The sequence below is a fragment of the Streptococcus oralis genome (assembly GCF_004127215.1).
In the GTDB taxonomy this organism is placed as follows: domain Bacteria; phylum Bacillota; class Bacilli; order Lactobacillales; family Streptococcaceae; genus Streptococcus; species Streptococcus oralis_BD.
Window position 1 is genome coordinate 1 of sequence record NZ_QEWJ01000012.1, and the last position, 56,703, is coordinate 56,703.

General features: G+C 41.2%; 60 protein-coding genes and 1 pseudogene (1 of these 61 only partly in view). 54 read left to right on the top strand and 7 right to left on the bottom strand.

Annotation, left to right across the window (positions count from 1 at the left end; translation table 11 throughout):
* Window positions 1–137: 137 nt before the first annotated feature.
* Window positions 138–401: a hypothetical protein gene (locus tag DF216_RS08670; RefSeq protein WP_125828386.1), complete on the bottom strand. Its 264-nt coding sequence runs from the start codon at window positions 399–401 to the stop codon at window positions 138–140.
* A 31-nt stretch (window positions 402–432) separates the two neighbouring features.
* Entirely contained in the window at window positions 433–606 is a 174-nt protein-coding gene (locus DF216_RS08675; protein WP_061454638.1) for a class IIb bacteriocin, lactobin A/cerein 7B family, read from the bottom strand.
* Between the two features lie 603 nt (window positions 607–1,209).
* Between DF216_RS08675 and DF216_RS08680 the strand changes: the two genes are divergently transcribed.
* The 12 genes from DF216_RS08680 (at window position 1,210) to DF216_RS08735 (ending at window position 8,872) form a co-directional block, all read left to right on the top strand.
* The gene (locus DF216_RS08680; protein WP_000364980.1) at window positions 1,210–1,455 is read left to right on the top strand and encodes a YneF family protein; all 246 of its coding nucleotides are present in this window, start codon (window positions 1,210–1,212) and stop codon (window positions 1,453–1,455) included.
* A gap of 207 nt (window positions 1,456–1,662) precedes the next feature.
* On the top strand, window positions 1,663–2,457 hold the full coding sequence (gene racE / locus DF216_RS08685) for a glutamate racemase (RefSeq protein WP_000370364.1): 795 nt from the start codon (window positions 1,663–1,665) through the stop codon (window positions 2,455–2,457).
* Window positions 2,454–3,425, top strand: coding sequence for a nucleoside-triphosphate diphosphatase (locus DF216_RS08690; protein ID WP_129326589.1), 972 nt, complete (start codon window positions 2,454–2,456; stop codon window positions 3,423–3,425). Before racE ends, DF216_RS08690 begins: the two co-directional genes overlap by 4 nt.
* Window positions 3,401–3,922, top strand: a complete 522-nt coding sequence (locus DF216_RS08695) for a metallophosphoesterase (RefSeq protein ID WP_001118939.1) — start codon at window positions 3,401–3,403, stop codon at window positions 3,920–3,922. Before DF216_RS08690 ends, DF216_RS08695 begins: the two co-directional genes overlap by 25 nt.
* On the top strand, window positions 3,919–4,380 hold the full coding sequence (gene cbpB / locus DF216_RS08700) for a cyclic-di-AMP-binding protein CbpB (protein WP_129326590.1): 462 nt from the start codon (window positions 3,919–3,921) through the stop codon (window positions 4,378–4,380). Before DF216_RS08695 ends, cbpB begins: the two co-directional genes overlap by 4 nt.
* Window positions 4,377–5,111 carry a site-specific tyrosine recombinase XerD gene (gene xerD, locus DF216_RS08705; RefSeq protein ID WP_346427537.1) on the top strand — a complete coding sequence of 245 codons (735 nt, stop codon included), beginning with the start codon at window positions 4,377–4,379 and terminating at the stop codon, window positions 5,109–5,111. Before cbpB ends, xerD begins: the two co-directional genes overlap by 4 nt.
* Window positions 5,111–5,839, top strand: a complete 729-nt coding sequence (locus DF216_RS08710) for a segregation/condensation protein A (RefSeq protein WP_000351895.1) — start codon at window positions 5,111–5,113, stop codon at window positions 5,837–5,839. The genes xerD and DF216_RS08710 overlap by 1 nt, the downstream gene beginning before the upstream one ends.
* 18 nt (window positions 5,840–5,857) lie before the next feature.
* Complete coding sequence (gene scpB / locus DF216_RS08715) at window positions 5,858–6,427, top strand: SMC-Scp complex subunit ScpB (RefSeq protein ID WP_129326592.1); 570 nt, start codon at window positions 5,858–5,860, stop codon at window positions 6,425–6,427.
* The gene (locus DF216_RS08720; RefSeq protein ID WP_061454565.1) at window positions 6,414–7,136 is read left to right on the top strand and encodes a pseudouridine synthase; all 723 of its coding nucleotides are present in this window, start codon (window positions 6,414–6,416) and stop codon (window positions 7,134–7,136) included. Before scpB ends, DF216_RS08720 begins: the two co-directional genes overlap by 14 nt.
* Window positions 7,136–7,387 (top strand): membrane protein insertion efficiency factor YidD, encoded by a 252-nt coding sequence (yidD, locus tag DF216_RS08725; RefSeq protein WP_129326593.1) that lies wholly within the window; start codon window positions 7,136–7,138, stop codon window positions 7,385–7,387. The genes DF216_RS08720 and yidD overlap by 1 nt, the downstream gene beginning before the upstream one ends.
* Window positions 7,388–7,489: 102 nt before the next feature.
* Window positions 7,490–8,554 (top strand): glutamyl aminopeptidase, encoded by a 1,065-nt coding sequence (gene pepA, locus DF216_RS08730; RefSeq protein WP_061454563.1) that lies wholly within the window; start codon window positions 7,490–7,492, stop codon window positions 8,552–8,554.
* Window positions 8,555–8,575: 21 nt separating this feature from the next.
* On the top strand, window positions 8,576–8,872 hold the full coding sequence (locus DF216_RS08735) for an enterocin immunity protein (RefSeq protein WP_061454562.1): 297 nt from the start codon (window positions 8,576–8,578) through the stop codon (window positions 8,870–8,872).
* Window positions 8,873–8,967: 95 nt separating this feature from the next.
* Here the strand turns inward: DF216_RS08735 and DF216_RS08740 are convergent, their stop codons facing one another.
* Window positions 8,968–10,599 (bottom strand): Na/Pi cotransporter family protein, encoded by a 1,632-nt coding sequence (locus tag DF216_RS08740; RefSeq protein ID WP_129326594.1) that lies wholly within the window; start codon window positions 10,597–10,599, stop codon window positions 8,968–8,970.
* A gap of 341 nt (window positions 10,600–10,940) precedes the next feature.
* Between DF216_RS08740 and DF216_RS08745 the strand changes: the two genes are divergently transcribed.
* From DF216_RS08745 to dnaJ, 13 genes are all read left to right on the top strand, one after another.
* Window positions 10,941–15,455: an endo-beta-N-acetylglucosaminidase gene (locus DF216_RS08745; protein ID WP_129326595.1), complete on the top strand. Its 4,515-nt coding sequence runs from the start codon at window positions 10,941–10,943 to the stop codon at window positions 15,453–15,455.
* Between the two features lie 248 nt (window positions 15,456–15,703).
* A complete protein-coding gene (locus DF216_RS08755; RefSeq protein WP_129326596.1) occupies window positions 15,704–16,903 on the top strand; it encodes a phosphoglycerate kinase in 1,200 nt (399 codons plus the stop codon).
* 137 nt (window positions 16,904–17,040) lie between these two features.
* On the top strand, window positions 17,041–17,568 hold the full coding sequence (locus tag DF216_RS08760) for an FUSC family protein (protein WP_061454557.1): 528 nt from the start codon (window positions 17,041–17,043) through the stop codon (window positions 17,566–17,568).
* Between the two features lie 76 nt (window positions 17,569–17,644).
* Complete coding sequence (gene glnR / locus DF216_RS08765) at window positions 17,645–18,001, top strand: transcriptional repressor GlnR (protein WP_084970915.1); 357 nt, start codon at window positions 17,645–17,647, stop codon at window positions 17,999–18,001.
* 36 nt (window positions 18,002–18,037) lie between these two features.
* Window positions 18,038–19,384: a type I glutamate--ammonia ligase gene (glnA, locus tag DF216_RS08770; RefSeq protein WP_001122884.1), complete on the top strand. Its 1,347-nt coding sequence runs from the start codon at window positions 18,038–18,040 to the stop codon at window positions 19,382–19,384.
* A gap of 114 nt (window positions 19,385–19,498) precedes the next feature.
* A complete protein-coding gene (locus DF216_RS08775) occupies window positions 19,499–19,819 on the top strand; it encodes a PadR family transcriptional regulator (RefSeq protein ID WP_129326597.1) in 321 nt (106 codons plus the stop codon).
* Window positions 19,819–20,394, top strand: a complete 576-nt coding sequence (locus DF216_RS08780; protein ID WP_129326636.1) for a DUF2812 domain-containing protein — start codon at window positions 19,819–19,821, stop codon at window positions 20,392–20,394. The genes DF216_RS08775 and DF216_RS08780 overlap by 1 nt, the downstream gene beginning before the upstream one ends.
* Window positions 20,395–20,428: 34 nt before the next feature.
* On the top strand, window positions 20,429–20,941 hold the full coding sequence (locus DF216_RS08785) for a DUF2812 domain-containing protein (RefSeq protein WP_129326598.1): 513 nt from the start codon (window positions 20,429–20,431) through the stop codon (window positions 20,939–20,941).
* A gap of 160 nt (window positions 20,942–21,101) precedes the next feature.
* A complete protein-coding gene (gene hrcA / locus DF216_RS08790; protein WP_129326637.1) occupies window positions 21,102–22,136 on the top strand; it encodes a heat-inducible transcriptional repressor HrcA in 1,035 nt (344 codons plus the stop codon).
* A 38-nt stretch (window positions 22,137–22,174) separates the two neighbouring features.
* Complete coding sequence (gene grpE, locus DF216_RS08795; RefSeq protein WP_129326599.1) at window positions 22,175–22,690, top strand: nucleotide exchange factor GrpE; 516 nt, start codon at window positions 22,175–22,177, stop codon at window positions 22,688–22,690.
* A 380-nt stretch (window positions 22,691–23,070) separates the two neighbouring features.
* Window positions 23,071–24,900 (top strand): molecular chaperone DnaK, encoded by a 1,830-nt coding sequence (dnaK, locus tag DF216_RS08800; protein WP_129326600.1) that lies wholly within the window; start codon window positions 23,071–23,073, stop codon window positions 24,898–24,900.
* 212 nt (window positions 24,901–25,112) lie between these two features.
* A complete protein-coding gene (locus tag DF216_RS08805; RefSeq protein ID WP_129326601.1) occupies window positions 25,113–25,745 on the top strand; it encodes a DJ-1/PfpI family protein in 633 nt (210 codons plus the stop codon).
* A 265-nt stretch (window positions 25,746–26,010) separates the two neighbouring features.
* Window positions 26,011–27,147: a molecular chaperone DnaJ gene (gene dnaJ / locus DF216_RS08810; RefSeq protein WP_129326602.1), complete on the top strand. Its 1,137-nt coding sequence runs from the start codon at window positions 26,011–26,013 to the stop codon at window positions 27,145–27,147.
* Window positions 27,148–27,225: 78 nt separating this feature from the next.
* Here dnaJ and DF216_RS08815 read toward each other — a convergent pair whose 3' ends face one another.
* The 3 genes from DF216_RS08815 to DF216_RS08825 form a co-directional block, all read right to left on the bottom strand.
* Entirely contained in the window at window positions 27,226–27,879 is a 654-nt protein-coding gene (locus DF216_RS08815) for a hypothetical protein (RefSeq protein WP_129326603.1), read from the bottom strand.
* A gap of 69 nt (window positions 27,880–27,948) precedes the next feature.
* Window positions 27,949–28,227: a hypothetical protein gene (locus DF216_RS08820; protein WP_129326604.1), complete on the bottom strand. Its 279-nt coding sequence runs from the start codon at window positions 28,225–28,227 to the stop codon at window positions 27,949–27,951.
* 9 nt (window positions 28,228–28,236) lie between these two features.
* Window positions 28,237–28,647 (bottom strand): HIT family protein, encoded by a 411-nt coding sequence (locus DF216_RS08825; RefSeq protein ID WP_129326605.1) that lies wholly within the window; start codon window positions 28,645–28,647, stop codon window positions 28,237–28,239.
* Between the two features lie 67 nt (window positions 28,648–28,714).
* Here DF216_RS08825 and DF216_RS08830 point away from each other — a divergent pair, with 67 nt between their 5' ends.
* Complete coding sequence (locus tag DF216_RS08830) at window positions 28,715–29,446, top strand: ABC transporter ATP-binding protein (RefSeq protein WP_129326606.1); 732 nt, start codon at window positions 28,715–28,717, stop codon at window positions 29,444–29,446.
* Window positions 29,443–30,492, top strand: a complete 1,050-nt coding sequence (locus tag DF216_RS08835; RefSeq protein WP_129326607.1) for an ABC transporter permease — start codon at window positions 29,443–29,445, stop codon at window positions 30,490–30,492. The genes DF216_RS08830 and DF216_RS08835 overlap by 4 nt, the downstream gene beginning before the upstream one ends.
* Window positions 30,493–30,547: 55 nt before the next feature.
* Here DF216_RS08835 and DF216_RS08840 read toward each other — a convergent pair whose 3' ends face one another.
* On the bottom strand, window positions 30,548–30,877 hold the full coding sequence (locus DF216_RS08840) for a helicase BlpT (protein WP_129326608.1): 330 nt from the start codon (window positions 30,875–30,877) through the stop codon (window positions 30,548–30,550).
* Between the two features lie 278 nt (window positions 30,878–31,155).
* On the opposite strand from DF216_RS08840, the gene DF216_RS08845 reads away from it, so the two are divergent.
* The 27 genes and pseudogenes from DF216_RS08845 to DF216_RS08985 all read left to right on the top strand — a co-directional run.
* Window positions 31,156–31,494 (top strand): LytTR family DNA-binding domain-containing protein, encoded by a 339-nt coding sequence (locus DF216_RS08845; protein WP_129326609.1) that lies wholly within the window; start codon window positions 31,156–31,158, stop codon window positions 31,492–31,494.
* Between the two features lie 4 nt (window positions 31,495–31,498).
* Window positions 31,499–32,236 (top strand): response regulator transcription factor, encoded by a 738-nt coding sequence (locus DF216_RS08850; protein ID WP_129326610.1) that lies wholly within the window; start codon window positions 31,499–31,501, stop codon window positions 32,234–32,236.
* A gap of 13 nt (window positions 32,237–32,249) precedes the next feature.
* Window positions 32,250–33,598 (top strand): annotated as a pseudogene (locus DF216_RS08855) (sensor histidine kinase).
* A 68-nt stretch (window positions 33,599–33,666) separates the two neighbouring features.
* Window positions 33,667–34,023 (top strand): hypothetical protein, encoded by a 357-nt coding sequence (locus DF216_RS08860; RefSeq protein ID WP_129326611.1) that lies wholly within the window; start codon window positions 33,667–33,669, stop codon window positions 34,021–34,023.
* Between the two features lie 375 nt (window positions 34,024–34,398).
* The gene (locus DF216_RS08870; RefSeq protein WP_129326613.1) at window positions 34,399–34,803 is read left to right on the top strand and encodes an immunity protein; all 405 of its coding nucleotides are present in this window, start codon (window positions 34,399–34,401) and stop codon (window positions 34,801–34,803) included.
* Window positions 34,804–34,885: 82 nt separating this feature from the next.
* Window positions 34,886–35,269: an immunity protein gene (locus DF216_RS08875; protein WP_162284879.1), complete on the top strand. Its 384-nt coding sequence runs from the start codon at window positions 34,886–34,888 to the stop codon at window positions 35,267–35,269.
* Between the two features lie 74 nt (window positions 35,270–35,343).
* Window positions 35,344–36,033: a CPBP family intramembrane glutamic endopeptidase gene (locus tag DF216_RS08880; protein WP_129326614.1), complete on the top strand. Its 690-nt coding sequence runs from the start codon at window positions 35,344–35,346 to the stop codon at window positions 36,031–36,033.
* Between the two features lie 41 nt (window positions 36,034–36,074).
* Entirely contained in the window at window positions 36,075–36,323 is a 249-nt protein-coding gene (gene blpZ, locus DF216_RS08885) for an immunity protein BlpZ (protein ID WP_129326615.1), read from the top strand.
* 33 nt (window positions 36,324–36,356) lie between these two features.
* Complete coding sequence (locus DF216_RS08890; RefSeq protein ID WP_129326616.1) at window positions 36,357–36,968, top strand: CPBP family intramembrane glutamic endopeptidase; 612 nt, start codon at window positions 36,357–36,359, stop codon at window positions 36,966–36,968.
* Between the two features lie 162 nt (window positions 36,969–37,130).
* Entirely contained in the window at window positions 37,131–37,925 is a 795-nt protein-coding gene (gene ccrZ / locus DF216_RS08900) for a cell cycle regulator CcrZ (protein WP_129326618.1), read from the top strand.
* Complete coding sequence (trmB, locus tag DF216_RS08905) at window positions 37,922–38,557, top strand: tRNA (guanosine(46)-N7)-methyltransferase TrmB (RefSeq protein ID WP_001266088.1); 636 nt, start codon at window positions 37,922–37,924, stop codon at window positions 38,555–38,557. Before ccrZ ends, trmB begins: the two co-directional genes overlap by 4 nt.
* Before the next feature lie 126 nt (window positions 38,558–38,683).
* Window positions 38,684–39,163 (top strand): ribosome maturation factor RimP, encoded by a 480-nt coding sequence (gene rimP, locus DF216_RS08910; protein ID WP_000338691.1) that lies wholly within the window; start codon window positions 38,684–38,686, stop codon window positions 39,161–39,163.
* Window positions 39,164–39,205: 42 nt separating this feature from the next.
* Window positions 39,206–40,342 carry a transcription termination factor NusA gene (nusA, locus tag DF216_RS08915; RefSeq protein ID WP_000032278.1) on the top strand — a complete coding sequence of 379 codons (1,137 nt, stop codon included), beginning with the start codon at window positions 39,206–39,208 and terminating at the stop codon, window positions 40,340–40,342.
* Between the two features lie 21 nt (window positions 40,343–40,363).
* Window positions 40,364–40,657: an RNase P modulator RnpM gene (gene rnpM, locus DF216_RS08920; RefSeq protein ID WP_000857560.1), complete on the top strand. Its 294-nt coding sequence runs from the start codon at window positions 40,364–40,366 to the stop codon at window positions 40,655–40,657.
* A complete protein-coding gene (locus DF216_RS08925; RefSeq protein WP_129326619.1) occupies window positions 40,650–40,949 on the top strand; it encodes a YlxQ-related RNA-binding protein in 300 nt (99 codons plus the stop codon). Before rnpM ends, DF216_RS08925 begins: the two co-directional genes overlap by 8 nt.
* A 16-nt stretch (window positions 40,950–40,965) precedes the next feature.
* Window positions 40,966–43,749 carry a translation initiation factor IF-2 gene (infB, locus tag DF216_RS08930; RefSeq protein WP_129326620.1) on the top strand — a complete coding sequence of 928 codons (2,784 nt, stop codon included), beginning with the start codon at window positions 40,966–40,968 and terminating at the stop codon, window positions 43,747–43,749.
* Between the two features lie 166 nt (window positions 43,750–43,915).
* Window positions 43,916–44,266 carry a 30S ribosome-binding factor RbfA gene (gene rbfA / locus DF216_RS08935; RefSeq protein ID WP_001273601.1) on the top strand — a complete coding sequence of 117 codons (351 nt, stop codon included), beginning with the start codon at window positions 43,916–43,918 and terminating at the stop codon, window positions 44,264–44,266.
* Window positions 44,267–44,363: 97 nt separating this feature from the next.
* Window positions 44,364–44,597, top strand: coding sequence for a DUF1858 domain-containing protein (locus DF216_RS08940; RefSeq protein ID WP_000368739.1), 234 nt, complete (start codon window positions 44,364–44,366; stop codon window positions 44,595–44,597).
* Entirely contained in the window at window positions 44,597–45,931 is a 1,335-nt protein-coding gene (locus DF216_RS08945) for a DUF438 domain-containing protein (protein WP_129326621.1), read from the top strand. Before DF216_RS08940 ends, DF216_RS08945 begins: the two co-directional genes overlap by 1 nt.
* Window positions 45,932–45,940: 9 nt before the next feature.
* Window positions 45,941–46,195, top strand: a complete 255-nt coding sequence (locus DF216_RS08950) for a DUF1912 family protein (protein WP_000119718.1) — start codon at window positions 45,941–45,943, stop codon at window positions 46,193–46,195.
* 97 nt (window positions 46,196–46,292) lie between these two features.
* Window positions 46,293–46,688, top strand: coding sequence for a helix-hairpin-helix domain-containing protein (locus tag DF216_RS08955; protein WP_129326622.1), 396 nt, complete (start codon window positions 46,293–46,295; stop codon window positions 46,686–46,688).
* Between the two features lie 281 nt (window positions 46,689–46,969).
* Window positions 46,970–47,530, top strand: a complete 561-nt coding sequence (locus DF216_RS08960) for a GNAT family N-acetyltransferase (RefSeq protein ID WP_129326623.1) — start codon at window positions 46,970–46,972, stop codon at window positions 47,528–47,530.
* Between the two features lie 47 nt (window positions 47,531–47,577).
* Window positions 47,578–50,583 (top strand): DEAD/DEAH box helicase, encoded by a 3,006-nt coding sequence (locus tag DF216_RS08965; protein ID WP_129326624.1) that lies wholly within the window; start codon window positions 47,578–47,580, stop codon window positions 50,581–50,583.
* A 25-nt stretch (window positions 50,584–50,608) separates the two neighbouring features.
* Entirely contained in the window at window positions 50,609–53,260 is a 2,652-nt protein-coding gene (locus DF216_RS08970; RefSeq protein WP_129326625.1) for a valine--tRNA ligase, read from the top strand.
* Window positions 53,261–53,326: 66 nt separating this feature from the next.
* Window positions 53,327–55,015 (top strand): DNA cytosine methyltransferase, encoded by a 1,689-nt coding sequence (locus DF216_RS08975; RefSeq protein ID WP_129326626.1) that lies wholly within the window; start codon window positions 53,327–53,329, stop codon window positions 55,013–55,015.
* Between the two features lie 17 nt (window positions 55,016–55,032).
* Window positions 55,033–56,295 carry a ParB/RepB/Spo0J family partition protein gene (locus tag DF216_RS08980; RefSeq protein ID WP_164979030.1) on the top strand — a complete coding sequence of 421 codons (1,263 nt, stop codon included), beginning with the start codon at window positions 55,033–55,035 and terminating at the stop codon, window positions 56,293–56,295.
* A gap of 14 nt (window positions 56,296–56,309) precedes the next feature.
* A protein-coding gene (locus DF216_RS08985) for an SNF2-related protein (protein WP_129326628.1) crosses the window boundary here: on the top strand, window positions 56,310–56,703 show its start. 2,276 nt of this gene lie beyond the right edge of the window; 394 of the gene's 2,670 nt are visible here — the first part of the coding sequence; the start codon lies at window positions 56,310–56,312; the stop codon falls past the right edge of the window.

The following is a 56,703-nucleotide window of genomic DNA, read 5'->3' on the forward strand; positions in this document are numbered from 1 at the left end:
TAATGTGGCTTATTTTTCCAATGGTATCAATCGTTTTAAAGATATTGATCCGAGATAGGCTTGGGCTCGCTTTCACATGAAAAAGCCTCTTGTCCCAATCAAGACGAACAAGAGGCTCTCTGTCGAAAGACAAACTATTAGTTAAAAACGTCTGGGCTTGCAGCGCCACCGTTGTTAGCGCCGCCACCATTGCTAGAACCACCAGATCTTGAACCAATTCTACCTCTGATGCGACCATATGCACGGATAGCAACGCCACGAATAGCGCGACCTACTTCACGACCGATATCAAATACGGCACGAACAAGGTCACCACCGACCCAACCACCTTCTACTTCAACCAATTCAGCTTCAGTAAGAGGCATAAATTTTTGATCCAATGATTTAAAATCTTTGTTCATGAAATTCACCTTTTCTATTTAAGATACTAAATTAGCTAAAAAGTCCTACAAAGAAACCTGAAAGTAGTGATCCACCCAAGATAGCCAAAGAAACTGTGAATACATCAACAGGGACACCGTAGAATGACCATCCACCGTCGATCATCATCATTTCTTCATCAGTCAAGGCAACAAATTGGTTGTCCATCATAGCAAAGTTTTCCATAAAAGTTCTCCTTTTATTAATATATTGTTCTTAGTTGGAGGAAAGCCCTCTCAACTCGACACTTACATTATACAATAGGAAGGGCTTTCTGTCAACTGAAATAAGAAGATAAGAGCTAAAAAATTGAGCCTAGTTCTTAGGTGAAAGCTGGGTGAGGGGGGATATTTCCTTCAGAGGTTGGAAAGGTTTTTTTCTATCATTTGTCTAGTCAGCTACAGCCCCTCAAAAGTTAGATTTTCCTGTTTAATTTTTTGGGGGCGGTAGGATAAATCGCTCATGCAATGTACTTCACGAAGTGATTTCGATGAGCGGGGGTTAAGTCTATTTATAGATTAAGCTTTCTGAGATACTCCCACAACTACAGAGAGTCATCATTTCCAGCTGGGATTTATAGGCAAGAGGTGTAGCTACATCCATCGTTATGATTGCTGAAGGCCTATTGTCTAAGAATATTAGCGGGTAATATTGCTAGTAGATTGATAAGTGACCAATTGAATTCCTTCTTGCTACCTTTCCCCTTCCCTGAAAGCGTAAAACAAACTAGTCAGAAAAGCCACTTTGTGGTATAATATAGAAGACTCAAAAAGAAACAGGAGAAAAAGAATGGATTTACTTTTAGCAATTATCTTGATTGTGCTAGCTTTTCTAGGAGGAGCTCTTGGAGGTATGTATTTGGTTCGTAAGCAAATCGAAAAAGAATTTGCAGACAATCCACGTTTGAACGCTGAGGCAGTTCGTGCTCTCTTGAGCGCAAATGGTCAAAAACCAAGCGAAGCCAAGGTTCAACAAGTTTACCACCAAATCATCCGTCAACAAAAAGCAGCCCTTGCTAACAATAAAAAGAAATAAATAGGAAAAGTCTGGGATGAAAGTTCCAGACTTCTCACTATGTTCAATAGTTCTCAAGGATAAGACTTTTTCCTTGCATTCTATTGATATTTGATTATGATTAAGAGAGAGGCAGTTGACATTCTATCAAGCTGTCGGTCAGTTCGTTTAGGACAAGGAATCATGATGAACTATCAATCAGAAAAAGAAGACTAGAAAGAAGACTGTATGGATAATCGACCAATTGGTTTTTTGGATTCGGGTGTCGGGGGCTTGACTGTTGTTCGTGAGCTCATGCGCCAGCTTCCCCATGAAGAAATCGTCTATATTGGAGATTCGGCGCGGGCGCCCTATGGTCCCCGTCCTGCTGAGCAAATTCGTGAATATACTTGGCAGTTGGTCAACTTTCTTTTGACCAAGGATGTCAAAATGATTGTCATTGCTTGTAATACTGCGACTGCGGTCGTCTGGGAAGAAATCAAGGCGAAACTAGATATTCCTGTCCTAGGTGTGATTTTGCCAGGAGCTTCGGCAGCTATTAAGTCCAGTCAAGGCGGGAAAATCGGAGTGATTGGAACCCCCATGACGGTACAATCAGACATCTACCGTCAGAAAATCCATGATTTGGATCCAGACTTACAGGTGGAAAGTTTGGCCTGTCCCAAGTTTGCCCCCTTGGTCGAGTCTGGTGCCCTGTCAACCAGTGTAACCAAGAAAGTCGTCTATGAAACCCTACGTCCCTTGGTTGGCAAGGTGGATAGCCTGATTTTGGGTTGTACTCATTATCCGCTCCTTCGCCCTATCATCCAGAATGTCATGGGACCAAAGGTTCAGCTCATCGATAGTGGGGCAGAGTGTGTACGGGATATCTCAGTTTTACTCAATTATTTTGAAATCAATCGTAGCCGGGACGCAGCCCCGCTTCAGCACCGATTTTACACTACAGCCAGCAGCCAAAGTTTTGCCCAAATAGGAGCAGAATGGCTGGAAAAAGAGATTCATGTGGAGCATGTAACATTATGACAAATAAAATTTATGAATACAAGGACGACCAGGACTGGTATGTCGGTGTCTGGGATGTCTATGGAGGCATCTACAGCCTCATCAAAGATCCGCTTGAGCTTGATTTTATGGATTTGGCGCGGATTTTTCGTGATGAGGAAAATGGCTTTCCGATTACGATAACAGTGATGCGCTGGTCTTCTAACTTCCGTCTGCTCTCTTTTATCGTTGAGATTTTAAATACCGAAGCAGGACGCAACTTGGAAGTTATCCAACGTCAGGGAGCCCTGCTCTTGGTTGAAAACGGGCAACTCCTGCATGTAGAATTGCCTAAAGAAGGGGTCAATGTTCAAGCCTTCTTTGAAACTAGTAAGGTTAGAGAAACCTTGTTGATTGCGACTCGTAACGAAGGAAAGACCAAGGAATTCCGAGCTATCTTTGACAAGTTAGGCTACGATGTGGAAAATCTCAATGACTATCCAGATTTGCCTGAAGTAGCTGAAACAGGTATGACCTTTGAAGAAAATGCCCGCCTCAAGGCAGAAACCATTTCCCAATTAACAGGCAAGATGGTGCTAGCAGATGACTCAGGTCTCAAAGTCGATGTCCTCGGCGGTTTGCCAGGAGTCTGGTCAGCCCGTTTTGCAGGTGTGGGAGCAACTGACCGTGAAAACAATGCCAAACTCTTGCACGAATTGGCCATGGTCTTTGAACTCAAGGACCGTTCGGCTCAATTCCACACAACCCTAGTCGTAGCTAGTCCAAACAAGGAAAGCTTGGTGGTTGAAGCTGACTGGCCAGGTTATATCAACTTTGAACCCAAGGGTGAAAATGGCTTTGGTTATGATCCGCTCTTCCTTGTGGGAGAGACAGGTAAGTCAGCAGCTGAATTAACCCTTGAAGAAAAAAATAGCCAATCCCACCGTGCCTTAGCCGTTAAGAAACTTTTGGAGGTATTTCCATCATGGCAAAGCAAACCATCATTGTAATGAGTGATTCCCATGGCGATAGCTTGATTGTGGAAGAAATTCGTGATCGTTATCTGGGGAAAGTTGATGCCATTTTTCACGATGGTGACTCAGAACTCCGTCCAGACTCTCCGCTCTGGGAAGGCATTCATGTCGTCAAAGGAAATATGGACTTTTATGCTGGCTACCCAGAACGGTTGGTGACTCAACTTGGTCCCACTAAGATCATCCAGACGCATGGACACTTGTTTGACATCAATTTCAACTTTCAAAAGTTGGACTACTGGGCTCAGGAAGAAGATGCCGATATCTGTCTCTATGGTCACTTGCATGTGCCAAATGCTTGGATGGAAGGCAAAACACTCTTTTTAAATCCAGGCTCCATCAGCCAACCACGAGGAACCATCAGAGAATGTCTCTATGCTCGAGTGGAGATTGATGACAGCTATTTTAAAGTAGACTTTTTGACACGTGACCATGAGGTTTATCCAGGTCTGTCCAAGGAGTTTGCTCGATGATTGCCAAGGAATTTGAAGCATTTTTATTGGAGCAGGAAGAGACTTTTCTTACCCCTGCTGAGAATCTAGCAGCCTTGATTGATACCCATAACGCTGACCATGCAATTTTGGTGCTGAGCCAAATCACCTATACCCGTATCCCAGTTGTGACCTTTGACAAACGCTTTGTTGGAACCATTGGTCTGAGAGACATTTTGGCTTATCAAATGGAGCAAGGTTTGACGGATGAGCAGATGGCAACGACAGACATCGTCAATATGACCAAGATGGATGTGGCAGTTGTCGCTCCAGACTATAACATCACAGAGGTCCTCCATAAACTGGTGGATGAACCCTTCTTGCCAGTGGTAGATGATGAAGGGATTTTTCAAGGAATCATCACGCGCAAGTCCATCCTCAAGGCTGTCAATGCCCTTTTGCATGACTTTAGTAAGGAATATGAGATTCGATGCAAATGAGAGATAGGATTTCAGCCTTTTTAGAGGGAAAGCAGGGTTTGTCTGCCAATTCCAAGCAGTCTTATAAGTATGATCTGGAGCAATTTTTAGACATTGTGGGTGAGCGGATCTCTGAGACCAGTCTTAAGATTTACCAAGCCCAGCTAGCCAATCTAAAAATCAGCGCCCAGAAACGGAAACTTTCATCCTGTAACCAATTTCTCTACTTTCTCTATCGAAACGGAGAAGTGGACAGCTTTTATCGTTTGGAATTAGCCAAACAAGCTGAAAAGAAGACTGAAAAACCAGAGATTCTAGACTTAGACTCTTTTTGGCAGGAAAGTAATTATCCAGAAGGACGCTTGTTGGCGCTTCTTATCTTGGAAATAGGGCTCTTGCCAAGTGAGATTTTAGCCCTTAAGGTTGCAGATATCAATCTGGATTTTCAGGTGTTGCGAATTAACAAGGTTTCCCAACAGAGGATTGTCACCATACCCACGACCTTGATTCCAGAGCTAGAACCCTTGATAGGGCAGATCTATCTCTTTGAAAGGGGAGGGAAAGCCTATTCTCGTCAGTGGGCCTTTCGTCAGCTGGAGTCCTTTGTCAAGGAGAAAGGTTTTCCAGCCTTATCCGCTCAAGCCTTGCGGGAACAGTTCATTCTAAGACAGATAGAAAACAAGGTCGATTTGTACGAAATTGCAAAAAAATTAGGATTAAAAACAGTCCTGACCTTAGAAAAATATAGATAATGGATATTAAATTAAAAGATTTTGAAGGACCCCTTGACCTGCTCTTGCACTTGGTTTCTAAGTACCAGATGGATATCTACGATGTGCCCATTACAGAAGTCATCGAACAGTATCTAGCCTATGTCTCAACTCTGCAGGCCATGCGTCTGGAAGTAACGGGCGAGTATATGGTTATGGCTAGTCAGCTGATGCTGATCAAGAGCCGCAAGCTCTTGCCAAAGGTAGCAGAAGTGACAGACTTAGAGGATGACCTGGAGCAGGACCTTCTCTCCCAAATCGAAGAATACCGCAAGTTCAAACTCTTGGGTGAGCACTTGGAGGCTAAGCACCAAGATCGGGCCCAGTACTATTCCAAAGCGCCGACAGAGTTGATTTACGAGGATGCGGAGCTTGTCCATGACAGGACGACCATTGACCTCTTTTTGGCTTTTTCAAATATCCTAGCCAAGAAAAAAGAGGAGTTCGCACAGAACCACACGACCATCCTGCGCGATGAGTATAAGATTGAGGACATGATGGTCATTGTAAAAGAGTCCTTGACTGGACGAGACCAGTTGCGTTTGCAGGATTTGTTCAAGGAAGCCCAGAATGTTCAAGAGGTTATTACCCTCTTTTTGGCAACCCTAGAGTTAATCAAAACCCAAGAACTGATCCTTGTTCAAGAGGAGAGTTTCGGAGATATCTATCTCATGGAAAAGAAGGAAGAAAGTCAAGAGGCACAAAGTTAGACTTGATAGAGAGGAAAGATGAGTACTTTAGCAGAAATAGAAGCGCTCTTGTTTGTAGCAGGTGAAGATGGGATTCGGGTACGTCAGTTGGCTGAACTCCTATTGCTTCCCCCGACAGGCATCCAGCAGAGTTTAGAAAAATTAGCCCAAAAGTATGAAAAAGACCAAGAGTCGAGCTTGTCCCTGATTGAGACAGGGGGAGCTTACAGATTGGTGACCAAGCCCCAATTTGCAGCGATTTTGAAGGAATACTCCAAGGCCCCTATCAACCAGAGTCTGTCTCGGGCAGCCCTTGAGACCTTGTCCATCATTGCCTACAAGCAACCGATCACGCGGATAGAAATTGATGCCATCCGTGGAGTCAACTCGAGTGGGGCTTTAGCAAAGTTGCAGGCCTTTGACTTGATACGAGAAGACGGAAAAAAAGAAGTGTTGGGTCGCCCCAACCTCTATGTGACTACGGATTATTTCCTAGATTACATGGGAATTAACCATTTGGAAGAATTACCAGTGATTGATGAGCTTGAGATTCAAGCCCAAGAAAGCCAATTATTTGGTGAAAGGATAGAAGAAGATGAGAATCAATAAATATATTGCCCACGCAGGTGTGGCCAGTAGGAGAAAAGCAGAAGAACTGATCAAGCAAGGCTTGGTGACGGTCAACGGCCAAGTGGTGCGTGAACTAGCAACGACCATCAAGGCTGGCGACAAAGTTGAAGTTGAAGGACAACCTATCTACAACGAAGAAAAGGTCTACTATCTTCTCAATAAACCCCGCGGAGTGATTTCTAGTGTGACAGATGACAAGGGCCGCAAGACTGTTGTGGACCTCTTGCCACAGGTCAAAGAGCGCATCTACCCTGTGGGACGTTTGGACTGGGATACATCTGGTGTCTTGATTTTGACCAATGATGGGGATTTTACGGATGAAATGATTCACCCGCGTAATGAGATTGACAAGGTCTATGTCGCGCGTGTTAAAGGTGTGGCCAACAAAGAAAATCTCCGTCCCTTGACCCGTGGCCTTGAGATTGATGGTAAGAAAACCAAGCCTGCTGTCTATGAGATTCTCAAAGTGGATCCAGTCAAAAATCGCTCAGTAGTGCAGTTGACCATCCATGAAGGGCGTAACCATCAGGTTAAAAAAATGTTTGAAGCCGTCGGTCTCCAAGTGGACAAGTTGTCTCGGACTCGTTTTGGACACTTAGATTTGACAGGCCTTCGTCCGGGAGAATCCCGTCGCCTTAACAAAAAAGAAATCAGCCAACTGCATACTATGGCTGTAACCAAGAAATAATGAAACGAATCTTAATAGCGCCAGTTCGCTTTTACCAACGCTTTATCTCACCAGCCTTTCCACCCTCTTGTCGCTTTGAGCCCACTTGTTCAAACTACATGATTGAAGCTATTGAAAAACATGGCTTCAAGGGTGTTTTGATGGGCTTGGCTCGGATTTTGCGTTGCCACCCTTGGTCGAAAATAGGCATGGATCCTGTGCCAGACCACTTTTCACTCAAACGGAATCATAAACAAAAAGAATCAACCTGATTCTTTTTTGTATACTTTAGAAAGGAAGTTGGCAGATTAAGATTTTCACTACCTTTCTCCTATAAAAAGTGGTAAAATGGAGGACAGAAAGAAGGAACTGATATGACAACATTATTTTCAAAAATCAAAGAAGTAACAGAACTTGCTGCGATCTCAGGTCATGAAGCACCGGTCCGTGCCTATCTCCGTGAAAAGTTGACACCGCATGTGGATGAAGTTGTGACAGATGGCTTGGGCGGTATTTTCGGGATTAAACATTCAGAAGCTACCGATGCGCCCCGTGTTTTAGTCGCTTCTCATATGGACGAAGTTGGCTTTATGGTCAGCGAGATTAAGCCAGATGGAACCTTCCGTGTCGTTGAAATCGGTGGCTGGAACCCCATGGTGGTTAGTAGCCAACGCTTTAAACTCTTTACTCGTGACGGTCGTGAAATTCCCGTGATTTCAGGCTCTGTTCCACCACATTTGACACGTGGAAAGGGCGGACCAACCATGCCAGCTATTTCAGATATTATCTTTGATGGTGGTTTTGCGGATAAGGCTGAAGCAGAAAGCTTTGGCATCCGTCCTGGTGATACTATCGTACCAGATAGTTCAGCAATCTTGACAGCCAATGAAAAAAATATCATCTCAAAAGCTTGGGATAACCGCTATGGGGTCCTTATGGTTAGTGAGCTAGCAGAAGCTCTTTCAGGTCAAAAACTCGGAAATGAACTCTATCTTGGTGCTAATGTCCAAGAAGAAGTGGGTCTCCGTGGCGCACACACTTCAACAACTAAGTTTGACCCAGAAGTCTTTCTTGCAGTTGACTGTTCACCTGCTGGTGATGTTTATGGCGGCCAAGGCAAGGTTGGGGACGGTACCTTGATTCGTTTTTACGATCCAGGTCATTTGCTCCTCCCAGGTATGAAGGATTTCCTTTTGACAACGGCTGAAGAAGCTGGTATCAAGTACCAATACTACTGTGGTAAAGGCGGAACGGATGCAGGTGCAGCTCATCTGAAAAATGGTGGTGTTCCATCAACAACTATCGGTGTTTGCGCTCGTTATATCCATTCTCACCAGACCCTCTACGCTATGGATGACTTTTTAGAAGCTCAAGCTTTCTTGCAAGCTTTAGTGAAAAAATTGGATCGTTCAACAGTTGATTTGATTAAAAATTATTAAAGAATAAGAGAGGTGAGCGAAATGACAGAACCAAACCTAGAAAGCCTTATAAAAGATCTCTATAATCATGCCCGTCAAGGCTTGAGTGATGAGTTAGTCGCCGCTCTCCTAGAGACTGCTAAAAAACTACCTACTACAAATGAGCAATTACTAGCAGTCCGTCTCTCAGGCCTGGTCAATCTTGAACTGTTCAGAAATCCCAAACACCCAGCACCTGAATTGATTAACTTAGCTCGCTTTATCAAAAGAGAAGAAGCCAAGTACAGAGGAACCGCAGTTTCTGCTATTATGTTTGGGGAACTCTTTAAAATGCTTTGATTCCATTGTGAATCAAAGCATTTTTTATACGTCAGAAAAGCCATTCTTGATTAAGAGACGAAAAAACCACCTAGGTCAAGGTGGCTTCTTGTTTATTAAATTTGTTCAGCAATGACCTTTTCAGCTAGGTTCATGGCGTGGTCAGATACGCGAGTGTAGTGGGAAATGATGTCGATAAAGTTGACCCCTGCTTGTGTTGAACACTCGCCCTTGTTAAGGCGCTTGATATGGGTCTTTCTGAGAATGCGTTCCATATTGTTAATTTCTTTATGGCGTTCAATCAGGCTTTGAGCTTTTTCAATATCATTGTTCTCAACACTATCAAGGGCATCCTTGATAAACTCAGTAGTTTTTCGATAGATATCAGCTAATTCCTCTAGAGCAGCTTCAGAAAAATGAACATCTTTGCGTTGGAGATAGTCTGTTAGGTTGAGCAACCCTTCTGCGTGGTCCCCAATCCGTTCCAAATCACGAGATGAATCTAGGATGTTGGTCAACACTTCGCTTTCTTTCTGACTTAAGGATTCGCTTGAGAGCCTGATGAGGTAACGAGTGAGTTTTTCATCGATGGTATTGATGGCCTCCTCTGTTTTGTGTCCTTTTTCCGCTACCTTTTCATCCAAACCGATGATATAGTTATAAGAAAGGTCAAAAGCTTTAGCTGCATAATTCCCCAAGTGCAAGAGTTCTTTTTTTGCATTTCCTAGTGCGATAGAAGGAGATTGCTGGATAAGTTGTTCGTCGAGATAAAGGGGCTCGTACTTGACAACTTCATCTTCACCAGGGATGAGCTTGGTTACAAAGTAGGCCAAAGCTCCGATGAATGGAAATTGTACAATAGTATTACTTACGTTAAAGGCACCGTGAGAGAAGGCAATGGTCATCTCAGGTGAGAGGTGAAGGAGTGCCTGGAAGTACTCGATCATAGCAGTGAAGGGGCCTAATAAGATTAAGCAAAGAATAGTTCCTAGAACGTTAAAGGTAACGTGGGTTGCTGCAACGCGCTTTGCAGAGACATTGGCTCCAGCTGCGGCAATAATAACGGTTAAGGTTGTCCCGATATTATCCCCGAAGAGAACGGGTAGAGAACCTTTAAGATCAAGGAACCCACCTGCATAGAGACCTTGCAAAATCCCAATTGTCGCAGAAGAAGCTTGGATGAGGACTGTAATCACTGCACCGGCTACCACTCCTAAAATAGGATTTTGTCCCAAGGTTACCATATATTCCTTGAATTGTGGTAAATCTTTAAGTGGGCTCATACCGGCACTGATGAGGTTGAGGGCGTAGAAGATTCCCCCAACACCAAATAGGATGCGTCCGATATTGTTTGCTGTTCTATTTTTTGTAAAGAAGAGGAACATGGTTCCAAGGAAAATCAGGGGTAAAGCATATTCGCCAAGCTTGAAACCGATGATAAAGGAAGTAACGGTGGTTCCAATATTGGCTCCCATGATGATTCCGATAGCTTGTCTAAGAGTTAGAAGGCTAGCGCTGACCAGTCCAACCGTGATAACTGTAACCCCTGTACTTGACTGAATCAGGGCGGTTACGACAATCCCGACTAGAACACCTAAAAAGGGATTGCTGGTGTACTTGTCAATGTAAAAACGAAGGCGATCTCCAGCAGCTTGTTGCAAACCGTCTCCCATAGTCTTAATACTGTATAAAAACAGTCCTAGACCTCCTAAAAAGTGAAATAAAATTTCCTGCCAATTAATGGACATTTCTTTTTCCTCCGAAAAATAATAACGGAATTTCTCCTATTCTATTTTAAAGGATAAAAGTAAATCTCACAAGTGTTTTCTCGATATTTTAGTAAGAAATCGCTAACTTTTTTAAATTTCTTCCTTAAGCAGAGTTCTTACTTCAAGTATAAATGTCTGAAAGGATTGTGTCCAAATTTTACTGATTCTTATCCTAGTTATAGTTTATACGTAAAATAGATTGACATCGCTTTCATATAAGATAAAATGAAGATAACCCTGTTCTGGTGGTGTGTACTGAGAACAGATACTTTTTACTAAAGAAGTAAAGCGCTTACTTTATATTTTATTAGGAGGATAAGATGAAAAATTTATTTTTTGAAAAACGTTGCCGCTACAGCATTCGTAAGCTGTCAATCGGAGCTTGTTCTTTGATGATTGGGTCAGCTCTATTTGCGAGCCCAGCTCTTGCAGAGCAGGTTGCTGTCCCTGAGGCAGTTGCAAATACGAGCGCCCAAGCTACAAGCGCTAGTGAAACAGCGAGTCCAGACACTGCAACCATCGAAAAACAATTAGAGGAAACTGAAAACAAAGTAGCTGAGCAACCAATTTCAGAAAACACTCCAGCAATAACTGATTTGGTCAATGAAAAAGAAGAAGCGAAGCCAGCTCCGACAGAAAAAGTTGAGGAGCCAGCTCCAGCAACTGACAAAGAAGGAGTCAAGCCGGAGGAAGCTCCTCAAGTGGTTGACAATAAAGCCGACAAACCAAGTTTAGCAGACGTTCCTAAAAATGAGGAGAAGAGTCTCCGACCAAAAGAAATCAAGTTTGATACTTGGGAAGATTTGTTGAAATGGGAACCGGGTGCGCGTGAGGATGATCCCATCAATCGTTCCTCAGTTGAACTAGCCAAGCGCCATAGAGGTCAGTTGGTTAACGAAAAAGCAAGCAGAAGAGCCAAAGTTCAGGCACTAGCAAATACCAACTCAAAGGCTAAAGACCACGCTTCTGTTGGTGGAGAAGAATTCAAGGCATATGCTTTTGACTATTGGCAATACTTGGATTCAATGGTCTTCTGGGAAGGTCTAGTTCCAACTCCAGATGTCATTGATGCAGGTCACCGCAACGGAGTTCCTGTTTATGGAACACTCTTTTTCAACTGGTCTAATAGCATTGCCGACCAAGAGAAGTTTGCCGCCGCCTTGAAACAAGATGAGGATGGCACCTTCCCGATTGCACGTAAACTCGTTGACCTTGCTAAATACTATGGTTTTGATGGCTACTTCATCAACCAAGAAACAACGGGGGAATTGGTAGCACCTCTTGGTGAAAAAATGCGCCAATTCATGCTCTATACAAAGGAATATGCAGCTAAGGTCAACCACCCAATCAAGTATGCTTGGTACGATGCCATGACCTACAAATACGGTCGATACCACGAAGATGGCTTGGGAGACTACAACTACCAGTTTATGCAAAAAGAAGGTGACAAGGTCCCTGCAGATCAATTTTTTGCCAATTTTAACTGGAACAAGGAAAAGAATGACCACTCTGTAGAGATGGCAAAATGGCTGGAACGTAGCCAGTATGATGTCTTTGCGGGCTTAGAATTGCAACAAGGTGGCTCTTATAAGACCAAAGTCAAATGGGATGCTCTCTTAGATGAAAAAGGCAAGTTGCGTTTGTCACTTGGACTCTTTGCACCAGATACAATTACCAGTCTAGGAAAAACAGGTGAAGATTACCACAAGAACGAAGACATCTTCTTCACAGGTTACCAAGGAGATCCGACAGCTCAAAAACCTGCTGATAAAGAGTGGTATGGGATTGCTAATTTAGTTGCGGACCGCACACCAGCAGTAGGACGCACCTTCACTACTTCTTTCAATACAGGTCATGGTAGAAAGTGGTTTGTAGACGGCAAAGTTTCTAAGGATTCTGAGTGGAACTACCGTTCTGTTTCAGGTATCTTACCAACATGGCGCTGGTGGCAGACTTCAACGGGGGAAAAGCTTCATGCAGAATATGACTTTACAGATGCCTACAATGGCGGAAATTCCCTTAAATTCTCAGGTGATGTAGCTGGTAAGACAGACCAAGATGTGAATTTGTATTCTACTAAACTAGAAGTAACGGAGAAAACCAAACTTCGGGTTGCCCATAAGGGAGGAAAAGGCTCGAAAGTTTATATGGCCTTCTCTACGACTCCAGACTACAAATTTGAGGATGCAGATGCATGGAAAGAACTGACCCTTTCTGACAACTGGACAAATGAAGAATTTGACCTTAGCTCACTAGCAGGTAAAACCATCTATGCAGTTAAACTCTTCTTCGAACATGAGGGAGCTGTAAAAGATTATCAGTTCAACCTAGGTCAATTAACAATTTCAGACAATGACCAAGCACCACAAGCACCGACAGGTCTCTCTGTGGTGAAGCAATCTCTTAAGAATGCCCAAGAAGCTGAAGCAGTTGTTCAATTTTCGGGTAACCAAGATGCCGATTTCTATGAAGTCTACGAAAAAGACGGGGATAACTGGCGATTGTTGACAGGTTCATCTGCTTCAACCATCTACTTGCCAAAAGTTAGCCGTTCTGCTAATGCGACTGGTACGACTCAAGAATTGAAAGTCGTTGCAGTTGGTAAAAATGGACTTCGTTCTGAAGCTGCGACGACATTCTTTAACTGGGGGATGACTGTTCAGGATACAACTCTCCCAAGACCTTTGGCTGAAAATATTGTTCCAGGGGCAAAGGTAATCGGTAGCACCTTCCCAAATACTGAAGGTGGAGAAGGTATCGAAGGCATGTTGAACGGTACCATTACCAGTCTATCAGACAAGTGGTCTTCAGGACAATTGAGCGGTAGTGTCGATATTCGTTTGACCCAACCACGTCGTGTTGTTAGATGGGTCATGGATCATGCGGGAGCTGGCGGTGAGTCTGTTAACGATGGTTTGATGAACACCAAGGACTTTGATCTTTATTACAAGGATACTGATGGCGAGTGGAAACTAGCTAAGGAAGTCCGTGGTAATAAAGCGCACGTTACGGATATCACTCTTGATAAACCAATCACCGCCCAAGACTGGCGTTTGCATGTCATTACATCTGATAACGGAACACCTTGGAAGGCCATTCGTATCTACAACTGGAAGATGTACGAAACCTTGGACACAGAAAGTCAAAATATTCCAATGGCTAAGGTAGCGGCTCGTTCACTTGGAAACCATCAAGTTCAACTAGGCTTCTCTGATGTTCCGGCAGGCGCAACCATCACCGTTTACGACAAGGCGGATTCACAAACACCGATTGCGACCTTGAAGTCTGAAACTGGTGGGGACCTGGCAACAGCACCATTAGCCTTTAACAAGCAACCAAATCTCCTCTACTATCGTACCCAACTACCTGGCAAAGAAATCAGTAACACTTTGGCTGTAGCGATTCCACAGGATGAAAGAAAAATTAAATCTGTCAGCCTTGAAAAAGGACCTAAGAAGGCGGTTTATAAAGAGGGAGAAAAACTCGACCTCAGAGGCGGAACACTCCGTGTTCAATATGAAGGGGGACAAGCCGACGAGCTGATTAACCTCACCCACTCAGGTGTGACTGTATCTGGATACGACGCTCATCAAAAAGGGGAACAGAAGCTCACAGTCAGCTACCTTGGACTTCCAGTTACTGGTGATTTAAACGTACAAGTGACTGGCCAAGATGAAGGAAAACCAAAAGAAGTAGCAGGCTTGTATATTACTAAGAAACCAAAAACAGACTATCTAGTTGGAGATCAACTGGATCTTGCAGAAGGTCGCTTTGGAGTTCTCTATGATGATGAGACAGAAGAGGCTCACAGCTTTACTGATAAAGGTGTTGAAATTACAGGCTACGATGCTCAGAAGACTGGACGCCAGACCTTGACTCTGCATTACAAAGGGCACACAGCTGAGTTCGATGTCTTGGTTTCTCCAAAGGCTGCAGTCAATGATGAGTACCTCAAACAAGAAATTACTGCTGCCCAAGGTCGTCAGTCAACCCTTGCCTATACCTTCTCAAGTGAGGACAAACAAGGAGCGTTAGTAGAGAAGCTCAATGCTGCGAAAGCTGTAGCAGAAAACCACAATGCTAGCCAAGAAGAAGTCAACCGGGCTTTGAATGAGTTGAAACAAGCAGGTGCGGACTTGGATGGCAATCAACGGTATCAAACTGCTAGAGAAGAATTGGAAGGCTTGCTCGAATCTGTCCGTGAAAAAGATTCTCAAGCTGAGTTGATTGCCCAAGCAGAAGCTTTATTGTCTTCACAAACACCAACTCCACAAGCTTTTGCGGACATGAAAGAAAAGCTGAATAAGAAACTAGCTCCTGCAGAAGAAAGCCACCACGTTGGTAGTATGGATCCAAATGAAGTAGCTCCAACAGTTGAAGCCCTCCCTGAACTGGTTATTGAAACAGAAACAACAGCCTTCGAACGTCAAGAAAGACAAAATGTGGATCTTCTTAAAGGTCAACGTCAACTTGTCCAAAAAGGAGAAGAAGGTCAAATTCGTCGTCTAGTAGAAGTAGATGTCCAAGGCAAACGCACCCTTCGTTCAACTGAAGTTCTTAAGGAAGCTATCCCAGAAATCACAGAAGTTGGAACAAAAGAAGTGGCGCCAAGTTCAGACAAACCTCATGCTGATACCCTCTCTAAAGAGCAAAAGGGACTTCCAGCTACACCAAGTACCAATGCTCCAACTGCAGAAGTGCTTGTCAAAGGTGAAGTAGCAAGCAAACAACTGCCAAATACTGGTGTAGAAACAGATGCCAGTCTAGTAGCTCTGGGGCTTCTCGGAGTGATGAGTGGCTATGGACTTGTAGCTTTGAAAAAGAGAGAAGACTAATCGGATTTACGAATCTTGGATTTCCTCTTAACAACTAAAAACAAGGTTTGACTGTAGATTAGTCAGGCCTTGTTTTAATGATTTTATCTCGCATTCATTACTTATTTGATAAGGTTTTTCTAGTTTTGATTTTAAGAAATGCTAGTTTCAGTTGCAATAAAGAACTGGAAAAGTGCAGGCTTTTTCTATCTCTTTTGTTGATTTTGTGATATAATTAACACGTATAAAAAAAGAAGGAGTCATATCTAATGGCAAAATTGACTGTTAAAGACGTTGACTTGAAAGGGAAAAAAGTTCTCGTTCGTGTTGACTTCAACGTACCTGTAAAAGATGGCGTGATTACTAACGACAACCGTATCACTGCAGCACTTCCAACTATCAAGTACATCCTTGAACAAGGTGGACGTGCGATCCTCTTCTCTCACCTTGGCCGTGTAAAAGAAGAAGCAGACAAAGCTGGTAAATCACTTGCTCCTGTAGCTGCTGACTTGGCAGCTAAATTGGGTCAAGAAGTTAAATTTATCCCAGGTATTACACGTGGTGCTGAATTGGAAGCCGCTGTTAACGCTCTTGAAGATGGACAAGTTCTCTTGGTTGAAAACACTCGTTTCGAAGATGTTGATGGCAAGAAAGAATCTAAAAACGATCCTGAACTTGGTAAATACTGGGCATCACTTGGAGATGGTATTTTCGTAAACGATGCATTCGGTACAGCTCACCGTGCACACGCATCTAACGTTGGTATCTCAGCAAACGTTGAAAAAGCTGTTGCTGGATTCCTTCTTGAAAATGAAATTGCCTACATCCAAGAAGCAGTTGAAGCTCCAGAACGTCCATTCGTGGCTATTCTTGGTGGTTCAAAAGTTTCAGACAAGATCGGTGTTATCGAAAACTTGCTTGAAAAAGCTGATAAAGTCCTTATCGGTGGTGGGATGACTTACACATTCTACAAAGCACAAGGTATCGAAATCGGTAACTCACTTGTAGAAGAAGACAAATTGGATGTCGCTAAAGCTCTTCTTGAAAAAGCAAACGGCAAATTGATCTTGCCAGTTGACTCAAAAGAAGCCAATGCATTTGCTGACTACACTGAAGTAAAAGATACTGAAGGTGAAGCAGTAGATCCAGGTTTCCTTGGTTTGGATATCGGTCCTAAATCTATCGCTAAGTTTGATGAAGCATTGACTGGTGCGAAAACAGTTGTATGGAACGGACCAATGGGTGTGTTTGAAAACCCAGATTTCCAAGCTGGTACAATCGGTGTCATGGACGCTATCGTGAAACAACCAGGTGTGAAATCAATCATCGGTGGTGGTGACTCAGCTGCCGCAGCCATCAATCTTGGTCGTGCAGACAAGTTCTCATGGATTAGTACGGGCGGAGGCGCTTCTATGGAGCTTCTTGAAGGTAAAGTATTGCCAGGACTTGCAGCCTTGACAGAAAAATAAGCTTTCGTAAATAAAACGATGAAAAGAGGAACTTAGTTTCCTCTTTTTCTTGTTGCTTGAATTAAAAACGTTTCCGATTGATTTTGGCTCATAAAATCGACTAATTTATGATAAAATGGAAATAGAAAGTTGAGATTATGGGTTATTTTAAAAAATATAAATTTGATAAGTCACAGTTCAAGCTTGGTCTACGAACCTTTAAAACTGGAATTGCTGTTTTTTTAGTTCTCTTGATTTTTGGATTTTTTGGTTGGAAGGGACTTCAAATTGGGGCTTTGACAGCAGTCTTTAGTTTGAGAGAGAGTTTTGATAAGAGCGTTCATTTTGGAACATCACGTATTCTAGGAAACAGTATCGGTGGTTTCTACGCCCTTGTTTTCTTCCTCTTAAACACTCTATTTCAAGAAGCTTTTTGGGTGACCTTACTGGTTGTTCCGATTTGCACCATGTTAACCATTATGACAAATGTTGCTATGAACAACAAAGCGGGAGTTATCGGTGGTGTAGCAGCTATGTTGATCATTACCCTATCAATACCAAGCGGAGAAACATTTTTGTACGTATTTGCGCGTGTATTTGAAACATTTATGGGTGTTTTTGTGGCCATACTCGTAAATTATGATATTGAACGTTTTAGAAATCTTTTGGAGAAAAAAAGAAAATAATGTTACATTTTATGACATTATTGATTGACGTATGTGCTTTTTTAGACTATAATAGACAGAAAGAAGGAAATTGTAAATGAAGGAAAGAGAATTTCGTCGAAATATGGCTGTTTTTCCTATCGGTAGTGTGATGAAGTTGACCGATCTCTCGGCGCGTCAGATTCGTTATTATGAAGATCAAGAGTTGATAAAGCCTGATCGAAACGAAGGGAACCGTCGTATGTATTCTTTGAATGACATGGATCGTTTGCTTGAAATCAAAGATTATATCTCTGAAGGTTTCAATATCGCTGCCATTAAGAAGAAATACGCTGAACGTGAGGCGAAATCCAAGAAATCAGTGAGCCCAACGGAGGTGCGTCGTGCGCTTCATAATGAGCTCCTCCAACAGGGACGCTTTGCTTCAGCACAGTCGCCTTTTGGTCGCGGTTAGGTAATCGCAAGTAGTCATACATTAAGGAGAAAACTCATGCCAATCACAGCTGCAGATATTCGTCGTGAAGTCAAGGAAAAAAATGTTACCTTTATCCGTCTCATGTTTTCAGATATTCTGGGAACCATGAAAAACGTCGAAATTCCTGCTACAGATGAACAGTTAGATAAGGTCTTGTCAAACAAAGCCATGTTTGATGGATCTTCTATTGAAGGTTTTGTACGTATCAATGAGTCAGATATGTACTTGTACCCAGACTTGGATACATGGACAGTCTTCCCTTGGGGAGATGAAAATGGAAGTGTTGCAGGTTTGATCTGTGATGTTTATACAACAGAAGGCGAACCATTTGCAGGTGACCCTCGTGGTAATCTGAAGCGTGCACTTCGTCATATGGAAGAAGTAGGATTCAAATCCTTCAACCTTGGTCCAGAGCCAGAATTCTTCCTATTTAAGTTGGATGAAAATGGGGACCCAACTCTTGAGGTAAATGACAAGGGTGGCTACTTTGATTTGGCGCCTACTGACCTTGCGGACAATACACGTCGTGAGATTGTGAATGTCTTGACCAAAATGGGATTTGAAGTAGAAGCGAGTCACCACGAGGTTGCGGTTGGGCAGCATGAGATTGACTTCAAGTATGATGAAGTCCTCCGCGCTTGTGATAAGATTCAAATCTTTAAGCTCGTTGTTAAAACAATTGCTCGTAAACATGGGCTTTACGCAACCTTTATGGCGAAACCAAAATTTGGTATCGCTGGATCAGGTATGCACTGTAATATGTCCTTGTTTGATGCAGAAGGAAACAATGCCTTCTTTGATCCAAATGATCCAAAAGGAATGCAGTTGTCAGAAACGGCTTACCATTTCCTTGGCGGTTTGATCAAGCATGCCTACAACTATACTGCCATCATGAACCCAACGGTTAACTCATACAAACGTTTGGTTCCAGGTTATGAAGCGCCTGTTTACATTGCATGGGCTGGTCGTAATCGTTCGCCACTTGTGCGCGTGCCTGCTTCACGTGGTATGGGAACTCGTCTTGAGTTGCGTTCAGTGGATCCAATGGCAAACCCATACATCGCGATGGCGGTCCTGTTGGAAGTTGGTTTGCATGGTATTGAAAATAAAATCGAAGCACCAGCTCCTATCGAAGAAAATATCTACATCATGACAGCTGAAGAGCGTAAGGAAGCTGGAATCACAGACCTTCCATCAACTCTTCATAACGCCTTGAAAGCTTTGACTGAGGATGAAGTGGTTAAGGCTGCCCTGGGTGACCACATCTACACCAGCTTCCTTGAAGCCAAACGTATCGAGTGGGCTAGTTATGCAACCTTTGTGTCACAATGGGAAGTTGATAATTATCTAGACCTTTACTAATATAGAAGAAAGATTGCCTGAGGGCGGTCTTTTTTTCTTGCATTTTATATCGAGCTGTGATATATTTTATATAACGAGGTGCGATATATCGAACTAAATAGAAGGTGTGATTAAATGGAATTAACAGATAAGATCAGGCGTGTTTACCTTCCCATGACTGAAACGGGTTTTTATATCTTGTTTTGTCTACAGAAGGAGAACCATGGCTATGGTATTACACAAAAGGTCAAGGAGGTGACAGATTCGCAAGTTTCGATTAGTCCTGGAACTATGTATGGGACCTTGTCAAAGATGGAAAAGGATGGCTTGATTTTCTTTGTCCGAGAAGAGGAGAAACGGAAAATCTATCAGATAACAGATTTGGGACGAAAAGTTTTGGAGATTGAATTGAAACGTATTGAACGACTCTACAGAAATAGTCGGGAGGGAGGATGATGGAAAAGAAGGTTGTTTATAGAATTGCTACCATTGCGGATTATGATAGAGAGGCTTTATATCTTAGAAAAATGCATGCTGAGGGCTGGAAACTTAAGAGAGTAAGCTACTCTAACTTAGTAGTTGCAGTTAAGTATACTTTTGAAGAGTGTCAGCCTGAGCAGGTGTCTTATCAGTTGGACTTTTATCCCATGAAAAAATCAGAGAGAGCCTCTTATTTACAACTATTTAAAGACTATGGCTGGGAGCATATTACAGACTTTAATAGTTTTTCCTACTTTAGTAAGCCTTATTCTCAAATTGAATCGGATGCGGAATTTGAAATTTATAACGATGCGGCCGGGAGGTTAGCTATGGTCAAACGTATTTTAACAATGCGGATGCTTCCTATTTTGCTTCTCTTTTCAGCTCTACTACCGATTTTCTCAAAGCTTGTCAGTGGAGTTAGTTATTTCAGTTGGGAATTGTTTTTGATTTTCATAATAGATGGTGTTTTATTGATAGTATTTGCGATTCAGATTTCTTATATTCTTTGGAGATTGTTTCAAAAATGGAAAGTATTATCTGATAAATAAAACAATGTATGTTTTCTAATTTGGAGGAAGGATTATGAAAAGTAAAGCACAATTTCGGATTTTTACCATTGTTGATTTGGATAAGGTAGAAGAATATTTACATGAGATGCATTTGAAAGGTTGGAGGTATAGAACGAGTCGTTTTGGTTTTTTCTACTTTGACCAATGCCAACCGGACGATATCATCTACCGTATCTATGATTCTAGATTTCTTAAAAAGTATAAGCATGAACTGCAAGATCTCAGAAATAGAGGTTGGGAATTGATAGAAACAGGTTCTTGTTCAATTCTTCGTCAATCATCTTCTGATTTACTTCCGGAGGATCAAGTCTATATGAGTAAGACTCTCAGGTGGGAAGTTATGCGGTATAGACTTCGTTCATGTACAGCTGCTTTCTCGGGTGGTCTTGTTGTTTGTATGAGTTTGTTTCGAGAAGAACTGTCGCAATCTTTCTTCGTCATTTTTGCTCTATATGCCTTTATAATTTCTTATCTATTCTATGGTTTTTTCAGGCTTAGAAGGAAATACCGAGTAGATGGAAGGTAAGTTTCTAGGTCTTTAGACTGATTTTTAGCACTCTTGATAAAAGAGTGCTAATTTTTTGAGTTTTTGTCTTGACATTCTCTTTTAAGGGTGTATAATAGAATCATAAGTTAGCACTTAGGTGTATCGAGTGCTAATCAATCTGACAGAGGGGAGTGATGAGATGGTTACAGAGCGTCAGCAGGATATTTTGAATCTGATTATTGACATCTTTACCAAAACGCACGAACCTGTCGGATCCAAAGCACTACAAGAGTCTATTAACTCTAGCAGTGCAACCATTCGTAATGATATGGCGGCTCTAGAAAAGCAAGGTTTGCTTGAGAAAGCTCATACTTCTAGTGGTCGGATGCCAAGTGTCGCTGGTTTTCAGTACTATGTAAAACATTCACTGGATTTTGACCGACTGGCTGAAAATGAGGTTTATGAGATTGTTAAAGCCTTTGATCAGGAATTTTTCAAACTGGAGGATATTCTGCAAGAGGCTGCCAATCTACTAACAGACCTAAGTGGCTGTACGGTAGTGGCTCTGGATGTTGAGCCAAGTAGACAGCGCCTGACAGCTTTCGATATTGTCGTTCTAGGACAACATACTGCTCTTGCAGTTTTCACCCTAGACGAGTCTCGAACGGTTACCAGTCAGTTTCTGATTCCAAGGAATTTCTTGCAAGAGGATTTGCTGAAACTGAAGACCATCATTCAGGAACGTTTCCTCGGTCACACCGTTCTGGATATTCACTACAAGATTCGGACGGAGATTCCGCAGATTATCCAGCGTTACTTTACAACAACGGACAATGTTATGGATCTCTTTGAACACATTTTTAAGGAAATGTTCAATGAAAACATTGTGGTGGCGGGCAAGGTCAATCTCTTGAATTTTGCCAATCTCGCAGCCTATCAGTTCTTTGACCAACCGCAAAAGGTGGCTCTGGAGATTCGTGAAGGTCTGCATGAAGATCAGATGCAAAATATCCGTGTTGCAGATAGTCAAGAATCCTGTCTAGCTGATCTAGCAGTGATTAGCAGTAAATTCCTTATCCCTTATCGTGGTTTTGGAATTCTGGCGATTATCGGTCCAGTCAATCTGGACTACCAGCAACTAATCAACCAACTCAATGTGGTCAATCGAGTCTTAACTATGAAACTCACAGATTTCTACCGCTATTTGAGTAGTAATCATTATGAGGTGAGTTGAACATGAAATTACATAAATTCCTAAAAAGGAGGCGAAAAATGTCTGAGGAAATAAAAAACGAAGAAGTAAAAGAAGAGGAAGTTGTTGAAACGGTAGAAGAAACAACTCCTGAAAAGTCTGAGTTGGACTTGGCTAATGAACGTGCGGACGAGTTCGAAAACAAATACCTTCGCGCTCATGCAGAAATGCAAAATATCCAACGCCGTGCCAATGAAGAACGTCAAAACTTGCAACGCTATCGTAGTCAAGACTTGGCGAAAGCAATTCTCCCTTCTTTGGATAACCTTGAACGCGCCCTTGCCGTTGAAGGTTTGACAGACGACGTCAAAAAAGGATTGGAGATGGTGCAAGAAAGCTTGATTCATGCTTTGAAAGAAGAAGGAATCGAAGAAATCGCAGCTGACGGCGAATTTGACCATAACTATCATATGGCCATCCAAACTCTCCCAGCAGACGAAGAACATCCGGCAGATACCATCGCCCAAGTCTTCCAAAAAGGCTATAAACTCCATGACCGCATCCTACGTCCGGCAATGGTGGTAGTTTATAATTAGGCGGTAAGTCAGAAATCTGTGATTTCGTTGACGCATCTCCGCAAGGGTGATTAGGCTGGTCACGAGCGTTTGCGAAGTGAACTGCCAATCAGCTACTGCGCATAATTTCGACCTCTTGTGTCGTAACATAAAAAATAAGAACCTTGTCCGAAACGACAATAAACTATGAAAGAATGATAAACAATGGTTCAGCTTTGCTGATAGTGAGCGAAGTGAACTAAAGGCGATACTCTTCGCCGTGGCGCTATTTACGCAAACTTTGAGACCTTAGGCTCAAAGTTTAGTCAAAGAGATTGACGAAGTCAAGCTATGACGGCGCCGCCACCTAAGAAGAGTATCAAAAAGAAAAATAGAAAATTAACTAACAAGGAGAAAAACACATGTCTAAAATTATCGGTATTGACTTAGGTACAACAAACTCAGCAGTTGCAGTTCTTGAAGGAACTGAATCAAAAATCATCGCAAACCCAGAAGGAAACCGCACAACTCCATCTGTAGTATCATTCAAAAACGGAGAAATCATCGTTGGTGATGCTGCAAAACGTCAAGCAGTTACAAACCCAGATACAGTTATCTCTATCAAATCTAAGATGGGTACTTCTGAAAAAGTTTCTGCTAACGGTAAAGAATACACTCCACAAGAAATCTCAGCTATGATCCTTCAATACTTGAAAGGCTATGCTGAAGACTACCTTGGTGAAAAAGTAACGAAAGCAGTTATCACAGTTCCAGCTTACTTTAATGATGCGCAACGTCAAGCAACAAAAGATGCAGGTAAAATTGCTGGTCTTGAAGTAGAACGTATCGTCAACGAACCAACTGCAGCAGCTCTTGCATACGGTTTGGACAAGACTGACAAAGAAGAAAAAATCTTGGTATTTGACCTTGGTGGTGGTACATTCGACGTGTCTATCCTTGAACTCGGTGACGGTGTCTTTGACGTATTGTCAACTGCAGGGGACAACAAACTTGGTGGTGACGACTTTGACCAAAAGATTATCGACCACATGGTAGCAGAATTCAAGAAAGAGAACGGTATCGACTTGTCAACAGACAAGATGGCTCTTCAACGTTTGAAAGATGCAGCTGAAAAAGCCAAGAAAGACCTTTCAGGTGTAACTTCTACTCAAATTAGCTTGCCATTTATCACTGCTGGTGAAGCTGGACCTCTTCACTTGGAAATGACTTTGACTCGTGCGAAATTTGACGATTTGACTCGTGACCTTGTTGAACGTACAAAAGTTCCAGTTCGTCAAGCTCTTTCAGATGCAGGTTTGAGCTTGTCAGAAATCGACGAAGTCATCCTTGTTGGTGGTTCAACTCGTATCCCTGCTGTTGTAGAAGCTGTTAAGGCTGAAACTGGTAAAGAACCAAACAAATCAGTGAACCCTGACGAAGTGGTTGCTATGGGTGCTGCTATCCAAGGTGGTGTCATCACTGGTGACGTTAAGGACGTTGTCCTTCTTGACGTAACACCATTGTCACTTGGTATTGAAACAATGGGTGGAGTATTTACAAAACTCATCGACCGTAACACAACTATTCCAACATCTAAATCACAAGTCTTCTCAACAGCAGCAGACAACCAACCAGCCGTTGATATCCACGTTCTTCAAGGTGAACGCCCTATGGCAGCAGATAACAAGACTCTTGGACGCTTCCAATTGACAGATATCCCAGCTGCACCTCGTGGTATCCCACAAATCGAAGTAACCTTTGACATCGATAAGAACGGTATCGTATCTGTTAAGGCCAAAGATCTTGGAACTCAAAAAGAACAAACTATTGTCATCCAATCTAACTCAGGTTTGACTGATGAAGAAATCGACCGCATGATGAAAGATGCAGAAGCAAACGCTGAAGCAGATAAGAAACGTAAGGAAGAAGTTGACCTTCGTAACGAAGTAGACCAAGCTATCTTTGCGACTGAAAAGACAATCAAGGAAACTGAAGGCAAAGGCTTCGATGCAGAACGTGATGCTGCTCAAGCTGCCCTTGATGAGCTTAAGAAAGCCCAAGAAGACAACAACTTGGACGAAATGAAAGCAAAACTTGAAGCGTTGAACGAAAAAGCTCAAGGACTTGCTGTTAAACTCTACGAACAAGCCGCAGCAGCTCAACAGGCTCAAGCACAAGCAGGAGCAGAAGGCGCACAAGCAACAGGAAATGCAGGCGATGACGTCGTAGACGGAGAGTTTACTGAAAAGTAAGATGTTGAAGCGTTAAGAAAACGAAAGAAAAATAGGAAGCCATCGCCTTGTGCGATGCACAAAAGATGGCTTATCTTTTTTCCGAAGTTTTTAGCCGAAACTCAGTTAAGCATTGCTAGTTTGATTTTTAAAACTCGAACTAGTAAGTATAAGAAGAAATCCAGAGGTTGCAACCCAGCCTCTGTTTTTCGGTAAAATAGAGGATGTTGCGTATGAAAAAAGTACTTTGTATCATTTATCCTAATTTTTCTCTTTATGAGATAACCGCTTTAACAAGTACTTTAGCTCTGTCTTTTGACATCACGATTGATTATGTCGCTTCAGATTATTCGATAGTTATATCTGAGGATGGCTTACCTTGTCAACCTACAAAAACATTGGATCAAATCTGTATAGAAGAGTATTCTTGTATCATTTTACCAGGAATGGTAAATATAGGTCCTGCTCTACAAGATGAGAAATTGATCTCGTTTTTGAGAAGTCTCGATGAGCAAGATATCCTAATTGCAGCCGTTTCTTCAGCGCCACTTTTATTGGCGAAAGCAGGTTTGTTGAACGACACGAAATTTACAGGTGGAATTTGGCAAAACTTCTTTGACTATTTTGAATTTCTTCCACGTGAAAATTTCCAACCGAAAGTTCTTGTGCAAGATAAACAAATCATTACGGCTATCGGTTTTGCACATCAAGAGTTTGCAAGAAAAGTGATTCTAGGTTTAGGATTGACAGAGAATACGGACAACTATTTTAAAGAACAGAACGAGCATGCTGAAGAGGATTTGATATTTACTCTATCAGATGAAGAGTTTGATCAAGTGAAGCAGAGTATAGAAAATAGCCTCTAAAGATTTACATGAAAATTATAGAAAGGAACAAAGAGTGTTCGGGGAATTGAACTTGAGCTCTGAAGTTTCTTACTCAATATAAAAGAAAGAAATTGAACCCGACCTAAATCGTGGTTTGATTCACAATATCAATAGAAAGGAATAAGGGTGTTCGTAATTGAACTCGAGCGGAAAGCTTAGAAATTAGATAAACCTCCTAAGAAATCAGGATTTCTTGTCGGTTTCCTAAATTTCAGTCGCTTTCTGTTCGCTCTTAGTATCTTGTATGAACAATACTGAATTTTATGATCGTCTGGGGGTGTCCAAAAACGCTTCGGCAGACGAAATCAAAAAGGCTTATCGTAAGCTTTCAAAAAAATATCACCCAGATATCAACAAGGATCCTGGTGCTGAGGAAAAGTACAAGGAAGTTCAAGAAGCCTATGAGACTTTGAGTGACGACCAAAAACGTGCAGCCTACGACCAATATGGTGCTGCAGGTGCCAACGGTGGCTTTGGTGGTGCTGGTGGTTTCGGTGGCTTTGACGGAGCAAGTGGCTTCGGTGGTTTTGAGGATATCTTCTCAAGTTTCTTTGGCGGAGGCGGAGCTTCGCGCAATCCAAACGCTCCTCGTCAAGGGGATGACCTCCAGTATCGTGTGAATTTGACTTTTGAAGAAGCTATCTTTGGAACGGAAAAAGAAGTGAAATACAACCGTGAAGCAAGCTGTCGTACATGTAATGGCTCTGGTGCTAAGCCAGGAACAAGTCCAGTCACTTGTGGACGCTGTCATGGTGCTGGTGTCATTAACGTTGATACGCAAACACCTCTTGGTATGATGCGTCGCCAAGTAACCTGTGATGTCTGTCATGGTCGAGGAAAAGAAATTAAAGACCCATGTACTACATGTCATGGAACAGGTCATGAAAAACAAGCTCATAGCGTCCATGTCAAAATCCCTGCTGGTGTGGAAACAGGCCAACAAATCCGCCTAGCTGGTCAAGGCGAAGCAGGATTTAATGGTGGACCTTACGGGGACTTGTACGTGGTGGTTTCAGTTGAAGCCAGTGATAAATTTGAACGTGAAGGAACAACCATTTTCTACAAGCTGAACCTTAATATTGTCCAAGCGGCCCTTGGTGATACTGTGGAAATTCCAACCGTGCATGGCGATGTTGAATTGGTTATCCCAGAGGGGACTCAGACTGGCAAGAAATTCCGTCTACGTGGCAAGGGTGCTCCGAGCCTTCGTGATGGTGCCGTTGGTGACCAATACGTTACAGTTAATGTCGTGACTCCGACAGGTTTGAACGACCGGCAAAAAGCTGCGCTTAAAGAATTCGCCGCTGCAGGTGACTTGAAAGTCAATCCAAAGAAAAAAGGCTTCTTTGACCATATAAAGGATGTCTTTGAAGGTGAATAAAGTAAAAAGAGCCGATTGGCTCTTTTTTGTGTTATCTTTGAAAATTTAGCATCGAAAAATCATTTTCCAGTTAGCCTGCTATTTATACTTTTGAGTAAGCAGGCCAGCTGCATCCATCTCCCGGATGAGTTGCTTGATTTCCGCTTCTTTACCAGGCTTAATGGTGACGGTATCAATGTGTTTGATCGCCGAATTATCCTGAATATCCACCAAAGTCAAAGCTTTTTCATAGAATGCAATTCCCTTTTTTAGACTTTCCTGATCATTCCAAAAGAGAATTGAGTAATTGGGATTAAATTTCTTTCCGATTTCTTGGAGATACTTCTCGCTTTCTTTCTCTAAAAACTGCAATAAACCATGATTGAACAAGTTATCCCCTACTTTATAGTATGAAATCTCTCCTGTCTGTAGGACATAGACTTCGAGTCGGTTTTTGGTGAGTTTTGGACTTTCTTTTAGGACGGTGTGACTATTGATAACCTCATCTGAGAAAGTAACATAAAAATTTAAGCCTCCACCCTCGAATTGATAATGTCCATTTGATTCTACTTTCTTAGGAGGCATGTCAAGGGAGATAAAGATTTGTTTTAAGGCTTCATTCCCCTCACGGATGTCACTTGGTGAAGCCTTGAAAAGATTCATCAGTAGTAGAAATGCTAGGGTCGCAAGAAGGCAGAGACAGCCACAAGGGATCGCGATGATTTTCGCTAGAACTTTTAAAAACTGTTTCATTTTCACTCCCTCCCTTTTCTGTTCGAATCTAGTAACCCAAAATGGATTTAAGGAAAGTTGGAGGATTTATTATTCTTGTTTTTCTTCTTGGAGGATCGCCATTCTGGTTTGGAAATCTTTTTCCAAGACTTTGAATTTATAGGTTAAATCCTTTTGGTATTCCTTGATAAGGGCTTTTTGTTGGTTGATGATTTGGAGGCTGTTTTGGATGATATTCAAATCATCCTTGATAGCTTCGACGCGGTCAGTTGTATCTAGCACTTCATCCTGAATGGCTTGGCGATTTTTTACGACAAAATAACTTCCAGCTGCAGCTCCTACGAAGAGCAGTAGATTTGATAGTTTCATGGCATCTCCTTAAGCGTTTCTAATGGTTTCAGCGACTTGGGCAAGTTTGTCAAAGTCTGGTTCGTGGGCGATAAAGTCAATCTTGAGGTCATCTTCTGCACCGTAGCGAGGTACGAGGTGCACGTGAGTATGAAAGACTGTTTGACCAGCGATTTCCTCGCAGTTAGCAATGATATTCATGCCGACAGCCTTGGTAGCCTTCATAACTTTTTGAGCTACCAGTGGCACTTGGGCAAAGAGTTGGCTGGCACTTGTAGCATCCATCTCCAAAAGATTGCGATAGTGTTCTTTTGGTACAATGAGGGTGTGTCCAGGCGTTACTTGAGAGATATCAAGAAAGGCAAGAACCTGCTCATCTTCGTATACTTTTGAAGCAGGAATCTCCCCTGCGATAATCTTACAAAAAATGCAATCTGACATAAAATCCACCTCTACTCTATTGAATTTTGATATAATATAGCTACATTATACCAGATTCGGAGAAAATATGTTAGAAATTAAAAACCTGACAGGTGGCTATGTTCACGTCCCTGTCTTGAAAGATGTGTCCTTTACAGTCGAAAGTGGGCAGTTGGTCGGTTTGATTGGTCTCAACGGTGCTGGAAAATCAACGACTATCAATGAAATTATCGGTCTTTTGACACCTTATAGTGGTTCCATCAATATCAATGGCCTGACCCTGCGAGAAGATGCGACCAACTACCGCAAGCAAATTGGCTACATCCCGGAAACGCCTAGCTTATATGAGGAATTGACCCTCAGAGAGCATATCGAAACTGTGGCAATGGCTTATGGTATCAATCAGAAAGTGGCTTTTGAACGAGTAGAACCACTTTTAAAAATGTTTCGTTTAGATCAGAAGTTAGATTGGTTCCCAGTTCATTTTTCAAAAGGAATGAAGCAGAAGGTTATGATTATCTGTGCTTTTGTCGTGGATCCGAGTCTCTTTATCGTGGATGAGCCTTTTCTTGGTCTCGATCCCTTGGCGATTGCTGACTTGATTCAGCTTTTGGAAGTGGAAAAGCAAAAAGGCAAGTCCATCCTCATGAGTACCCACGTGCTGGACTCTGCGGAAAAGATGTGTGACGCCTTTGTTATCCTCCACAAGGGAGAGGTGCGGGCTCAGGGGAACCTCCAGCAACTCCACGAGGCCTTTGACATGCCTGAGGCTAGCCTGAACGACATTTACTTGGCCCTGACCAAGGAGGAGAAGCTATGAAAGACTTGTTTTTAAGGAGAAAGCAGGCTTTTCGTAAGGAGTGTGTCGGTTATCTACGTTATGTTCTCAATGACCACTTTGTCTTATTCCTGCTGGTTCTCATCGGTTTTCTAGCCTACCAGTACAGTCAACTCTTGCAAAATTTTCCTGAAAATCATTGGCCCATCCTCTTGTTTTTGGGAATTGTATCTGCCTTGCTTTTGGCTTGGGGCGGAATCGCGACCTACATAGAAGTGCCTGACAAGCTCTTTCTCTTAGTAGCTGAAGAGGAGGTCAAGTCATACCTCAAAGGGCAGATAGTGCGTTCATTGGTTTTCTGGACAATTGTTCAAACCCTCTTTTTACTCTTATTTGCACCCTTGTTTTTAGCCATGGGCTATGGCTTGTCAGTCTTTATTGCCTATGTGCTTTTATTAGGAGCTGGGAAATACCTCCTCTTTCGTCAAAAAGCCAGCAAATTTTTCACTGAAACTGGACTGAACTGGGACTATGTCATTGCCCAAGAAAGCAAGCGTAAGCAAGTCTTACTTCGTTTCTTTGCCCTCTTTACTCAGGTCAAGGGCGTTTCAAATAGTGTCAAGCGTCGCGCTTACCTAGACTTTATCTTAAATGCTGTTCAGAAGGTACCTGGCAAGATCTGGCAAAACCTCTATCTTCGTTCTTATCTGCGAAATGGAGACCTCTTTGCTCTCAGTCTTCGCCTCTTGCTCCTATCCTTGTTAGCTGTGATTTTTATCGAACAGTCTTGGATTGCGACAGCAGTGGTTGTCCTATTTAATTACCTTATGCTCTTCCAGTTGTTGGCTCTCTATCGTGCTTTTGACTACCAGTACTTGACCCAGCTCTTTCCTTTAGAAAAGGGTGAAAAAGAGAAAGGACTACAGGCAGTTATCCGAGGATTGACAGGTTTTGTTTTAATGGTTCAACTGATAGTTGGTTTGATTACCCTCCAAGAAAAACTAGCCCTTCTAGCCCTGCTTGGAGCTGGACTGGTCCTACAAATCTTGTATCTACCTTATCAGGTGAAACGCCAGATGCAAGACTAACATTGCTTAAACAATACAAAAATAAGTTGAGTTCTGTCTCAGCTTCTTTTATTTTCTACAAGATAATAGTTGGTCCGTAGAGACTTGGCTTGGTTTTGACTTGGTCAAAGTGGAAACGGTCATAGGCCCGCCAAGCGGCGCGAGTGGGAGCATCTGGATTGAGAGCGCTGAGACCCAGGAGAAGACTGGAAGTCTGGTAAAATTTTTCCAGTTCAATCAAGAATCGATTATCCACTGTCTCGGTTTTAGAGAGAAAGTCAAGGATATTGTCCAGCTGCTCCTGAAAGCGGACATCGTCAGCTGTTGCCTGTTTGCAGACTTGGTAGGCTTTGTTTAACTCAGTTATCAGTGTCTGAGCTTTTTTGATTGGGTCTGTAACCGTCATGAGAATGCCTCCTTTGTGCTGGTTCTAAAGTTGTTTCAAGTGATTTTCTTTCTATAATTAGAGCTTATCACTTTTAACTCCTTTTTTACCTTCAAATCTTTAATTGTCATTGAAATTTCCTGAATGGTAATTGCAGGATTTTATGATAAAATAATTGTAAGGTTATCATAGCTATTTTGCGAATGATTCGACACTTTAGGAATTTTTGAGAACCATTTAGGATTTGGTGAAAAATAGTTTCTAGACTTATGCTATCCTCTTTTTAGGAGGTTTTATCCATGAGCTACATTATCATCCAAAAAGAGAAAGAAATTTTCAAATTAAACATAAAGGATATCTACTATATCCAAACGCATCCAAGTAAAGCCCATACCGTGCAGATTGTTACAGAAAACGCTAGCTTTGATCTATTTCAAAATTTAAGCAATCTTGAGAAACAATATGGAGAAACCTTGACGAGATGTCATCGAAATTGTCTGGTTAACCTTGAACGGCTAAAATCCATGGATATCCAATCAAAGACCCTCTTTCTTGGAGAAGAAGGTCGATATGCTGTTCAGTATGCCAGACGTCGCTATAGAGACATTCGCCAAAAATGGTTGAAACAAGGAGAGTAAGAAGATGAGAATATTTGTTTTAGAAGATGATTTCTCCCAACAGACTAGGATTGAAACGACGATTGAGAAACTCTTGAAAGAACATCATATCATTCCCAGCTCTTTTGAAGTCTTTGGCAAGCCAGACCAACTTCTGGCAGAGATGCATGAGAAGGGAGCACATCAGCTATTCTTTTTGGACATTGAGATTCGAAATGAGGAGATGAAAGGCCTAGAAGTGGCAAGAAAGATTCGGGATCGAGATCCTTATGCCCTGATCGTCTTTGTGACGACTCACTCGGAGTTTATGCCCCTGTCCTTTCGCTACCAGGTATCAGCTTTGGACTACATTGATAAGGCCTTGTCGGCAGAGGAGTTTGAGTCTCGTATCGAGACAGCTCTTCTCTATGCCGATAGTCAAGACAGCAAAAGCCTGGCGGAAGATTGCTTTTACTTTAAATCAAAATTTGCTCAATTCCAGTATCCTTTTAAAGAGGTTTACTATCTCGAAACGTCCCCAAGACCCCATCGTGTTATTCTCTATACCAAGACGGATAGGCTGGAATTTACGGCGAGCCTAGAGGAGGTTCTCAAGCAGGAGCCTCGTCTCTTGCAGTGTCATCGTTCTTTTCTCATCAATCCAGCCAATGTAGTGCATTTGGATAAGAAAGAAAAACTGCTTTACTTTCCCAATGGTGGAAGCTGTCTAATCGCGCGTTATAAGGTTAGGGAAGTGTCTGAGGCTATCAATAACTTACACTGAGTGAGGTGATGGAATGGAATTAGTTTGGAAGATAGTATATGCGTTTTTGATATCTGGATTGGAATTGTTTATATTTTTTAAGGTAGATGGAATTGTTCTGACTCTGGAGAGAGTTTTTAAGGCCTTTCTTTTTAAGATACTTTTGGCAGTTGTTTTTGTAACGATTAGCTATATAGTAGGAAATAATTACCTATCTTATTTTGTGGAACCCTTGTACGGAATCGGTTTATCTTTCTTGTTTTTAAGAGGGTTTCCTAAAAAACTCCTTCTATTTTATGGTCTCTTTCCAATGATATTGGTGAATCTCTTTTATAGAGGAGTCTCCTATTTTGTGCTTCCATTTTTGGAGCAAGGGCAGGTGTATGATGACCGCTCTTTTATTTGGTTATTTATAAAAATTTTCATTTGCTTTGTTTCTCTAGCCTTTTTGAAATGGTTAGACTATGATTTCACTAGCTTGAGAAGGGAGATTCTAGATAAAGATTTTCAAAAGTCCCTGACTAAGATTAACTGGATAATGGGAACCTACTATCTAGTGATGCAAAGTTTGTCTTATTTAGAATATGTACAAGATATTCAATCAACGACTGTTCGCCATCTGATCCTAGTGTTTTACTTGCTTTTTTTATGGGGGTTGTCAAGAAATTGGATACCTACTTGAAGGAAAAACTTCAGGAGAAACTGAACCAAGAGCAGACCTTACGCTACAGAGATATGGAACGCTATAGTCGGCATATAGAGGAGCTTTATAAGGAAGTACGGAGCTTTCGCCATGATTATGCCAACCTCTTGACCAGCTTAAGCCTAGGCATTGAAGAGGAGGATATGGAGCAGATAAAAGAGATCTACGACTCCGTCTTGAAGGATTCTAGTGAAAAATTGCAGGACAACAAATATGACCTTGGTAGATTGGTGAATATTCGGGATCGTGCCCTCAAAAGTCTCCTCGCAGGAAAATTTCTAAAAGCCAGAGAAAAGGATATTGTCTTTAATGTCGAAGTTCCTGAGGAGATCCAAGTTGAGGGGATGAGCCTACTTGATTTTCTAACCATTGTGTCTATCCTTTGTGACAATGCTATTGAAGCTAGTGCAGAGGCCAGTCAACCTCATGTTTCAATCGCTTTTTTAAAAAATGGAGCACAGGAGACCTTTATCATTGAAAACTCCATCAAAGAAGAGGGCATAGATGTTTCTGAAATCTACTCTTTTGGAGTTAGTTCTAAAGGGGAGGACCGAGGTGTTGGTCTCTATACAGTTATGAAGATTGTGGAAAGTCATCCCAATGCCAGTCTCAATACCACCTGTCACAACCAAGTCTTTCGTCAGGTTTTGACAATTCACTCGATGTCAGTTGATGATTAGAAGATTTGTGAAAAGAAGTACTGCCTGCAGTCATCAATTAAAATACTATAGTATGATAGATATCCTATATGAATAGGAAATCCTATTTTATCATCTGTTCTACGTTGATCATAGCATCGAATCTTCTTATGCTGTTTGTGGTGAACAAGGGAGAAGAAACAGGGAGCAATCTGTTTGTGATTGCTATAGCCTGTGTTTTGCTACCAGTCTTTTTATATGCAGTTGAAAACCGACAGACTTCATTAGTAAATGTAGAATCAATACTCCTGATTCAGTTGGCAGTTATATCTCTACTCCGTCTTATCAACAGAATAGGGAGTACGCCTGAAATTCTCAACATTATCATTACCCTTCTCGTTTTGGCAGTTGGGACAGCTGGTATCTTTGTTGCAATCATGAAAATATATCAGAACAGACGGAAGTGAGGGTGAGTAGCTTTTGAATTTTAGGTCTTTACGTTGTTAAATTCCCTTGGGGAAAGTATGTTTTTCATACTTGCTTTTTTTAATTTTTTTACAATTTAGGAAGTTTTGATGACCATTCATGATTTGGATGAATTAAGCTCAAAAGGAGTGCTATACTAGGAGTGTAAAGGGTGTAGCTTATCTAAGATTAAGCACACATTTAGGAGGAAATCTTATGAAGAAAAAAATACTTGTCATTTTAACCTTGTATCTGATCATGTCCATCTTTCTTTATCCGCTTAGGGAAAGTGTTTGGTATCTTCTGTTTTATACTATAGCCTATATGATTGCAGTTATGATCTATTTTGCTTTAACTAAAAAGAAAGGAGCAAAAAAATGAAAACTTTTCTTGCTAAAAAACGGAACATTTTTCTTACGAGATTGTTCCTAGGGCAGTTTCCCCTGCTTGTCTCTACTTATCTATTTCTATCTCGTCAGTTTTTAAATTTTTCCTTGGTTTTCCAATTTCTTTTAGTGGTTATTAACTTGGCTTCGATTTTGGTTACTGTTTACCTCACTAGGGAAATGAGGATAAGAGAGTTTGAAGATGATGATTTGGTTAGTCCTAGAACCAATCAAGTCATGTTCATCGGCTTGACAGGTTTTATGTCTATTATCTGTTTGTATAGAGGTATAACAGCAGGAGAATTCTATCAACAATTAATTGCCTATATTGGCGCTATTCTCTGCTTGATCATCATGCTTCTGCTCATTTGGGGATTGAAGTATTATAAAAAGTAGCTTGCCTTCCTCTTCTGACAGAATCTTTTATTAGGAGGCTCTATTAAACTGTCCGTGAAATAAGTGAATGGAGGTATTTAAAATGAAATATAGATTATTTCTTGTTATTTTCTTGAGTAGTATTTTGGATATTCTTTTAGGAACATTTTTACAAATCTCTAATGTATCGATTGGGTGGCTTGTTCTTTACAGTGCCTTGTTTGAAGCAGGAGTTTTTCTTCTTACCAATAAAGGGTTTGCGGTCCAAATCAAGGAGGCAGACATTCAAAACCGTTTTAAATTTATTTTTGGAAAAACGATATGGTTTCAAATTCTTTTGCTTATCTTTGTGATGGCCAAACTTTATCTTGGTTTGGATGCGAAGTTGATTTTATTTTACGGGCATATTTTCATTATCTTTAATGCCTTAATATATCTATTATCTAGTAGTCGGGTTAGTCTTAAAAAGAGCAAACCGTCCTCTTAATCTTGTAGCAGTAGAGCCCGGCAAGGGGAGGTATTAGGCTAGTCGTTGCCTTGTAAATAGTAGGGAGGAGTTCTATGAAAAAACACCCTATTCTTTTCAAAACGAGTGCCATTCTTTCTTATTTATTTCTGTTTTTCGGATTGTTTTGGACAACCCAATTTTGGAGCAATTATTGGGAGTTCTCGTCTTGGGTAGGAAATCTTATCTGGATTCGAAACATCATCAGTTTTCTCTTTATCGGCTTGATGATTTGGATTTTGGTCAGGTCGGGACATGCTTATCTCTTTCGTATCCCTAGGAAAAAGTGGTTGAGCTATTCTGTTCTGACGGTGTTAGCAGCTGTTGTGCTTATATGCTTTAACTATCTGACAGCTAAACACGTTCAGGGGACCAATGAAGGTTGGAATTTGCTTATTGCCTATAGCGAGACAAATTTTGCGGAGTTTGGTATTTACCTAACCTTAATAGTACTAGGACCTCTGATGGAAGAATTGGTATGTAGGGGACTGCTTCAACATGCCTTCTTTAAGAATTCGAGATGGGGGCTGGATCTTCTCTTTCCGTCATTCTTATTTGCCTTGCCCCACTTTTCTAGCTTGCCAAGTCTCGCAGATATTTTTGTCTATACGACAGTGGGCTGTCTATTTGCCTGTCTGACACGTTATACTAAGAGTATCTATCCTTCTTACGCGATTCATATTGTTAATAATATCATCGCAAACTTACCATTTTTGCTCACTTTTCTACATAGAATCTTGGGGTAAAAAACTAAAAGGCTTGCTTTTCAGCCATAGAGGAGGTCATCATGTATAAACACTTATTTTTCCTAGATTCAAAAACATTAGACTGGCTGACACCCTATATTCTAGACTTGGCTTCTGACACCATTGCCTTTAACGTTTTTTTGCTCACCTTTGTATCTGTGGTGGTCTTTTCTTTCCTGAATCTCATGCTAGCATTTATGGCTATATTCTTAGGGGCTGGCTATGTTGTCGGATTTTGGTTACTAAAATGGTTTGTTTTGGAAAGACTAGAGCTAAAGGATGACGTGTAGGAAAGTCTGTTTGGTGAGGAGGAGGTTAATTTTATGGCCATTTTTAATAAATGTCATGCCTTGTTTTTTGGATTCTTAGTATTTGCAATCGTTGGTGCAGCGGGGTATTCCATCAATCAAGGGGATTATTTTCAACACCAGTATACATTCATTGTTGTAAAGAGTCTCTTGCTTTTCCTTAGTTTTGGCTATGCGAAATGGTTTGACATGATTTCTTTTGGTATTTTAAGCAAGAAACAACTCTTGTTGTTCATTGGAATCTTTCTTCTTACTGTGCTAGTAAATATAGGTTATCATACCTTTTTCTCAGTTTCTTCTGGTGCAGCAATCCAACACCTTGAGGAAACTAGTAACGGACTTTCACTTTCCTTTATTGTAAGTGTCACAGTTTTAGCACCTATCCAGGAGGAATTCATTTTCAGAGGAATCCTGCAAGGTGCGATTTTTGAAAATTCTTGGCTAGGTCTTGGACTGACTGCCTCTCTCTTCTCTTTCCTGCATGCTCCTTATGATGTTCCCTCGTTTTTCTATTATCTACTTGGAGGCTTGTTGCTGGGATTTGCTTACAAAAAGAGCCAAAACCTATGGGTTTCCACTTTAGTCCACATGTCTTACAACAGTTTACCACTCTTAACTTATTTATAAAAATCATGAAAAGGTAAGCAGACGATGATGCTTGCCTTTTTCTTTTCATAATAATGCCTCAAGCCGATCCAGAGGCTTTTCTTTGAAAATCGGGTATGGACTGGTTGACGAATAGGCCAAAAACTAGTAGAATAGTAAGGAAACTTTATACGGAGGAAAGAAATGGACTTGGGTGATAATGAGCTAACACTGACCCCTATACCTGGGAAGAGTGGCAAGGCTTATATGGGAAGCTACCCTGATGGGAAGCGCGTCTTTGTAAAAATGAACACCTCTCCAATCCTACCTGGCTTAGCCAGAGAACAAATCGCTCCTCAATTACTATGGACTCGTCGTTTGCCAGATGGTCGTGATATGTGTGCCCAGGAATGGTTGACGGGCAAAATCTTGACACCGCACGATATGAACCGCAAGCAAATCATCAATATCTTGACGCGTCTCCACCGCTCACGTCCCTTGATGAAGCAGTTGAGCCGTTTGGGATATACCATGGAGACGCCAGTAGACTTGTTGAAGTCTTGGAGACAGGAAGCACCCGAAGCCTTGAAACGACATCAGTACTTAAACTCGGTGATTGATGATTTGCGCAGGACGGTTCCAGGTTTTAGGGAAGACCATGCAACGATTGTGCATGGGGATCTTCGCCATAGTAATTGGATTGAGACAGAGAGTGGGCTTGTTTATCTAGTGGATTGGGATTCGGTTCGTCTGACGGATCGCATGTTTGATGTGGCGCATATGCTGTGTCATTATATTCCAGAGCAACATTGGCATGATTGGCTAACTTATTACGGTTATAAGTACAATCAGACAGTGTTAGATAAATTGTATTGGTATGGTCAATATTCTTACTTGAGCCAGATTACCAAATACTTTGTAAATCAAGATTTAGATAATGTAAACCGGGAGATTTATGCCTTGCGTGTCTTCCGTGACAAGTATGGAAAGAAGAGATGAGAGTTAGAAATCGTAAAGGGGCGACAGAATTACTAGAGGCCAATCCTCAGTATGTGGTCCTCAATCCCTTGGAAGCAAAAGGGAAATGGCGAGACTTGTTTGGAAATGATCATCCTATTCATGTTGAAGTTGGAAGTGGGAAAGGGGCCTTCGTATCAGGAATGGCCAAGCAAAACCCTGACATCAACTACATTGGGATTGATATCCAAAAGTCGGTATTGAGTTATGCCTTGGACAAGGTGCTTGAAGTTGGAGTACCTAATATCAAACTTTTGTGGGTAGATGGTTCAGATTTGACTGACTATTTCGAAGACGGTGAGATTGATCGTCTCTACCTAAACTTTTCAGATCCCTGGCCTAAAAAACGCCATGAAAAACGTCGTTTGACTTACAAGAGTTTCTTGGATACCTTCAAGCGTATCTTGCCTGAAAATGGGGAAATCCATTTCAAGACAGATAACCGTGGCTTGTTTGAGTATAGTCTAGTGAGCTTTTCTCAGTATGGGATGAAACTCAATGGTGTTTGGCTGGATCTGCATGCCAGTGATTTTGAAGGCAATGTCATGACGGAATATGAGCAAAAATTCTCCAGCAAAGGTCAAGTCATCTACCGAGTTGAGGCAGAATTTTAAGAAATAGCTTGAAAACCAGCCGTTTGAGTGCTTATACTTTACATAAATTGACAAACGTGCTATACTGATAGTAAGAATATGAGAAAGAGAGGCGGGGAAATATCTTCGCCTCTTGCTTATGAGGAGGTGGACGCAATCGCAACAATCGTAGAATTAGTCAGAGAAGTTGTAGAACCTGTCATCCAAGCGCCTTTCGAGCTCGTGGATATCGAGTATGGAAAGATTGGCAGTGACATGATTCTCAGTATTTTTGTAGATAAACCCGAAGGAATTACCTTGAACGACACGGCAGACTTGACAGAAATCATCAGTCCTGTCCTAGACACCATCAAGCCCGATCCCTTCCCAGAACAATATTTCCTAGAAATCACCAGTCCAGGCTTGGAACGTCCTTTGAAAACCAAGGATGCTGTCGCTGGAGCGGTTGGGAAATACATTCATGTCGGGCTCTACCAAGCCATTGATAAACAAAAAGTCTTTGAGGGAACCTTGTTGGCCTTCGAAGAGGACGAGTTGACTATGGAGTATATGGACAAGACACGTAAGAAAACTGTCCAAATTCCATACAGTTTAGTATCAAAAGCACGTTTAGCAGTAAAACTATAGAAAAGAAAGGATAGCTTTTGAGGATTCAAAAGTGAAGAAAACATGAGTAAAGAAATGCTAGAGGCCTTCCGCATTTTGGAAGAAGACAAGGGAATCAAAAAAGAAGACATCATCGACGCAGTAGTAGAGTCGCTTCGTTCCGCTTATCGCAGACGCTATGGTCAGTCTGACAGCGTAGCTATCGACTTCAACGAAAAAACAGGAGACTTTACAGTTTATACTGTTCGTGAAGTGGTTGATGAAGTATTTGATAGCCGTTTGGAAATCAGCTTGAAAGATGCTCTTGCCATTAATTCTGCCTATGAGCTTGGTGACAAAATTAAGTTTGAAGAAGCACCAGCTGAGTTTGGTCGTGTAGCAGCCCAATCTGCTAAACAAACCATTATGGAAAAAATGCGCAAGCAAACACGTGCCATTACTTACAATACTTACAAGGAACATGAGCAAGAAATCATGTCTGGTACAGTAGAACGCTTTGACAACCGCTTCATCTACGTCAATCTCGGTAGCATCGAAGCCCAATTGTCAAAACAAGACCAAATCCCTGGAGAAGTCTTTGCTTCCCACGACCGTATCGAAGTCTATGTTTACAAGGTTGAAGACAACCCTCGTGGTGTCAATGTATTTGTCAGCCGTAGCCATCCAGAAATGATCAAACGCTTGATGGAGCAAGAAATTCCAGAAGTCTACGATGGAACTGTTGAAATCATGAGCGTAGCCCGTGAAGCTGGTGACCGTACGAAAGTTGCCGTTCGTAGCCACAATCCTAACGTGGATGCTATCGGGACAATCGTTGGACGTGGTGGTGCCAATATCAAGAAAATCACCAGCAAATTCCACCCAGCTCGTTACGATGCTAAGAGCGACCGCATGATTCCTGTCGAAGAAAACATCGACGTTATCGAGTGGGTAGCAGATCCAGCTGAGTTTATTTACAATGCCATCGCACCGGCAGAGGTTGACCAAGTTATCTTTGATGAAAATGACAGCAAACGTGCCTTGGTCGTTGTGCCTGATAACAAGCTTTCTCTTGCCATCGGTCGTCGTGGACAAAACGTTCGCTTGGCGGCTCATTTGACAGGTTACCGTATCGATATCAAGTCTGCAAGTGAATTTGAAGCTATGGAAGAAGCAGGTCAAGTGGATTACGCAGCTGCGGATGAATTGACAGAAGAATAAAAACTGCTAGAGGAGGGAAAGATGAAAACAAGAAAAATCCCTTTGCGCAAGTCTGTTGTATCCAACGAAGTGATTGATAAGCGTGATTTGCTGCGCATTGTCAAGAACAAGGAAGGACAGGTCTTTATCGATCCAACAGGCAAGGCCAATGGCCGTGGCGCTTATATCAAGCTAGACAATGCAGAAGCCCTAGAGGCAAAAAAGAAGAAAGTCTTTAACCGTAGCTTTAACATGGAAGTTGAAGAAAGCTTTTATGACGAGTTGATCGCCTATGTGGATCACAAAGTGAAAAGAAGAGAGTTAGGACTTGAATAAGCAAAAGATAAGCAATCTCTTGGGACTTGCTCAGCGAGCAGGTCGGATCATATCGGGTGAAGAATTGGTGGTCAAGGCCATCCAAGACCAGAAAGCCAAACTAGTCTTTCTAGCACAGGATGCTGGTCCCAATCTGACCAAGAAGATTCAAGATAAAAGTGACTATTATCAAGTAGAAGTTATAACCGTGTTTTCAACACTGGAATTAAGCATAGCAGTCGGAAAATCCAGAAAGGTTTTGGCTGTGACAGATGCTGGATTTACAAAGAAAATGAGGTTTCTTATGGAATAGAAGAGGAGGACATGATTTGTCTAAGAAAAGATTGTACGAAATCGCAAAAGAACTTGGAAAAGAAAGTAAAGAAGTTGTAGCGCGTGCAAAAGAGTTGGGCTTGGATGTAAAAAGCCACTCATCGAGCGTGGAAGCTGCTGCTGCTGAACAAATCGCAGCTAGCTTTAAACCAGCTGCTCCGAAAGCAGAAGCAAAAACTGCAGCACCAAAAGTAAGTGTAGAAAAGAAAGCAGAAAAGCCTGTTTCAACTAAACCAGTTGTCACTAAGGAAGAAAGCAAACCAGCTGCACCTGTAGCTCCTAAGGAAGAAAAAGTAGTGGCCGCAAGACCACAAAGTCGAAACTTCAAGGCGGAGCGTGAGGCGCGTGCCAAAGAGCAAGCAGAGCGACGCAAACAAAACAAAGGCAACAACCGTGACCAACAACAAAACGGCAACCGTCAGAAAAACGACGGCCGTAATGGTGGCAAACCTGGTCAAGGAAACCGCGACAATCGTCGATTTAACGACCAAGGGAAAAAACCACAAGGTCAAGGGAATCGTGGCAATGATCGTCGTCAGCAACAAGACTTCCAGCCTAAACAAGCTGGCCCACGTGTTGACTTTAAAGCCCGTGCGGCAGCCCTAAAAGCAGAGCAAAATGCAGAGTACGCACGCTCAAGCGAGGAGCGCTTCAAACAATCGCAAGCTGCCAAAGAAGCCTTGGCTCAAGCTAATAAACGCAAGGAGCCTGAAGAAATCTTTGAGGAAGCTGCTAAGCTAGCTGAACAAACGCAGCCGGCCGTAACAGTAGCTCCTGTAGCGAAAGAAGCGCCAGTGGATACACGTCGTAAAAAACAAGCTCGACCAGACAAAGAACGTGACGATTATGATCACGAAGAAGATGGTCCTAGAAAACAACAAAAGAATCGAAGTAGTCAGAATCAAGTGAGAAATCAAAGAAATAGTAACTGGAATAACAACAAGAAAAATAAAAAAGGGAACAAGCAAAACAACCGTAACCAGACTCCAAAACCTGTTACAGAGCGCAAGTTCCATGAGTTGCCAACAGAATTTGAATATACAGATGGTATGACTGTTGCTGAAATCGCAAAACGTATCAAACGTGAACCAGCTGAAATCGTTAAGAAACTCTTTATGATGGGTGTTATGGCGACACAAAACCAATCTTTGGATGGGGAAACCATTGAACTCCTATTGGTAGATTATGGTATCGAAGCCAAACAAAAGGTTGAAGTGGATAATGCCGACATCGAACGTTTCTTTGTCGAAGATGGGTATCTCAATGAAGATGAGTTGGTTGAGCGTCCACCAGTTGTAACCATCATGGGACACGTTGACCATGGTAAAACCACCCTTCTAGATACCCTTCGTAACTCTCGTGTTGCGACAGGAGAAGCAGGTGGTATCACTCAGCATATCGGTGCCTACCAAATCGTTGAAAATGGCAAGAAGATTACCTTCCTTGATACACCAGGACACGCGGCCTTTACATCTATGCGTGCGCGTGGTGCATCTGTTACCGATATCACTATCTTGGTCGTAGCGGCAGACGATGGTGTTATGCCTCAGACTATCGAAGCCATCAACCACTCAAAAGCAGCGAACGTTCCAATCATCGTAGCTATCAACAAAATTGATAAACCAGGTGCCAATCCAGAACGTGTTATCGGTGAATTGGCTGAACACGGTGTTATGTCAACTGCTTGGGGTGGAGATTCTGAATTTGTTGAAATCTCAGCTAAATTCAACCAAAACATCGATGAACTCTTGGAAACAGTCCTTCTTGTGGCTGAAATCCAAGAACTCAAGGCAGACCCAACAGTCCGTGCTATCGGTACGGTTATCGAAGCTCGTTTGGATAAAGGGAAAGGTGCGGTTGCAACCCTTCTTGTCCAACAAGGTACTTTGAATGTGCAAGACCCAATCGTTGTCGGAAATACCTTCGGTCGTGTCCGTGCTATGACCAATGACCTTGGTCGTCGTGTCAAGGTGGCAGGACCATCAACGCCCGTTTCTATCACAGGTTTGAATGAAGCTCCGATGGCGGGTGACCACTTTGCTGTTTACGAAGATGAAAAATCTGCGCGTGCAGCAGGTGAAGAACGTGCCAAACGTGCCCTTATGAAACAACGTCAAGCTACCCAACGTGTCAGCCTTGAGAACCTCTTTGATACCCTCAAAGCCGGTGAGCTCAAGTCAGTCAACGTTATCATCAAGGCTGACGTACAAGGTTCGGTTGAAGCCCTTTCTGCCTCACTTCAAAAGATCGACGTAGAAGGCGTGAAAGTTACTATCGTTCACTCAGCGGTCGGTGCCATCAATGAATCTGACGTGACACTTGCCGAAGCTTCAAATGCCTTTATCATCGGTTTCAACGTACGCCCTACGCCACAAGCTCGTCAACAGGCAGATGCTGACGATGTGGAAATCCGTCTCCACAGTATTATCTACAAGGTTATCGAAGAGATGGAAGAAGCCATGAAAGGGATGCTCGATCCTGAATTCGAAGAAAAAATCATCGGTGAAGCTCTTATCCGTGAAACCTTCAAGGTGTCTAAAGTGGGAACCATCGGTGGATTCATGGTTATCAACGGTAAGGTTACCCGTGACTCTAAAGTCCGTGTTATCCGTGACGGTGTTGTTATCTATGACGGCGAACTTGCAAGCTTGAAACACTACAAAGACGACGTCAAAGAAGTTACAAACGGTCGTGAAGGTGGATTGATGATTGAGGGCTACAATGATATCAAGATGGATGATGTGATTGAGGCATACATCATGGAAGAAATCAAACGATAATAGAGAAACGATAGCTCATTTGACTCGTTGTCAACAGCGCCTTGATGAACTTCAGTTCTATCAAAGGCTTGTTTCCTAGATTCAAATGGCTCTAGTTCCTCTATCTATTAGAAAGTAGCTAGGTCTGCTGGCCTAGCTTTTGGTTCAAAGTAGAGAAAGGAATATCATGGCAAATCATTTCCGTACGGATCGTGTAGGCATGGAAATAAAGCGCGAAGTCAATGAGATTTTGCAAAAGAAAGTCCGTGATCCCCGTGTCCAAGGTGTGACCATCACAGATGTTCAGATGCTGGGTGACCTATCCGTTGCCAAGGTTTACTACACCATTTTAAGTAACCTTGCTTCGGATAATCAAAAAGCTCAAATCGGGCTTGAGAAAGCAACTGGGACCATCAAACGTGAACTTGGTCGCAATTTGAAATTGTACAAAATCCCAGATTTGACCTTCGTCAAAGACGAATCCATCGAATATGGAAACAAGATTGACGAGATGCTACGTAATCTGGATAAGAACTAAGAAAGAGGGGATGACCCTCTTTTTTAGTGTGCGCCAGCCCTCCTTGTGGTATAATATAAAAAGCTAAATCATTTTAGAATATACAATGGAGGTCGTCATGGACAATATCATCGATGTGTCAATTCCTGTTGCAGAAGTGGTGGACAAGCATCCAGAAGTCTTAGAAATTCTAGTGGAGCTAGGGTTTAAACCACTAGCCAATCCTTTGATGCGTAATACAGTCGGTCGCAAGGTGTCGCTCAAACAGGGTTCTAAGCTTGAAGGAACTCCTATGGACAAGATTGTGCGCACACTGGAAGCGAATGGTTACGAAGTGATTGGATTAGACTAATGGCAGATGAACGGATTCATATCCTACGGGATATTTTGTTAGAATTGCACAATGGCGCCTCTCCTGAGTCAGTTCAGGAGCGTTTTGATGCGACCTTTACAGGTGTGTCAGCCATCGAGATTTCCCTCATGGAGCACGAGCTGATGAACTCAGACTCAGGTGTTACCTTTGAAGATGTTATGGAGCTCTGTGATGTCCATGCCAATCTTTTTAAAAACGCTGTTAAGGGTGTCGAAGTAGAGGATACCGAGCATCCTGGGCACCCCGTTCGCGTCTTCAAGGATGAAAATCTGGCTCTCCGTGCTGCCTTGATTCGCATTCGGAGACTGTTAGATACCTATGAGTCTATGGAAGACGAGGAAATGCTGGCAGAGATGCGCAAGGGTTTGTTCCGTCAAATGGGGCTTTTGGGGCAATTTGACCTCCACTATCAGCGCAAGGAAGAGCTCTTCTTTCCTATCATGGAGCGCTATGGACACGATTCACCTCCCAAAGTTATGTGGGGAGTGGATGACCAGATCAGGGAACTCTTTCAAACAGCTCTAACGACAGTCAAGTCACTACCAGAAGTGTCGATTAGCAGTGTAAAAGAAGATTTTGAAGCTTTTGCGCCAGAGTTTGAGAGCATGATTTTCAAGGAAGAGTCCATCCTTCTCATGATTCTCCTTGAGTCCTTTACTCAGGATGACTGGCTTCAGATTGCAGAGGAGAGCGATGCTTACGGCTATGCCATCGTCCGTCCGTCTGAGAAATGGGTGCCAGAACGCCAGAGTTTTGTAGAGGAAAAGAGTGCAGAGGAGGTCTTGCAGATAGATAGGGCTGAAGGCCAAGTGCAGCAAGTTATCGATACACCAGAAGGCCAGTTTACCATTACCTTTACCCCTAAGGAAAAGGAAGCAGTGCTGGACCGCCATAGTCAACAGGCTTTTGGGAATGGCTATCTCTCGGTTGAGCAAGCCAACCTCATCCTCAATCACCTCCCTATGGAGATTACCTTTGTCAATAAAGACGATATTTTCCAGTATTACAATGACAATACGCCAGCTGATGAGATGATTTTCAAACGGACACCGTCCCAAGTTGGGCGCAATGTCGAGTTATGTCATCCTCCAAAATATTTGGAGAAGGTCAAAGCCATCATGCAAGGTCTTCGTGAAGGGGTCAAGGACAAGTATGAAATGTGGTTCAAATCTGAGTCGCGAGGCAAGTTTGTCCACATCACCTACGCAGCAGTACACGATGAGAACGGAGAATTTCAAGGCGTGCTGGAGTATGTTCAGGATATCCAGCCCTACCGTGAGATTGATATGGACTACTTCCGTGGATTAGAATAAGGAGAATCAATGAGTTACGAACAGGAATTTATGAAGGAATTTGAAACTTGGGTCAATACCCAGATCATGATCAACGACATGGCGCACAAGGAAAGTCAAAAGGTCTACGAAGAAGACCAGGACGAGCGTGCCAAAGATGCCATGATTCGCTACGAAAGTCGCTTGGATGCTTATCAGTTCTTGCTTGGTAAGTTTGAAAACTTCAAAGCAGGCAAGGGATTTCATGATTTGCCAGAGGGCTTGTTTGGTGAGAGAAACTATTAAAATGAATATCCTTTCTTGATTTTTTCCCAAAATCTTGATAGAATATCTTTATTAAATCCTTGTCAGAGCAGGGATTTTTTATTGAAAGGATTTTATCATGTCAAAAAAACTCCAACGTAAAAAACAATTGCGAAATAGCCTTCGTCGTTCAGGTGCATTTTCAACTACAGTGACCAAGGTTGTCGAAGAGACCAAAAAAGTCGTGAAACATGCAGAAAAATCTGCCAGCCAAGCAGGAAAAGTTGTCTCTAAAAAAGTAGAACAAGCAGTAGAAGCCACTAAAGAGCAAGCACAAAAGGTAGCCAATTCTGTAGAAGATTTTGCAGCAAACTTGGGTGGACTTCCACTTGATCGTGCCAAAACTTTCTATGATGAAGGAATTAAGTCAGCTTCTGACTTCAAAAACTGGACTGAAAAAGAACTCCTTGCCTTGAAAGGAATCGGACCAGCTACCATTAAGAAATTGAAAGAAAACGGCATCAAGTTCAAGTAATTTTTCTTGTCCCTTGCATTTCCGTGAAAAACTTGTTACAATAAAGCCATCAGAGGTGTTTTGAATCCCACATTTTACAGAAAGTGGCGGTGCTGAGAAGTCCACAAATGTGTCAAAACTGGTTGCTGATGATTAAAATGAAATAAAAGTGTCTTTGTATATTCTTCGAAGACAAGAGTTGCGGGCGTTTCTGCCCGAAATTGGGTGGTACCGCGGATAACACATTCGTCCCTGTCATGTAGATGGCAGGGGCATTTTTTTATGGAAAGCGAGGGAGGAAGATGACAAGAGCAGAATTACCAGAACGAATAGAGACCGAGCGACTTGTCTTGCGAGTCCGTACAGTAGCTGATGCTGAGGATATCCATGCCTACGCTAGTTTACCAGAGATCGCCTATCCAGCAGGCTTTCCACTCGTCAAGACCTTGAACGATGAGATTTATTATCTGAAGCATATCCTTCCTGAGCGCAATCAAAAGGACAATCTCCCAGCTGGTTACGGCATTGTCGTCAAAGGAACCAATACCATCATCGGTTCTGTTGACTTCAATCACCGTCACGAAGATGATGTTCTTGAGCTCGGCTATACCTTGCACCCAGACTATTGGGGTCGGGGTTATGTTCCAGAAGCAGCGCGTACCTTGATTGATCTGGCTTTTAGAGAACTGGATCTTCATAAGATTGAATTGTCTTGCTTTGGCTATAATCTGCAAAGTCAACGAGTCGCAGAAAAACTTGGTTTTACCCTTGAAGCTCGTATCCGAGACCGAAAGGATGTTCAAGGAAACCGCTGTGACAGTCTGATATATGGTTTGCTGAAGAGTGAGTGGGAGGATTTTTAAAATGAGTAAGATATATCTTATTTCTATATGTCTTTAGAGGAGAAGTAATGAAAAGCAGTCAGAATCGAATATTAGATGCTTGGATTGCAGTAGAACAATTATCAGAAGGGAACATTGAAAAAAGTAATTCCAAGTTTAATATTTTTCAAGGGAATGATTATCACTTAATATTAAAAGAGTTTTTAAATCGTCAAAAATTAAAATCCAGTTCAGGGATTGCTATTTATTGTGGAATTTTCCCTTTTCAAAAAATTATCAAAGAATTAAGGGGCAAGTACAATTTAAAAGCAACAGACGAAGAATTAGGAATATCTTCTTATAAATTTACTTTTGCTCTTTACTTTGATAAAGATTTGAATTTCTTAGCGAATAAATTGTTTTTTACCATGAGTGGGCAAATTTATAAAAATGGGGAATTGCCTAAAGATTTCTTAATGGCAGAAAATGAGCTTCGAGAACAGTTAGGGCAGTCATTTCTTGATGGAGAGTTCAACGAAGTTTTGAGTAACCTTCTCAATAAGTATGAGATTTCACCAAGTGATTGCAGATATTATTTTGTTAAGAATTTTGATGACGAGATAAATTTACATTCATTTTTTATAAATGATTTAAAATATGCAAAATCAATTAATAATGAAAATCTTAATCGTTATTTGTCAGGATTTGATTCTGTAAGGGTCAATTTGGACAGTAATAAAGAATCATCCCATTTTAATCCCAATGATTTAGAAACTATACTTGAACCGAAAAATTATCCATTAGGAAGATTTCCTAGTAACCCTAAATATGCTCTTTCCATGATGCAACAAGTAGCTGTAAATCTAGCTTCAAATGAGGATGAGGATATAAGGAGTGTCAATGGTCCTCCAGGAACTGGTAAAACGACACTTTTAAAAGATGTTTTTGCAGATTTGGTAACGGAACAGGCGAGGATTATTAGTGAATTATCGACTCCTAAACTTAAAGGAAATCTAGTTTATCATGACAACCCTTATCTTATTGCAAAATTACCAAAAGAAATTGCAGATAAAGGAATCGTTGTTGCAAGTTCTAATAATGGTGCTGTTAAAAATATTGTTACTGAATTACCCCAAAGAAAAGAAATATATCAGAAATCAAATTGGTTAGATGAATTAGAGAAAATTGATTATTTCGCTGAAATCAGTAATAATTTATTGTTAGAAGATGAAGATGTTTCTAACGACAAAAAATATTGGGGATTATTTTCGATAGAAGGTGGAAAAAAACAGAATAGAGACCGTCTGCAAAATGTTTTAAAAGCAATACAACAAGAGTTGAATTCAGATAAATTTCAATCGAACCCTTCAGTATATGAAGAATTTAAAATTCAATATCAGAAGCTACTTGATAAAAGAGAAAAGATGCAAGAGATAGCAGATAAGATTCGATTGCACGTGAAATTGAAAAATGCTTACCAGCGGTTTGAGTTAGAGTTTCAGCAGGAGGATGCCCAAAGATGTTCAGAACTATCTAAAATACGGGAAAAACATACTCAATTAGAAAATAGTAAAAAGGAAATAGAATCTGAGTTGTTTGAGCATGAGCGTCTTATTTCTATGTTATATGTTAACAGACAGATAGCAGCACAAGATGTTGAGTTGATAGAATTACAAGCTCCACGTTTCTTATGGTTAAAAAGACTTTTCACACCATCGAAATTAGATACTTATTTTATGAGATTGAATCAAGCGAATGAAACTCTAAAAGCAGAACTGAAGAAGGTACGTGATGAAAGTCAATATTGCCATGATTTGCAAAAAGAGATTAAAAAGTATGAACTTGAATTAAATCAGCTGAGTCAAAGGCAACAGAAGTATAATGAATGGAAGTCTAAAGCAGAGGATAAATTAATTCGTCATCAGGAAAAACTTTTGAAAATACAATCTGAACTTGCTACATGCCCAGTTAAAAAGTTGAATTTTTCTGTTAGATATGAGGAACTGCAAGTATCAAATTTTTGGTTTGATGATGACTATCGAGAAGAGCAGAGCCGTTTGTTTATCAAAGCACTGGCAGTTAGGAAGCAATTTATATATGACAATAAAAAGCATTTTGAAAAAGCGTTATGGATTTGGGAGAAGCCCCAAAGCTATTCAATGAGAGATAATGCTAGTGATTTATATAAAGCTGCGTGGGATTGGGTTAATTTCAGTGTTCCAGTTATTAGTACAACTTTTGCAAGTTTCAATTCCATGTTTTGGTGTTTGCCTGAAAATAGTATTGGTAATGTATTTATTGATGAAGCTGGTCAGGCATTACCCCAAGCAAGTGTAGGAGCTATTTTTAGAAGTAAACGTATTATGGCTGTGGGAGATCCTTCTCAAATACAACCAGTACAGACAATAGATAAAAATATTTTAGGATTTTTAGCACAACACCACAAGATAGTCTCTAAATATCTTGTATCATCAACGCAAGAATTGATGGATTCTGCTAGTAGATATGGCTTTAAAAAACAAGATGGGACATGGATAGGACTTCCTCTCTGGGTTCATCGTCGTTCTAGTGATCCGATGTTCAGTATTTCCAATAAAATTTCTTACGACAACTTAATGGTTCAAGGAAAGGAAAAAGCTCGAGGTTTGGGGAAATGGTTTGATGTTAGTGGGGGTGCTAAGGATAAATATGTTCCTGAGCAAGCTGATTATTTGAAAGAAGAGTTGCAGAAACGACATGAGGAATTTGATGATATTTATGTCATTACTCCTTTTAAAAATGTATCGGTACAACTAGCAAAAGAATTGGATAAAATCGGTTTCACAAAACGAGAAAATGGAAAACCTGTAAATGTAGGGACGGTACATACTTTCCAAGGAAAAGAAAATAAGATTGTGTATTTTGTACTTGGAGCAGATAATATGAGTGAGGGAGCTGCACGTTGGGCTGTCTCTGAACCCAATATCTTAAATGTTGCAGCGACTAGAGCTAAAGAAGAATTTTATATTATTGGAAATAAATCCCTTTACAGAGCCATACAGAGCCCTATTATAAGAGATACTATTAATATTTTAGATGCTTATCAAAGTAGCTAAGTAATAAATCAGAAAGGACACCCACATGTCTAAAGAACTTTCACCTAAATACAATCCAGTCGAGGTTGAGGCTGGTCGCTACCAAAAATGGCTTGATGCGGATGTTTTCAAGCCTTCAGGAGATCAAAAGGCTAAGCCTTATTCAATCGTGATTCCACCACCAAACGTAACTGGTAAACTCCACCTTGGTCACGCTTGGGATACGACTTTGCAGGATATCATCATCCGTCAAAAACGCATGCAAGGCTTTGATACGCTTTGGCTTCCAGGGATGGACCACGCCGGTATTGCGACTCAGGCTAAGGTTGAAGAACGTTTGCGTGGTGAAGGCATTAGCCGTTACGACCTGGGTCGTGAGTCTTTCTTGACGAAAGTCTGGGAATGGAAAGACGAATATGCCGCTACTATCAAGGAACAATGGGGCAAGATGGGTCTCTCTGTAGACTACTCACGTGAGCGTTTCACCCTTGATGAAGGTTTATCAAAAGCGGTTCGCAAGGTCTTTGTCGAGCTTTATAAAAAAGGCTGGATCTATCGTGGTGAGTTTATCATCAACTGGGACCCAGCTGCTCGCACAGCTCTTTCTGATATCGAGGTTATCCACAAGGATGTCGAAGGCGCCTTCTACCACATGAACTACATGCTGGAGGATGGTTCACGCGCCCTTGAAGTGGCGACAACTCGTCCTGAGACTATGTTTGGGGACGTTGCCGTTGCCGTCAATCCAGCAGACCCACGCTACAAGGACTTGATCGGTCAAAACGTCATCCTTCCAATCGCTAATAAACTCATCCCAATCGTTGGGGACGAACATGCAGACCCTGAGTTTGGAACTGGTGTTGTTAAAATCACACCTGCCCACGATCCAAACGACTTCTTGGTTGGTCAACGCCACAACTTGCCACAAGTTAACGTTATGAACGACGACGGAACTATGAACGAGCTTGCCTTCGAATTTGCCGGCATGGATCGTTTTGAAGCACGTAAGGCAGTCGTTGCTAAGCTAGAAGAAATCGGTGCTCTGGTTAAAATCGAAAAACGTGTCCACAGTGTTGGTCACTCAGAGCGTACAGGTGTCGTGGTTGAACCGCGCTTGTCTACGCAGTGGTTTGTCAAGATGGACCAATTGGCTAAGAATGCCATTGCCAACCAAGATACAGAGGACAAGGTAGAATTTTACCCGCCACGCTTTAACGATACCTTCCTCCAATGGATGGAAAATGTCCACGACTGGGTAATCTCCCGTCAGCTCTGGTGGGGTCACCAAATCCCTGCTTGGTACAATGCTGAGGGTGAAATCTATGTGGGCGAAGAGGCTCCAGAAGGTGACGGATGGACTCAAGACGAAGACGTCTTGGACACTTGGTTTAGTTCTGCCCTTTGGCCATTCTCAACCATGGGCTGGCCTGATGTCGACTCAGCAGACTTCAAGCGTTATTATCCAACATCAACCTTGGTGACTGGTTATGATATTATCCCATTCTGGGTATCTCGGATGATTTTCCAAGGTTTGGAATTTACTGGCAAGTCGCCATTCAAAAATGCCTTGATTCACGGTCTCATTCGTGACGAGCAAGGACGTAAGATGTCCAAGTCTCTTGGTAACGGGATTGATCCAATGGATGTTATTGATAAGTACGGAACAGATAGCCTGCGTTGGTTCCTTTCAAACGGCTCTGCACCAGGACAAGACGTGCGCTTCTCTTACGAGAAAATGGATGCTTCATGGAATTTCATTAACAAGATCTGGAACATCTCTCGCTACATCCTTATGAACAATGAAGGTTTGACCCTTGAGCAAGCAACTGCCAATGTGGAGAAAGTTGCCAACAAGGAAGCTGGAAATGTCACTGACCGCTGGATTCTTCACAACCTCAATGAAACCATCGGAAAAGTCACTGAAAACTTTGACAAGTTTGAGTTTGGTGTAGCTGGTCATATCCTCTACAACTTCATCTGGGATGAGTTTGCGGACTGGTATATTGAGTTGACCAAGGAAGTCCTTTATAGCGACAACGAAAAAGAGAAAGTCATCACACGTTCTGTTCTCCTTTATACTTTGGACAAGATCCTTCGTCTCCTTCACCCAATCATGCCATTCGTGACAGAGGAAATCTTTGGACAAATCTCAGAAGGCTCTATCGTCACAGCGGAATACCCAACTGTCAACCCAGCCTTCGAAGACCTTGTAGCTCACACTGGTGTAGAAAGCCTCAAAGACTTGATCCGTGCTGTTCGTAATGCGCGTGCGGAAGTAAACGTTGCTCCAAGCAAGCCTATCACCATTCTTGTTAAGACAAGCGATAGCGACTTGGAATCCTTCTTTAACAGCAATGTCAACTACATCAAACGATTCACAAATCCAGAACACTTGGAAATCGCATCAACTATCCCTGCACCAGAACTGGCTATGTCAAGCGTCATCACAGGAGCAGAAATCTACCTGCCACTGGCAGACCTCCTCAATGTCGAAGAAGAACTAGCTCGTCTCGACAAGGAACTGGCTAAATGGCAAAAAGAACTGGATATGGTCGGTAAGAAACTCTCTAACGAACGCTTCGTAGCCAATGCCAAACCAGAAGTCGTCCAAAAAGAACGCGACAAACAAGCCGACTACCAAGCCAAATACGACGCGACCGTAGCGCGTATTGATGAGATGAAGAAGTTGGTGAAATAAACACAGAAACACGGTGGAATGCCGTGTTTTTTTGGTATAATGAATACAAACAATAAATAACGTAAGATGATAACAGGTAAAATTGTGAAAAGTAATAAGAAAATAAAGAGATTAACTGTGATTGACTTTTTCTGCGGAGCAGGTGGTTTTTCGGAAGGATTTCGTAGAGCAGGCTATGATGTCATTATGGGTATTGATGTTTGGCAACCAGCAATCACGACTCATAATTTTAACCATGGGTTAAACGATAAAGTTAAGAGCGTACTTGATTTTGAAGATATTGATGAAATCAATAAGTTGCCAGACTCGGATATTATCATTGGTAGTCCCCCATGTCAATTATTTTCTCTATCTAATCAAGGCGGGAATGCTAACAAAGATTTTGGTATCCATATGATTAATACTTTTTTTAAGGTAATTGCTGTAAAGAAATTTCAAAAGAATTCTAAACTAAAAGCATGGTTAATGGAAAATGTTCCAAATTCTCAAAACTATGTTCAAGAGGAGTATACTTTTGAAGAATTGGATTTAGTTGATTGGGCTATTTCACAAGGACTTAATCCAAAATCTGTTGCTATAAAATCCAAATATAATGGTGGAGTTTTACAAGCAGATGATTATGGTACTGCACAGACAAGGCGAAGGTTCGTCAGTGGGGAAATAACTAAGACTGGCGAATTTCCGTTTCCTGATAGGGTTCTTAAGAAGAAAGTTACTTTAAATAAATTATTTAGAAATTTTCCAAATCCTTTAAATCAGGCACCTGTGAAATTTGTAACAGATCCGAATTATCCAAATGAGTCTGTTAAGTTTGAGAATTTTAAAGATCATTTTTATGACACAGGTGTCTATCAAGTACAGTGGCAAAAAGCTAGGGATTTGAAACAAAGACATCCTTATATGGGTAAAATGTCATTTCCAGAAAATATGGATAAGCCAAGCCGGACAATTATGGCCACACAGTCAGCTAGTACTAGGGAGGCTATCCTATATAAATCGGATTGTAATAGAAAAGGTGATGGCGAGTATCGATTGCCAACTATCAGAGAAGCAGCTTGTATTATGGGATATCCTCTAGATTATCAATTCTTCGGTGATGAGTCTACAAAGTGGAGACAAATCGGAAATGCTGTTTGCGTTCAATTATCTTTTGCTTTAGCTGTGAAAATTTTAGAACTAATAAATTCACCACTATTACCTGCTAAGATTATAGATAAAGATTTAAGTCAATTTAAATATTTGGATAATAAAAGAATTAAAGATTTCAATAATCCTCCTACGCGAAGTGAAAAAGCATTGTTTAGACAATTTCCTATTAAATCAGGAAATATGACTGTTGATCTAACTAATAAAGTTAATGGAGAAAGTGGAAATTGGGGTGTTGTTGCACATGCGGGTACAGGGAAAGGCTTCAAAAGTATAATTATCTCTCGTTCTAATCAAATGGAAGCTAAAAAAATTCTTCGTAAATTAAAACCTGATTTAATTGAGGAATTGAAAAATAACGAAATTCTTAGGAAATACTCGATAAAACAATTAAATTTAGAAAATAAAAAGTATGGTTTCTTTTCGGATGATGTTTCACATCCATATTATATCATCAATTATATTGGCAAATTAATATACAACCATATAGATAATAACGACATTGATGTTGATGTTTCTGGAACAGAATTCACTCGACTTAAGGATAAGATTCCATTGAGCCAGTTGATGTCTATTTACCTAGTCCCGATAATAATTTACGGAAAATAAATGAATGGAGAATGAAAATGAATTATGATTTAAATGAATTGATAAAAAATGGAGATATTGAAAAAACAACTTTAACAAAACGATTGACTATTGGGGGAGAAACAAAAGACTATCCAGTATATAAATTTCCGTTAGAATGTTTATATTATAATGATCAAAATGGTCGTATTAATACAGTTTACCATCAGTACATATCAAATCATGGTAAATTAACACCAAAAATTGGAGATTCGAAATATAATGAAATATTTGAAAAATTTATTTTTGAGTCTAAAAAGCAAGCTTTGAAAGATACAAAAAAATCTATAGAAGAGAGAGGACAGCAAGAACCGGGGGTTATTCTTGCTGACGGAAGAGTGATTGATGGGAATAGAAGATTTACAGCTCTTCGTAAAATTCAAAAAGGAAGCAACATTAGACGGTATTTTGAAGCAGCAATACTTTCTTTTGATATTCATAATAAAATTGATGAGAAGAAAATAAAAGAATTAGAATTAGATTTACAGCTTGCAAGAGAAGAGAGAGTGAGCTATGATCCAATTGATCGAATTTTTGATGTATATAATACTATTGAAGTTCAGAAATTAATGACTCCCGAAGAATATAAGCAAGCTAGTGGTGCTGGAAATACGAGAGGGATTAATCGAGATTTAAGACTTGCTAAGTTAATCAAAGATTTTCTTAAGATTGTTTCACCAGGCGGAAAACCGGAAGATAAATTTTATATAGCAAGAGAATTGAATTTGGATGGCCCTATAGAATCAATTGAACCGCAATTATCCAAATTGGAACGAAAGAAAGACAAAAAACAAAAAGCAATTAAAATGAATGTCCTTACAATTTTAGCTGTACAAATTGCTAAGTCAGAAATTGGAGATAGAGACATTACAAGAAAAATTCGAGATGTTAAAGATAATATTTTAAATAATCCTGAAATAAAAAAATATTTTACTGAAGCTACTGATGAACATGTGGACAGAATTATTGAGTTCTTTGAAACTAATCCAATAAAACAAGCAAGCGATTTAAAAGATAATTTCAATAAAAATCCTGAAATTGCAGAAGTGGCGAGTAGCTTATTACAAACAACGAATAGACTATCAAATAAAGGAGAGGCTGCAGCAGACCGTAGACAATCTTTAGTAAAGCTACAGGAAATTTTTGATATTTTAGAAGCTATGACCCATGATGATTTAAAAGCACTTCATGAGAATGAATATTTTGAAGCTAAAAAAATTCTTCAAGAAATTCGAGATTTAACGTATAAGCTATCTAGATAGATTTAGGGGGGATTATGGTATTTTCTCAAGTTTTAAGAAGTAAAATTCAACCAACTTATCAGAGTAAAAATTTGGTTCAAGAATTTTATGAACCAATATTGTCTGAAGCAAATATATATAGAAGGGTATCTGCTTATTTTTCTAGTGAAGGTTTAGCTTTGTATTCAAAAGGATTGGATAAGTTGTTCGATAACAATGGCTTTGCACAATTTATTATTTCAACAGATATTTCTGAAGAAGATTTTTTTAAAATACAAGAAGGTTATGAACTCAAAAAAACTTTAGAGCAATTAACTAGACAGCTAAGACAATCGGTATTAAATAGTAAAACCAAAGAATCGTTAGGGAATTTAGCTTTTATGATTGCAAATGGTAATGCGGAGGTAAAATTCGCAATTATTCCATCTG

What these genes read in the sequence shown, in the direction of transcription:
- nusA (WP_000032278.1), top strand. Translation starts at nt 39,206, where the DNA reads ATGAGTAAAGAAATGCTAGAGGCCTTCCGCATTTTGGAAGAAGACAAG.
- DF216_RS08955 (WP_129326622.1), top strand. Translation starts at nt 46,293, where the DNA reads ATGTCAAAAAAACTCCAACGTAAAAAACAATTGCGAAATAGCCTTCGT.
- glnA (WP_001122884.1), top strand. Translation starts at nt 18,038, where the DNA reads ATGCCAATCACAGCTGCAGATATTCGTCGTGAAGTCAAGGAAAAAAAT.
- DF216_RS08815 (WP_129326603.1), bottom strand. Translation starts at nt 27,879, where the DNA reads ATGAAACAGTTTTTAAAAGTTCTAGCGAAAATCATCGCGATCCCTTGT.
- DF216_RS08835 (WP_129326607.1), top strand. Translation starts at nt 29,443, where the DNA reads ATGAAAGACTTGTTTTTAAGGAGAAAGCAGGCTTTTCGTAAGGAGTGT.
- DF216_RS08755 (WP_129326596.1), top strand. Translation starts at nt 15,704, where the DNA reads ATGGCAAAATTGACTGTTAAAGACGTTGACTTGAAAGGGAAAAAAGTT.
- hrcA (WP_129326637.1), top strand. Translation starts at nt 21,102, where the DNA reads ATGGTTACAGAGCGTCAGCAGGATATTTTGAATCTGATTATTGACATC.
- DF216_RS08860 (WP_129326611.1), top strand. Translation starts at nt 33,667, where the DNA reads ATGAATAGGAAATCCTATTTTATCATCTGTTCTACGTTGATCATAGCA.
- DF216_RS08735 (WP_061454562.1), top strand. Translation starts at nt 8,576, where the DNA reads ATGACAGAACCAAACCTAGAAAGCCTTATAAAAGATCTCTATAATCAT.
- ccrZ (WP_129326618.1), top strand. Translation starts at nt 37,131, where the DNA reads ATGGACTTGGGTGATAATGAGCTAACACTGACCCCTATACCTGGGAAG.
- DF216_RS08880 (WP_129326614.1), top strand. Translation starts at nt 35,344, where the DNA reads ATGAAAAAACACCCTATTCTTTTCAAAACGAGTGCCATTCTTTCTTAT.
- DF216_RS08710 (WP_000351895.1), top strand. Translation starts at nt 5,111, where the DNA reads ATGGATATTAAATTAAAAGATTTTGAAGGACCCCTTGACCTGCTCTTG.
- DF216_RS08970 (WP_129326625.1), top strand. Translation starts at nt 50,609, where the DNA reads ATGTCTAAAGAACTTTCACCTAAATACAATCCAGTCGAGGTTGAGGCT.
- rbfA (WP_001273601.1), top strand. Translation starts at nt 43,916, where the DNA reads ATGGCAAATCATTTCCGTACGGATCGTGTAGGCATGGAAATAAAGCGC.
- DF216_RS08850 (WP_129326610.1), top strand. Translation starts at nt 31,499, where the DNA reads ATGAGAATATTTGTTTTAGAAGATGATTTCTCCCAACAGACTAGGATT.
- DF216_RS08720 (WP_061454565.1), top strand. Translation starts at nt 6,414, where the DNA reads ATGAGAATCAATAAATATATTGCCCACGCAGGTGTGGCCAGTAGGAGA.
- glnR (WP_084970915.1), top strand. Translation starts at nt 17,645, where the DNA reads ATGAAGGAAAGAGAATTTCGTCGAAATATGGCTGTTTTTCCTATCGGT.
- DF216_RS08890 (WP_129326616.1), top strand. Translation starts at nt 36,357, where the DNA reads ATGGCCATTTTTAATAAATGTCATGCCTTGTTTTTTGGATTCTTAGTA.
- blpZ (WP_129326615.1), top strand. Translation starts at nt 36,075, where the DNA reads ATGTATAAACACTTATTTTTCCTAGATTCAAAAACATTAGACTGGCTG.
- DF216_RS08870 (WP_129326613.1), top strand. Translation starts at nt 34,399, where the DNA reads ATGAAAACTTTTCTTGCTAAAAAACGGAACATTTTTCTTACGAGATTG.
- DF216_RS08785 (WP_129326598.1), top strand. Translation starts at nt 20,429, where the DNA reads ATGAAAAGTAAAGCACAATTTCGGATTTTTACCATTGTTGATTTGGAT.
- DF216_RS08945 (WP_129326621.1), top strand. Translation starts at nt 44,597, where the DNA reads ATGGCAGATGAACGGATTCATATCCTACGGGATATTTTGTTAGAATTG.
- DF216_RS08695 (WP_001118939.1), top strand. Translation starts at nt 3,401, where the DNA reads ATGGCAAAGCAAACCATCATTGTAATGAGTGATTCCCATGGCGATAGC.
- DF216_RS08690 (WP_129326589.1), top strand. Translation starts at nt 2,454, where the DNA reads ATGACAAATAAAATTTATGAATACAAGGACGACCAGGACTGGTATGTC.
- DF216_RS08875 (WP_162284879.1), top strand. Translation starts at nt 34,886, where the DNA reads ATGAAATATAGATTATTTCTTGTTATTTTCTTGAGTAGTATTTTGGAT.
- DF216_RS08940 (WP_000368739.1), top strand. Translation starts at nt 44,364, where the DNA reads ATGGACAATATCATCGATGTGTCAATTCCTGTTGCAGAAGTGGTGGAC.
- DF216_RS08980 (WP_164979030.1), top strand. Translation starts at nt 55,033, where the DNA reads ATGAATTATGATTTAAATGAATTGATAAAAAATGGAGATATTGAAAAA.
- DF216_RS08780 (WP_129326636.1), top strand. Translation starts at nt 19,819, where the DNA reads ATGGAAAAGAAGGTTGTTTATAGAATTGCTACCATTGCGGATTATGAT.
- DF216_RS08820 (WP_129326604.1), bottom strand. Translation starts at nt 28,227, where the DNA reads ATGAAACTATCAAATCTACTGCTCTTCGTAGGAGCTGCAGCTGGAAGT.
- DF216_RS08960 (WP_129326623.1), top strand. Translation starts at nt 46,970, where the DNA reads ATGACAAGAGCAGAATTACCAGAACGAATAGAGACCGAGCGACTTGTC.
- dnaJ (WP_129326602.1), top strand. Translation starts at nt 26,011, where the DNA reads ATGAACAATACTGAATTTTATGATCGTCTGGGGGTGTCCAAAAACGCT.
- DF216_RS08760 (WP_061454557.1), top strand. Translation starts at nt 17,041, where the DNA reads ATGGGTTATTTTAAAAAATATAAATTTGATAAGTCACAGTTCAAGCTT.
- DF216_RS08675 (WP_061454638.1), bottom strand. Translation starts at nt 606, where the DNA reads ATGGAAAACTTTGCTATGATGGACAACCAATTTGTTGCCTTGACTGAT.
- DF216_RS08775 (WP_129326597.1), top strand. Translation starts at nt 19,499, where the DNA reads ATGGAATTAACAGATAAGATCAGGCGTGTTTACCTTCCCATGACTGAA.
- DF216_RS08670 (WP_125828386.1), bottom strand. Translation starts at nt 401, where the DNA reads ATGAACAAAGATTTTAAATCATTGGATCAAAAATTTATGCCTCTTACT.
- xerD (WP_346427537.1), top strand. Translation starts at nt 4,377, where the DNA reads ATGAGAGATAGGATTTCAGCCTTTTTAGAGGGAAAGCAGGGTTTGTCT.
- DF216_RS08840 (WP_129326608.1), bottom strand. Translation starts at nt 30,877, where the DNA reads ATGACGGTTACAGACCCAATCAAAAAAGCTCAGACACTGATAACTGAG.
- DF216_RS08975 (WP_129326626.1), top strand. Translation starts at nt 53,327, where the DNA reads ATGATAACAGGTAAAATTGTGAAAAGTAATAAGAAAATAAAGAGATTA.
- DF216_RS08825 (WP_129326605.1), bottom strand. Translation starts at nt 28,647, where the DNA reads ATGTCAGATTGCATTTTTTGTAAGATTATCGCAGGGGAGATTCCTGCT.
- yidD (WP_129326593.1), top strand. Translation starts at nt 7,136, where the DNA reads ATGAAACGAATCTTAATAGCGCCAGTTCGCTTTTACCAACGCTTTATC.
- scpB (WP_129326592.1), top strand. Translation starts at nt 5,858, where the DNA reads ATGAGTACTTTAGCAGAAATAGAAGCGCTCTTGTTTGTAGCAGGTGAA.
- DF216_RS08805 (WP_129326601.1), top strand. Translation starts at nt 25,113, where the DNA reads ATGAAAAAAGTACTTTGTATCATTTATCCTAATTTTTCTCTTTATGAG.
- DF216_RS08950 (WP_000119718.1), top strand. Translation starts at nt 45,941, where the DNA reads ATGAGTTACGAACAGGAATTTATGAAGGAATTTGAAACTTGGGTCAAT.
- trmB (WP_001266088.1), top strand. Translation starts at nt 37,922, where the DNA reads ATGAGAGTTAGAAATCGTAAAGGGGCGACAGAATTACTAGAGGCCAAT.
- DF216_RS08965 (WP_129326624.1), top strand. Translation starts at nt 47,578, where the DNA reads ATGAAAAGCAGTCAGAATCGAATATTAGATGCTTGGATTGCAGTAGAA.
- rnpM (WP_000857560.1), top strand. Translation starts at nt 40,364, where the DNA reads ATGAAAACAAGAAAAATCCCTTTGCGCAAGTCTGTTGTATCCAACGAA.
- grpE (WP_129326599.1), top strand. Translation starts at nt 22,175, where the DNA reads ATGTCTGAGGAAATAAAAAACGAAGAAGTAAAAGAAGAGGAAGTTGTT.
- cbpB (WP_129326590.1), top strand. Translation starts at nt 3,919, where the DNA reads ATGATTGCCAAGGAATTTGAAGCATTTTTATTGGAGCAGGAAGAGACT.
- DF216_RS08845 (WP_129326609.1), top strand. Translation starts at nt 31,156, where the DNA reads ATGAGCTACATTATCATCCAAAAAGAGAAAGAAATTTTCAAATTAAAC.
- DF216_RS08740 (WP_129326594.1), bottom strand. Translation starts at nt 10,599, where the DNA reads ATGTCCATTAATTGGCAGGAAATTTTATTTCACTTTTTAGGAGGTCTA.
- dnaK (WP_129326600.1), top strand. Translation starts at nt 23,071, where the DNA reads ATGTCTAAAATTATCGGTATTGACTTAGGTACAACAAACTCAGCAGTT.
- pepA (WP_061454563.1), top strand. Translation starts at nt 7,490, where the DNA reads ATGACAACATTATTTTCAAAAATCAAAGAAGTAACAGAACTTGCTGCG.
- racE (WP_000370364.1), top strand. Translation starts at nt 1,663, where the DNA reads ATGGATAATCGACCAATTGGTTTTTTGGATTCGGGTGTCGGGGGCTTG.
- DF216_RS08680 (WP_000364980.1), top strand. Translation starts at nt 1,210, where the DNA reads ATGGATTTACTTTTAGCAATTATCTTGATTGTGCTAGCTTTTCTAGGA.
- DF216_RS08830 (WP_129326606.1), top strand. Translation starts at nt 28,715, where the DNA reads ATGTTAGAAATTAAAAACCTGACAGGTGGCTATGTTCACGTCCCTGTC.
- DF216_RS08745 (WP_129326595.1), top strand. Translation starts at nt 10,941, where the DNA reads ATGAAAAATTTATTTTTTGAAAAACGTTGCCGCTACAGCATTCGTAAG.